Annotated in this window: 53 protein-coding genes and 1 pseudogene (2 of these 54 cut by a window edge); 29 read left to right on the forward strand and 25 right to left on the reverse strand. The window is 61.1% G+C overall.

Going from position 1 to position 57,468, the window contains the following annotated elements:
* The 5 genes from EFB14_RS10770 to glpK form a co-directional block, all read left to right on the forward strand.
* Nucleotides 1-62, forward strand: partial view of a carbohydrate ABC transporter permease gene (locus EFB14_RS10770; RefSeq protein WP_125842865.1) — the end only. The gene continues 805 nt to the left of window position 1, outside the view; 62 of the gene's 867 nt are visible here — the last part of the coding sequence; the start codon falls outside the window, past its left edge; its stop codon occupies nt 60-62.
* A 1-nt stretch (nt 63) separates the two neighbouring features.
* A complete protein-coding gene (locus EFB14_RS10775; protein WP_125842863.1) occupies nt 64-975 on the forward strand; it encodes a carbohydrate ABC transporter permease in 912 nt (303 codons plus the stop codon).
* The gene (locus EFB14_RS10780; protein WP_003595821.1) at nt 975-1,271 is read left to right on the forward strand and encodes a DUF2160 domain-containing protein; all 297 of its coding nucleotides are present in this window, start codon (nt 975-977) and stop codon (nt 1,269-1,271) included. The genes EFB14_RS10775 and EFB14_RS10780 overlap by 1 nt, the downstream gene beginning before the upstream one ends.
* An 82-nt stretch (nt 1,272-1,353) precedes the next feature.
* On the forward strand, nt 1,354-3,078 hold the full coding sequence (locus EFB14_RS10785; RefSeq protein ID WP_125842861.1) for an ABC transporter substrate-binding protein: 1,725 nt from the start codon (nt 1,354-1,356) through the stop codon (nt 3,076-3,078).
* A gap of 148 nt (nt 3,079-3,226) precedes the next feature.
* Entirely contained in the window at nt 3,227-4,729 is a 1,503-nt protein-coding gene (gene glpK / locus EFB14_RS10790; RefSeq protein ID WP_126825163.1) for a glycerol kinase GlpK, read from the forward strand.
* Nucleotides 4,730-4,764: 35 nt separating this feature from the next.
* Here glpK and EFB14_RS10795 read toward each other — a convergent pair whose 3' ends face one another.
* The 9 genes from EFB14_RS10795 to EFB14_RS10835 all read right to left on the reverse strand — a co-directional run bounded on the left by EFB14_RS10795 (nt 4,765) and on the right by EFB14_RS10835 (nt 15,362).
* Complete coding sequence (locus EFB14_RS10795) at nt 4,765-5,766, reverse strand: ABC transporter permease (RefSeq protein ID WP_126825166.1); 1,002 nt, start codon at nt 5,764-5,766, stop codon at nt 4,765-4,767.
* 2 nt (nt 5,767-5,768) lie between these two features.
* Nucleotides 5,769-6,788, reverse strand: a complete 1,020-nt coding sequence (locus EFB14_RS10800) for an ABC transporter permease (RefSeq protein ID WP_125842856.1) — start codon at nt 6,786-6,788, stop codon at nt 5,769-5,771.
* Nucleotides 6,778-8,328: a sugar ABC transporter ATP-binding protein gene (locus tag EFB14_RS10805; RefSeq protein ID WP_126825169.1), complete on the reverse strand. Its 1,551-nt coding sequence runs from the start codon at nt 8,326-8,328 to the stop codon at nt 6,778-6,780. The genes EFB14_RS10800 and EFB14_RS10805 overlap by 11 nt, the downstream gene beginning before the upstream one ends.
* Before the next feature lie 65 nt (nt 8,329-8,393).
* On the reverse strand, nt 8,394-9,404 hold the full coding sequence (locus tag EFB14_RS10810) for a sugar ABC transporter substrate-binding protein (protein WP_126825172.1): 1,011 nt from the start codon (nt 9,402-9,404) through the stop codon (nt 8,394-8,396).
* Between the two features lie 190 nt (nt 9,405-9,594).
* Nucleotides 9,595-10,416 (reverse strand): hypothetical protein, encoded by an 822-nt coding sequence (locus tag EFB14_RS10815; protein ID WP_126825175.1) that lies wholly within the window; start codon nt 10,414-10,416, stop codon nt 9,595-9,597.
* A 346-nt stretch (nt 10,417-10,762) separates the two neighbouring features.
* A complete protein-coding gene (gene pdxA / locus EFB14_RS10820; RefSeq protein WP_126825178.1) occupies nt 10,763-11,746 on the reverse strand; it encodes a 4-hydroxythreonine-4-phosphate dehydrogenase PdxA in 984 nt (327 codons plus the stop codon).
* 28 nt (nt 11,747-11,774) lie between these two features.
* Entirely contained in the window at nt 11,775-12,908 is a 1,134-nt protein-coding gene (locus tag EFB14_RS10825; RefSeq protein WP_125842847.1) for an iron-containing alcohol dehydrogenase, read from the reverse strand.
* Between the two features lie 355 nt (nt 12,909-13,263).
* Nucleotides 13,264-14,445, reverse strand: coding sequence for a sialidase family protein (locus tag EFB14_RS10830; protein ID WP_126825181.1), 1,182 nt, complete (start codon nt 14,443-14,445; stop codon nt 13,264-13,266).
* Nucleotides 14,446-14,456: 11 nt separating this feature from the next.
* Nucleotides 14,457-15,362, reverse strand: a complete 906-nt coding sequence (locus EFB14_RS10835) for a dihydrodipicolinate synthase family protein (RefSeq protein WP_126825184.1) — start codon at nt 15,360-15,362, stop codon at nt 14,457-14,459.
* Between the two features lie 324 nt (nt 15,363-15,686).
* On the opposite strand from EFB14_RS10835, the gene EFB14_RS10840 reads away from it, so the two are divergent.
* From EFB14_RS10840 to EFB14_RS10870, 7 genes are all read left to right on the forward strand, one after another.
* Complete coding sequence (locus EFB14_RS10840) at nt 15,687-17,324, forward strand: ABC transporter substrate-binding protein (protein ID WP_126825187.1); 1,638 nt, start codon at nt 15,687-15,689, stop codon at nt 17,322-17,324.
* A 131-nt stretch (nt 17,325-17,455) separates the two neighbouring features.
* Nucleotides 17,456-18,412, forward strand: a complete 957-nt coding sequence (locus tag EFB14_RS10845) for an ABC transporter permease (RefSeq protein WP_125842839.1) — start codon at nt 17,456-17,458, stop codon at nt 18,410-18,412.
* A 2-nt stretch (nt 18,413-18,414) separates the two neighbouring features.
* A complete protein-coding gene (locus tag EFB14_RS10850) occupies nt 18,415-19,374 on the forward strand; it encodes an ABC transporter permease (protein ID WP_126825190.1) in 960 nt (319 codons plus the stop codon).
* Entirely contained in the window at nt 19,374-20,378 is a 1,005-nt protein-coding gene (locus EFB14_RS10855) for an ABC transporter ATP-binding protein (RefSeq protein WP_376772327.1), read from the forward strand. The genes EFB14_RS10850 and EFB14_RS10855 overlap by 1 nt, the downstream gene beginning before the upstream one ends.
* A complete protein-coding gene (locus EFB14_RS10860) occupies nt 20,378-21,370 on the forward strand; it encodes an ABC transporter ATP-binding protein (RefSeq protein WP_126825193.1) in 993 nt (330 codons plus the stop codon). Before EFB14_RS10855 ends, EFB14_RS10860 begins: the two co-directional genes overlap by 1 nt.
* A complete protein-coding gene (locus EFB14_RS10865; protein ID WP_126825196.1) occupies nt 21,367-22,428 on the forward strand; it encodes a four-carbon acid sugar kinase family protein in 1,062 nt (353 codons plus the stop codon). Before EFB14_RS10860 ends, EFB14_RS10865 begins: the two co-directional genes overlap by 4 nt.
* Before the next feature lie 24 nt (nt 22,429-22,452).
* Nucleotides 22,453-23,217 carry a FadR/GntR family transcriptional regulator gene (locus tag EFB14_RS10870; protein ID WP_125842830.1) on the forward strand — a complete coding sequence of 255 codons (765 nt, stop codon included), beginning with the start codon at nt 22,453-22,455 and terminating at the stop codon, nt 23,215-23,217.
* A 152-nt stretch (nt 23,218-23,369) separates the two neighbouring features.
* On the opposite strand, the pseudogene EFB14_RS10875 reads toward EFB14_RS10870, so the two are convergent.
* Nucleotides 23,370-24,041, reverse strand: a pseudogene (locus EFB14_RS10875) (protein-L-isoaspartate(D-aspartate) O-methyltransferase); the annotation flags it as partial.
* A 344-nt stretch (nt 24,042-24,385) separates the two neighbouring features.
* On the opposite strand from EFB14_RS10875, the gene EFB14_RS10880 reads away from it, so the two are divergent.
* From EFB14_RS10880 to EFB14_RS10910, 7 genes are all read left to right on the forward strand, one after another.
* Entirely contained in the window at nt 24,386-26,743 is a 2,358-nt protein-coding gene (locus EFB14_RS10880) for a methyl-accepting chemotaxis protein (protein WP_126825201.1), read from the forward strand.
* A 160-nt stretch (nt 26,744-26,903) separates the two neighbouring features.
* Nucleotides 26,904-27,293, forward strand: coding sequence for a c-type cytochrome (locus EFB14_RS10885; protein ID WP_125842824.1), 390 nt, complete (start codon nt 26,904-26,906; stop codon nt 27,291-27,293).
* 168 nt (nt 27,294-27,461) lie between these two features.
* Entirely contained in the window at nt 27,462-28,280 is an 819-nt protein-coding gene (locus EFB14_RS10890; RefSeq protein ID WP_125842822.1) for a cytochrome c oxidase subunit II, read from the forward strand.
* 52 nt (nt 28,281-28,332) lie between these two features.
* A complete protein-coding gene (gene ctaD, locus EFB14_RS10895) occupies nt 28,333-30,102 on the forward strand; it encodes a cytochrome c oxidase subunit I (RefSeq protein ID WP_125842820.1) in 1,770 nt (589 codons plus the stop codon).
* Complete coding sequence (locus EFB14_RS10900) at nt 30,099-30,812, forward strand: cytochrome c oxidase subunit 3 (protein ID WP_126825204.1); 714 nt, start codon at nt 30,099-30,101, stop codon at nt 30,810-30,812. The genes ctaD and EFB14_RS10900 overlap by 4 nt, the downstream gene beginning before the upstream one ends.
* Before the next feature lie 9 nt (nt 30,813-30,821).
* Nucleotides 30,822-31,541 carry a heme-copper oxidase subunit III family protein gene (locus tag EFB14_RS10905; protein WP_125842816.1) on the forward strand — a complete coding sequence of 240 codons (720 nt, stop codon included), beginning with the start codon at nt 30,822-30,824 and terminating at the stop codon, nt 31,539-31,541.
* A gap of 7 nt (nt 31,542-31,548) precedes the next feature.
* Nucleotides 31,549-31,914 carry a cytochrome C oxidase subunit IV family protein gene (locus EFB14_RS10910; protein ID WP_125842814.1) on the forward strand — a complete coding sequence of 122 codons (366 nt, stop codon included), beginning with the start codon at nt 31,549-31,551 and terminating at the stop codon, nt 31,912-31,914.
* 29 nt (nt 31,915-31,943) lie between these two features.
* Here EFB14_RS10910 and EFB14_RS10915 read toward each other — a convergent pair whose 3' ends face one another.
* Nucleotides 31,944-32,978 (reverse strand): AraC family transcriptional regulator, encoded by a 1,035-nt coding sequence (locus tag EFB14_RS10915; protein WP_126825207.1) that lies wholly within the window; start codon nt 32,976-32,978, stop codon nt 31,944-31,946.
* Between the two features lie 120 nt (nt 32,979-33,098).
* Between EFB14_RS10915 and EFB14_RS10920 the strand changes: the two genes are divergently transcribed.
* The 4 genes from EFB14_RS10920 to EFB14_RS10930 all read left to right on the forward strand — a co-directional run bounded on the left by EFB14_RS10920 (nt 33,099) and on the right by EFB14_RS10930 (nt 37,483).
* Entirely contained in the window at nt 33,099-34,550 is a 1,452-nt protein-coding gene (locus EFB14_RS10920) for an APC family permease (RefSeq protein ID WP_126825210.1), read from the forward strand.
* Between the two features lie 5 nt (nt 34,551-34,555).
* On the forward strand, nt 34,556-34,720 hold the full coding sequence (locus EFB14_RS32865; protein ID WP_164737506.1) for a hypothetical protein: 165 nt from the start codon (nt 34,556-34,558) through the stop codon (nt 34,718-34,720).
* Between the two features lie 75 nt (nt 34,721-34,795).
* Nucleotides 34,796-36,784: a primary-amine oxidase gene (locus EFB14_RS10925; protein WP_126825214.1), complete on the forward strand. Its 1,989-nt coding sequence runs from the start codon at nt 34,796-34,798 to the stop codon at nt 36,782-36,784.
* Between the two features lie 96 nt (nt 36,785-36,880).
* Nucleotides 36,881-37,483: a dienelactone hydrolase family protein gene (locus EFB14_RS10930; protein ID WP_245438228.1), complete on the forward strand. Its 603-nt coding sequence runs from the start codon at nt 36,881-36,883 to the stop codon at nt 37,481-37,483.
* Here EFB14_RS10930 and EFB14_RS10935 read toward each other — a convergent pair.
* The 14 genes from EFB14_RS10935 to EFB14_RS11000 form a co-directional block, all read right to left on the reverse strand.
* The gene (locus EFB14_RS10935; RefSeq protein WP_126825220.1) at nt 37,480-38,424 is read right to left on the reverse strand and encodes a dihydrodipicolinate synthase family protein; all 945 of its coding nucleotides are present in this window, start codon (nt 38,422-38,424) and stop codon (nt 37,480-37,482) included. The genes EFB14_RS10930 and EFB14_RS10935 overlap by 4 nt on opposite strands.
* Before the next feature lie 16 nt (nt 38,425-38,440).
* Nucleotides 38,441-39,394, reverse strand: coding sequence for an ABC transporter ATP-binding protein (locus EFB14_RS10940; RefSeq protein WP_126825223.1), 954 nt, complete (start codon nt 39,392-39,394; stop codon nt 38,441-38,443).
* A 5-nt stretch (nt 39,395-39,399) separates the two neighbouring features.
* Entirely contained in the window at nt 39,400-40,425 is a 1,026-nt protein-coding gene (locus EFB14_RS10945; protein WP_125842801.1) for an ABC transporter ATP-binding protein, read from the reverse strand.
* Nucleotides 40,425-41,342, reverse strand: a complete 918-nt coding sequence (locus EFB14_RS10950; RefSeq protein ID WP_125842799.1) for a dihydrodipicolinate synthase family protein — start codon at nt 41,340-41,342, stop codon at nt 40,425-40,427. The genes EFB14_RS10945 and EFB14_RS10950 overlap by 1 nt, the downstream gene beginning before the upstream one ends.
* Nucleotides 41,343-41,360: 18 nt before the next feature.
* The gene (locus EFB14_RS10955; protein WP_126825226.1) at nt 41,361-42,236 is read right to left on the reverse strand and encodes an ABC transporter permease; all 876 of its coding nucleotides are present in this window, start codon (nt 42,234-42,236) and stop codon (nt 41,361-41,363) included.
* Nucleotides 42,237-42,239: 3 nt separating this feature from the next.
* Nucleotides 42,240-43,199, reverse strand: coding sequence for an ABC transporter permease (locus tag EFB14_RS10960; RefSeq protein WP_126825229.1), 960 nt, complete (start codon nt 43,197-43,199; stop codon nt 42,240-42,242).
* A gap of 72 nt (nt 43,200-43,271) precedes the next feature.
* Nucleotides 43,272-44,858 carry an ABC transporter substrate-binding protein gene (locus EFB14_RS10965; RefSeq protein WP_126825232.1) on the reverse strand — a complete coding sequence of 529 codons (1,587 nt, stop codon included), beginning with the start codon at nt 44,856-44,858 and terminating at the stop codon, nt 43,272-43,274.
* Complete coding sequence (locus EFB14_RS10970) at nt 44,855-45,586, reverse strand: FadR/GntR family transcriptional regulator (RefSeq protein WP_125842792.1); 732 nt, start codon at nt 45,584-45,586, stop codon at nt 44,855-44,857. Before EFB14_RS10970 ends, EFB14_RS10965 begins: the two co-directional genes overlap by 4 nt.
* Nucleotides 45,587-45,795: 209 nt before the next feature.
* Nucleotides 45,796-46,167, reverse strand: a complete 372-nt coding sequence (locus EFB14_RS10975; protein ID WP_125842790.1) for a type II toxin-antitoxin system RelE/ParE family toxin — start codon at nt 46,165-46,167, stop codon at nt 45,796-45,798.
* A complete protein-coding gene (locus EFB14_RS10980) occupies nt 46,167-46,424 on the reverse strand; it encodes a ribbon-helix-helix domain-containing protein (RefSeq protein WP_008536431.1) in 258 nt (85 codons plus the stop codon). Before EFB14_RS10980 ends, EFB14_RS10975 begins: the two co-directional genes overlap by 1 nt.
* A 113-nt stretch (nt 46,425-46,537) precedes the next feature.
* On the reverse strand, nt 46,538-46,885 hold the full coding sequence (locus EFB14_RS10985) for a WGR domain-containing protein (RefSeq protein ID WP_245438229.1): 348 nt from the start codon (nt 46,883-46,885) through the stop codon (nt 46,538-46,540).
* Between the two features lie 54 nt (nt 46,886-46,939).
* Complete coding sequence (locus EFB14_RS10990) at nt 46,940-47,569, reverse strand: glutathione S-transferase family protein (protein ID WP_126825238.1); 630 nt, start codon at nt 47,567-47,569, stop codon at nt 46,940-46,942.
* Between the two features lie 215 nt (nt 47,570-47,784).
* Complete coding sequence (locus tag EFB14_RS10995) at nt 47,785-48,507, reverse strand: response regulator transcription factor (RefSeq protein WP_125842786.1); 723 nt, start codon at nt 48,505-48,507, stop codon at nt 47,785-47,787.
* Nucleotides 48,508-48,520: 13 nt separating this feature from the next.
* A complete protein-coding gene (locus EFB14_RS11000) occupies nt 48,521-49,759 on the reverse strand; it encodes a GAF domain-containing sensor histidine kinase (protein ID WP_125842784.1) in 1,239 nt (412 codons plus the stop codon).
* A 280-nt stretch (nt 49,760-50,039) separates the two neighbouring features.
* Here EFB14_RS11000 and EFB14_RS11005 point away from each other — a divergent pair, with 280 nt between their 5' ends.
* The 6 genes from EFB14_RS11005 to EFB14_RS11030 form a co-directional block, all read left to right on the forward strand.
* The gene (locus EFB14_RS11005) at nt 50,040-51,056 is read left to right on the forward strand and encodes an ABC transporter substrate-binding protein (protein ID WP_125842782.1); all 1,017 of its coding nucleotides are present in this window, start codon (nt 50,040-50,042) and stop codon (nt 51,054-51,056) included.
* A 71-nt stretch (nt 51,057-51,127) separates the two neighbouring features.
* A complete protein-coding gene (locus EFB14_RS11010; RefSeq protein ID WP_125842780.1) occupies nt 51,128-52,579 on the forward strand; it encodes a sugar ABC transporter ATP-binding protein in 1,452 nt (483 codons plus the stop codon).
* On the forward strand, nt 52,576-53,523 hold the full coding sequence (locus EFB14_RS11015) for an ABC transporter permease (RefSeq protein ID WP_126825241.1): 948 nt from the start codon (nt 52,576-52,578) through the stop codon (nt 53,521-53,523). The genes EFB14_RS11010 and EFB14_RS11015 overlap by 4 nt, the downstream gene beginning before the upstream one ends.
* Entirely contained in the window at nt 53,520-54,470 is a 951-nt protein-coding gene (locus EFB14_RS11020) for an ABC transporter permease (protein ID WP_125842776.1), read from the forward strand. Before EFB14_RS11015 ends, EFB14_RS11020 begins: the two co-directional genes overlap by 4 nt.
* Nucleotides 54,471-54,484: 14 nt before the next feature.
* Nucleotides 54,485-55,399, forward strand: coding sequence for an SMP-30/gluconolactonase/LRE family protein (locus EFB14_RS11025; RefSeq protein ID WP_125842774.1), 915 nt, complete (start codon nt 54,485-54,487; stop codon nt 55,397-55,399).
* Between the two features lie 471 nt (nt 55,400-55,870).
* Nucleotides 55,871-57,468, forward strand: partial view of a putative bifunctional diguanylate cyclase/phosphodiesterase gene (locus EFB14_RS11030; protein ID WP_125842772.1) — the 5' portion only. 55 nt of this gene lie beyond the right edge of the window; the window shows 1,598 of its 1,653 coding nt (coding positions 1-1,598); its start codon is at nt 55,871-55,873; its stop codon lies beyond the right edge, outside the window.

A 57,468-nucleotide genomic window follows, 5' to 3' on the forward strand; every position in this document is an offset into this window, starting at 1 on the left:
TCATCCTGCTGCTTTCGTGGGTGTTCTACACCGTCATGACAAGCCACGACGCGGAGAATTGAAATGAGCGCCTCCAACGAAACGACAGCGAGCCGAAAAATCTCAAGCGTTGCCAGTGTCGCAAGCGGTCTCTCCTCCGATGAAGTCAGCCGTCTGATGCGCCGGCGCGGCGAGGAATCGCGCTGGTGGTGGCTGGTTCCGACGATCTATATCATCGTGCTCCTGCTGCCGATCTATTGGCTCGTCAACATGAGCTTCAAGACCAATGCGGAAATCGTCAATTCTCTGACGCTTTATCCTCATAACCCGACGATCGCCAATTACGTGACGATCTTCACGGAGAAGGCCTGGTATTCCGGCTACATCAATTCAATCACCTATGTCGTGATCAACATGGTGATCTCGGTCGCAGCCGCGCTGCCGGCGGCCTATGCCTTCTCCCGTTATCGGTTCCTTGGTGACAAGCATCTTTTCTTCTGGTTGCTGACGAACCGGATGGCGCCGCCGGCGGTCTTTGCCCTGCCGTTCTTCCAGCTCTACTCAGCCTTTGGACTAATCGATACGCACATCGCCGTGGCATTGGCGCATTGCCTCTTCAATGTGCCGCTTGCGGTCTGGATCCTTGAAGGCTTCATGTCCGGCGTGCCGAAGGAAATCGACGAAACGGCCTATATCGATGGCTATTCGTTCCCGCGGTTTTTCCTGAAGATCTTCACGCCGCTGATTGCGAGCGGCATAGGTGTCGCCTGCTTCTTCTGCTTCATGTTCTCCTGGGTCGAGTTGCTGATCGCACGAACGCTGACGACGACCGACGCGAAGCCGATCGCTGCCACCATGACCCGTACCGTCTCTGCATCCGGCATGGATTGGGGCTTGCTCGCCGCCGCGGGTGTTCTGACCTTGATCCCAGGGGCGCTGGTGATCTGGTTTGTGCGCAATTACATCGCCAAGGGCTTCGCCCTGGGGAGGGTTTGATGAGCTTTTCGCTTCCCGATTTTTCATGGATGGCATGGACCTGGCCGACGGCCGCGTTCTTCATCGTTATCGTATTGCTGCTGATCGGCATGGGGGTCTGGGAGTATGCCGTGCCGGGCGGCAACCCGCGGATCGGAATCCTGCGCTTCGAGACGACGCGCGGTGACCGGCTTTTCCTTTCGCTGCTCGGCAGCGCCTTTATCCATCTTGCCTGGCTTGGTCTCGCGGGATCAAGCCTCTGGTGGGCTCTCGCTCTCTCCGTTGTCTACGCCGTCGGCGTATTCCGTTACGTGTGAGGCAAACTGATGCAGATGGCCGGGGGTATTTCTGGCCGCCTGAGACGTGAAGACTGCAATCGCAAAACCCTGGGAGGATATCATGCGAAGGCATTTATTGACGACGACAGCAGCGGTACTGCTGGCCATGACCGGGTCGGCCTATGCCGGCATGGACGAGGCAAAAACGTTCCTGGACAAAGAGATCGGCGACGTGTCGACGCTCTCTCGCGCAGACCAGGAAAAGGAAATGCAATGGTTCGTCGATGCGGCGAAGCCCTTCCAGGGTATGGACATCAAGGTTGTTTCGGAAACCTTGACCACCCACAAGTATGAGTCCGAGGTTCTGGCTCCTGCCTTTACTGCGATTACCGGCATCAAGGTAACGCACGACGTCATTCAAGAGGGTGACGTTGTCGAAAAGATTCAGACACAGATGCAGACCGGGCAGAACCTTTATGACGGCTGGGTCAACGACTCCGACTTGATCGGTACCCACTGGCGCTATCAGCAGGTGCGCAACCTGACAGACTGGATGGCCGGCGAAGGCAAGGACGTTACCAACCCCGGGCTCGATATCAACGACTTCATCGGCACCAAGTTCACGACCGCGCCTGATAAGAAGCTCTACCAGCTTCCCGACCAGCAGTTCGCCAACCTCTACTGGTTCCGCTACGACTGGTTCAACGACGAGAAGAACAAGGCCGATTTCAAGGCGAAATACGGTTACGATCTCGGCGTTCCGGTCAACTGGTCGGCTTATGAGGACATTGCCGAATTCTTTACCGGCCGTGACGTGAACGGCAAGAAGGTCTTCGGCCACATGGACTACGGCAAGAAGGACCCGTCGCTCGGCTGGCGCTTCACCGACGCCTGGCTGTCGATGGCCGGCAACGGCGACAAGGGCCTGCCGAATGGCCTTCCGGTCGACGAATGGGGCATCAAGGTCGACGAGAAGTCGCGTCCTGTCGGTTCGTGCGTCGCACGCGGCGGCGATACCAACGGACCGGCATCGGTCTATTCGATCCAGAAGTATCTCGATTGGTTGAAGGCGTACGCACCGCCGGAAGCTCAGGGCATGACCTTCTCGGAATCCGGTCCGGTGCCGGCACAGGGTAACGTCGCGCAGCAGATCTTCTGGTACACGGCGTTTACCGCAGACATGGTCAAGCCTGGCCTGCCTGTTATGAATGAGGACGGTACGCCGAAGTGGCGCATGGCACCGAGCCCGCATGGCGTTTACTGGAAAGACGGCATGAAGCTCGGTTATCAGGACGTCGGTTCCTGGACTCTGATGAAATCGACCCCGACGGACCGTGCGAAAGCTGCCTGGCTCTACGCACAGTTCGTGACCTCCAAGACGGTTGACGTGAAGAAGAGCCAGCTCGGTCTCACCTTCATCCGCGAATCCACCATTCGCGACAAGAGCTTTACGGAGCGTGCTCCGAAGCTCGGCGGTCTGATCGAGTTCTATCGTTCGCCGGCCCGCGTTCAGTGGTCGCCAACCGGCACCAACGTTCCCGACTATCCGAAGCTGGCTCAGCTTTGGTGGCAGGCTATCGGTGACGCCGCTGCCGGCGCCAAGACTCCGCAGGAAGCCATGGATTCTCTTTGCGGCGAGCAGGAAAAGGTCATGGGCCGTATCGAGAAATCGGGCGTCCAGGGCGATATCGGCCCGAAACTGGCCGAAGAGCATGATCTCGCTTACTGGAACGCGGATGCGGTGAAGAAGGGCAACCTTGCGCCGCAGCTGATGATCAAGAACGAGAAGGAAAAGCCGGTCACGGTCAACTACGACGAACTCGTCAAGAGCTGGCAGTCGAAGTAAGGCGAACCTGGCCGGAGGCGACGAGGCTTCCGGCCATCACTTCTGCCACCGGCGGCAAGCCGGTGGCACCCACAATCTTTCTCTCATGAAATCTCCGCATCCGCCCTCTTCGCCGGGCGGGGCGGTTTCGTGCGAGCCGGAGACGGATATGAGCGGCTATATTCTTTCAATCGACCAAGGCACGACATCGTCGCGCGCCATCATTTTCGATGGCGACATGAAGATGGCCGGCTCGGCCCAGGCGGAGATCACCCAATATTATCCGCAGCCCGGATGGGTGGAGCATGACGCCGCCGAAATCTGGCAGTCCGTCGTTGACACGGTGCGCAAGGCGATTGCCGATGCTGGTCTTGACGCCACCGATATCGCTGCAATCGGCATCACCAATCAGCGCGAGACTGCGGTCGTCTGGGATCGCAAGTCCGGCACACCGCTTCACCGCGCGATCGTCTGGCAGGACAGGCGCACGGCCGAAATGTGCGAGAGCCTGAAGGCCGACGGATATGAGAAGCTGTTCAGCGCCAAGACCGGCCTGCTGCTCGACCCGTATTTCTCCGGAACCAAGCTGCGATGGCTGCTCGACAATATCGATGGGCTGCGTGGGAAGGCGGAGGCGGGCGAGGTTTGCTTCGGCACGATCGACAGCTGGCTGATTTACAAGCTGACTGATGGTCGCATACACGCCACTGATGCGACCAATGCCTCGAGGACGCTGCTCTACAATATCGATGACGGCGCATGGGACGAGGAGCTTCTCGGTATTCTCGGTATTCCCTCAGCCATGCTCCCCGAGGTGAGGGAATGTGCCGATGATTTCGGCCGCGTCGACGAGGCGCTGTTCGGAGCCGCACTTCCTATCCTCGGTGTCGCCGGCGATCAGCAGGCGGCGGCCGTGGGCAATGCATGCTTCGAGCCCGGCATGATGAAATCCACTTATGGCACTGGTTGCTTCGCGCTGCTCAACACCGGCAGGGATCGTGTTTCCTCCTCGAACCGCATGCTGACGACGATCGCCTGCCGGCTCGACGGCGAGACGACCTATGCGCTCGAAGGCTCGATCTTCATTGCCGGTGCAGCCGTGCAATGGCTGCGCGACGGTCTCGGCATTATCAGCCAGGCTTCGGAGGCGGGGATTCTGGCAACCAAGGCCGATCCCGGACAGCAGGTTTATATTGTTCCTGCTTTCACCGGTCTCGGCGCACCCTATTGGGATCCGGCCGCCCGCGGCGCGATCTTCGGCCTGACGCGCAACAGCGGCCCGGCGGAATTTGCTCGCGCCGTGCTCGAATCCGTCGCCTACCAGACGCTCGATCTGCTGGTGGCGATGAAGAAGGACTGGGGCGCCAACCAGCTGGAAACGGTGCTGCGCGTCGATGGCGGCATGGCGGCGTCGGACTGGACGATGCAGTGCCTGGCCGACATCACGGGAAATCCCGTCGACCGCTCGGCTATCCGTGAGACGACGGCGCTCGGAGCTGCCTGGCTCGCCGGCTCAAAGGCCGGCATCTGGCCCGGCAAGCGGGATTTTGCCAAGGCCTGGGCCTGCGACCGCCGCTTCAGCCCTTCGATGGAGGAGACCGAGCGGCAGGGCAAGATCATCGGCTGGAAGAATGCCGTATCGCGCATGATCTCGGACGCCACGGCGGGTTAGAACGTTTCGGCATGCCGCCGCAATAGCGGCTTTTCTCACACGCCGACGGTGGCCTTTCTGTTGATGAAGCTCAGGGCGAGCACCGCAAAGATCAGTGTTCCCGTGCCGACCTGCTGCCAATAGAAGTTCAGATCGGTCAACAGCAGCCCGTTGGCGACGATGCTGAGTAGCAGCGCGCCGAGAACGGTCCCGCCGACATTCGGCCGTCCGAGCGGGTTGAGCGTCGTGCCGATGAAGGTTGCCCCGATGGCGTTGAGCAGGAAGGCATTGCCCGAGGAGGGGATGTAAGTGGTGACGGTTGCGGTCAGGATCAGGCCGGCGATTGACGCGATCAATCCGATGAGGATAAAGGTTACGGCGATATGGGCTGGCGCGGCGATACCGGAATAGCGCACGACGCCCGGCTGAATGCCGATCGACAGGATAATGCGGCCGAACCGCGTGCGGGCAAAAACCACCGCAGCGGCGGCAATGACGACGATGGCGGCGGCAAGCGGCACCGGAAAGCCGGCGATCGCGCCGTGGCCGAGGAAACGGAAGGCTTCCGGCACGCCGTTCGGCGGCAGATAGATCGGATTGCCGCCATTGGTCAGCAGCTGCTGGACGCTGCGGCCGATGAACAGCGTGCCGAGCGTGGCAAGAAACGGCGACACGCCGATCCCTGAAATCAGCAGCGCGTTGAAGGCACCAACCAGCGCCCCGGCGGCCAGTCCCGCAAGTGCGGCGATGGCTACCGGCTGCCCGGCGAGGACGAGCGAAACAAAGGCGAAGCTGGCAAAATCAACCGCCGTTCCGACAGAAAGGTCGATGCCGCCCGAGGCGACGGCGAAGGTCATGGCGATGGACACGATGGCAAGCAGCGTGAAATTGTTGACCAGAATGCTCTGCAGGTTCGCAAGCTTCAGGAATGTCGGTGTTGCCACGGAGAAGACAGCAAACACCACGACCAGGGCGAGGACGAGGCTATAGCGCACCAGGCCTTCGGCGATCAGACGCGGCAAGCCGGGGGTGGCAGGGGAGTGGGTCTCGAGCGACATGGTCAGCCCTCCTGCCGGCGCAGTAGCGTGGTCGCGGAGACCACGATGAGAATGAGCAGGCCCTGGACGCCGCTGACCAGCGTGCTCGAAATGTTCAGCAGCTGGAAGCCGTTGGTGAGGAAGCCGACCAGCAGAGCTGAAAGCAGCGTCCCGGTCACGGTCGGAACGAGCCGCCGCGAAAAGACCGCGCCGAGCAGGGCGGTCACCACGACAGGCAGCAGCATCTCGCCCGAGCCGGTCGTGCTGCCGCTCAGATAGGAAACGGACAGGATGCCGGCAATGCCGCCGGCAAGGCCGCTGGCGACGAAGGCGCCGGCGAGCAGGCGGCGGAGCGGCAAACCGGCGGCGCGCGCCGCATCCGGAAACTCGCCGACGGCGTATAGCCGCAAGCCGAGGGGAGTATATTGCACGATCGCCGTTGCGATGGCCGTAAAGCCGAGGAGCACATAGGCGAGAACCGGTATGCCGAAAGGATCCGAGGCCGAAAGCGCGGAGAGGAAAGGTGTCGAAGCCGGCAGCACGGTATTCCCGGTCAGCACCAGTTCCAGGCCGGCGACGACGTTCATCACGGCAAGGGTGGCGAGCAGCGGCACGATGCCGGCATAGACCACGGCGACGGCATTGACCGTGCCGATCAGGGCGCCGGTCAGGAGTGCTGCCGTAATCGCCGTCGCATCGCCGTAGCCGAGCTGCGTCAGGCTCGCATAGACGGCGGCGCTGAGGCCCATATTGGCCGCCAGCGACAGGTCGATGCCGCCGGTGACAACATTGGAGCCGCCGGCGATCAGCACGATCGTCAGCCCGATGGCAAGCACGCCCGAGATGGCCGATTGGCCGAGCACATTGCCGATATTGCCGATGCTGAGGAAATAGGGTGCGGTCAGCGAGAAGATGATCAGGATGGCCGCGAAAGCGATCAGCGATCCGAAGCGTAGTGCTGCGGCGGCAATATTGAATGTCAGCCGGGGAGGCGGTTCCGTAGCGGAAAAACCGGAAGGCGAAAATTCTACGTCAGCGGACATGGCGCTGTCCCTCGGATGATCCAGTCGATTGAGCCAGCACGGCATCCGCCGTGGTCTCCGACGATATGAATTCCCTCACCACGCGGCCGCGGAAGAGCACAAGGATGCGATCGGTGATGCCGATGAGTTCGGGCAGATCCGAAGACAGCACGATGACGCCGGCGCCGCGTTCCGCCAGTTCGCCGATCAGCGTATAGATCTCGACCTTGGAGCCGATATCGACCCCGACGGTCGGTTCGTCGAGAAGATAGATCTCCGAATGGCGGCTCAGCCATTTGGCGATCGCCACCTTCTGCTGATTGCCGCCTGAAAGCGTGCGCAGCAAGGCATCCCGCCCGTTGGTTTTCACCTGCAGCCGCGTAATCAGAGCGTCGGCTTCCTTCTTTTCGCATCCGCGATCGAGAAAGCCGAAGCGCGTGAAACGGCCCAAGCTCGAAAGGCTGATATTTTCGGCGACGCTGAGGTCGAGCGCGACGCCATGGCGGCGCCGGTCTTCCGGCACCAACGCGATCTCGCGGCCGGCCGCCTGCGTCGGATTGGTGAAACGAGCAGCCTTTCCGCCAACTTCGATGCGGCCGGACGCAGCAGTCTCCAGGCCGAAGAGGGTGCGGACCAACTCCTTTGCGCCGGAGCCGAGGAGGCCGGTGAGGCCGAGCACCTCGCCGCGGCGAAGCGTGAAGCTGATATCGCTGTATTTCCCCGGCGCCGACAGCCCCTCGACCTTGAGGATTTCCTCGCCGGGCGTTACCTCAGGCTTCGGAAACATCTCCTTGATGTCACGCTCGACCATGAGCGTTGCAATCGCTGCGGCCGAAGTCTCTCCGATTGGCGGGGAAGCCACGTCAAGCCCGTTGCGCAGCACTGTGACGTGGTCGCAGAGCTTCTCGATCTCGTTCAGATAATGCGAGATATAGATGATGGTGACGCCCTCGTCGCGCAGGCGGCGGATCAGTCGGAAGAGGATATCCGCCTCGCGGGCGACCAAAGCGGCGGTCGGCTCGTCGAAGACCAGCACCTTCGGCTGATTGAGGAGCGCGCGGGTGATCTGCACGATCTGCTTTTCCGCGGTCGACAATTCGCCGATCAGGGCGCCGTTCGGCAGCCGGACGCCGAAATAGTCGTTGAGAATCTCGGATGCGCGACGCTGCATTAGCCGACGGTCGAGGAAGGGCGTGCCTGATATGCGCGGCTCGCGGCCGAGAAACAGGGCTTCGCCGACGGTGAACGTCGGCACAAGCAGCCGATCCTGGTGGATGAAGTGGATGCCGAGCTCTTCGGCAAGATGCGGTGTCAGCCGATCGAATGTTTGCCCTTCGATCTCGATCCGGCCGCCATCCGGCTGGTGAAGGCCGGCAAGCAGCTTGATCAGCGTCGACTTGCCGGCGCCGTTCTGGCCGACGAGACCGTGGATGGTTCCGCGCTGGACGATCAGCGACGCGCCGGCAAGCGCCTGCGCGCCGCCGAAGTGCTTGACGATGCCTTCGAAGCGGATGATGTCGTTGCCTGCCGTCACCGGCTGCTTCAACGCAATGGCCGTCATGTCGATCTCTCCGGGCTTGCAAATTCCGAGCGATCCGGCATGGCGCGGATCGCTCGTCAATCTTGTTAGCCGATGCCCAGCTTCTTGGTGACTTCGCCGACATTGGCCTTGTTGGCGAGCAGCGCCGGAACATAGGTTTCGCGCGGCAGCGTCTGGCCGGCGAGCAGCTTGGCGACGTTGCGGATGGCGGTGCGGCCGATTTCCGCCGGCTGCTGGGCGACATCGGCCCCGGCCGGCGAATTCGGATCGGCGATGAGCTGAAGCACCTCAGGGCTGCCGTCGACGCCGTAGGTGCGGATCTCGGTTCGTCCGGCAGCCGCTAAGGCCTGGGTAGCCCCAAGCTGCGGAATGTCCCAGGCCGACCAGATCGCCTTGATCGAACCCTTTTCCGGAAATTTGTTGAGGATTGCCGTGATCTGCGTGAAGGCGTCCTGCACGGTGTTGGGGATGACGTCGCGCAGTTCCGGCTGGAGGATTTTCACCTTCGGGAAATATTTGACGACGTTGACCAGCTGATCGTAGCGGATCGCGCATGGGGTCACGCCGTAAAAGCCGTTGAAGACGACGATATTGCCATCACCGCCGATATCGGAAACGAGCTGCAAGGCCAGGTCCTTGCCGATCCCCCAATTGTCTGAGGTGGTGTTGTTGATCGAGTTGGTCGAACCGACATCGACGGTCAGGACCGGGATGCCGGCGTCGCGCGCCTTTTTCAGCCAGGGGTCGATGACGCTGAGCGTCCCGAGGATCTGAACGATCGCATCCGGCTTCTGGGCGATCAGCGTCTGCAATTGCGAGACCAGCTTGCCGTCATTGCGTCCCGCATCGACAGCGATCGGCTCGCCCCCGAGGCGCTTTACCTCTTCGATCTGGGCATTATAGGCCTGCAGGTCGAAGAAATGATCGGTGCCGGTCGCGCTGATGGCGATGCGCTTGCCCTTCAATGACAGCTCTTCGGTTGCGAAAACCGGCTTCTGCCCGATCAGCGATGCGCCTGCGACGGCGACCCCGGCGGCGGCAGACAATTTCAGCAGGTCTCGTCTTCCGAGACCGTTGTCGGACTTTTCGATGCTCATTGCCACTCTCTCCAATTAATTATGTCTATAGATTAAATGTATTAATACGGATGAGGAGGAACGAATTTCCAAAAGAACGATCTACAGGGAAAAGAGTGGAGGGAGCGAAAGTTGATCCGTGGCCGCGGTTTCCCCATGACCGGGAATGATTCCGGATGTTTTAGCACTTTGTCAGCGCGATCAGATGGGTCTACAGGATGCTCGCCAAAACCTCAGAGATAACGGAGAATTTCGTGGCCTGCCACCGTCTGTAGTCGAAGACGAATTGCGCGGAAATCCAACAATCCCCGCTCATCTGGGTAGCCTCCCATCCTAGTAAGCCTCGATTTTGCGCGGTGGCAAGCAATCTGCCGGCATGGCTGCGGGAAATTACATATTCGATAGCGGTAAGTCGTGCAGAGACATCGCCCACCCAGGAGCGCTCACCTGAGACCGGTGCCAGCGGCACACGCGACATAAGGTCATGCAATATATTGCTTCCGGATTCGGTCCTCACGAACAGCGCAATGCTTTCGGGCGGATTATACCAATCAGGATGGTTAAACAGCCGACGTGCTATACGCGGCTGAGCGCGATATAGAATTGTCTCGTCAACCTCCGACCGCCGATACCGATCTCCCGCGTCGATGCGATCCAAGGAACGAAGGTGCCCTTCGAACCATTGCCGAATGAGGGTTTCAGCATAGGCGGTTGCTTTTAGCGGGTTGGCGCGCCGATCTGTGGTTTCCGCTGGCTCGAATAATTTGTAGTACGCCATCTCCTTCAGATGCGAGACTGCAGTGTTGTGGCTGGCGATGCGGTTCTCAACCAAAAACTTTGCAAGGTTGGAAGCGGTTAACGGGAGGCAGGACGGGTTAAGCTTCCGCTCAAAATGCAATGCCAAGGCCGCTTGGCTGAGCAGCCACTTCTGCAGATCAGCAACATAACGCACTACTCTGGGCGCTCTGCGATGGATTGCCAGTAATTCGGATGCGGATTCGCGAAGAGCTGCGCCAAAGGAGGCGTCAGCCATGAGATCTTCGACACTATAGCTGCGGCATCTATTCTGAAATGCGGCTGGACGTAAAGATATCGACATTTAAAACCCAAGTGTAAGCAATGCTGACTCTGATAATAAAAAAACAGCGAATGGACAAAAAGTCACTGCAGGAGTCAGTGACTGGCTGACATTATCCATAATTTGCGCACAATTCGAGGAGGCTTTTCAGTAGGCGCCGGCCTCTATTAAAAGCCGGGCCAGACGGTTCCTGACCTTGCCAAGACCCAGAACACTGGCTGTCCGGCTCTATGGAGGTGTCGCCCGGAATTTCCATCGATCGCATGGCGGTTTCAGAGAGGAACGGCGCCAAGTTGCAACCTCACGCCTTTTGGCGCGGCGAGCGGGCCATCAGCCTGGCGTAGGCGATGGCGGAGAGCATGTTGACGTGGTTGGCTTTGCCGGTGCCGGCGATGTCGAAAGCGGTGCCGTGATCGACCGATACGCGGTCGATCGGCAGGCCGAGCGAGACGTTGACTGCGGTCTCGAAGGCGACGAGCTTGATCGGGATATGGCCCTGATCGTGATACTGGGCGATGACGAGATCGAAGGCGCCGTTATAGGCGCGGGCGAAGACGGTATCGGCCGAGATCGGGCCGACCACGTCGATGCCCTTTGCCTGCGCCTGCTCGACGGCGGGCGCCAGGAATTCCATGTCCTCGGTGCCGAATAGGCCGTTTTCGCCGCAATGCGGGTTGAGGCCGGCGACAGCGATGCGTGGGTTGCGGCCCAGCCGCAGGAAATGCCTGTGGCCGGCTTCGATCGTGGCGAGCACCCGCTCGGTCTTGGCGCGTTCGATCGCGCCCTTCAGCGAGATATGGGTCGAGACGTGAATGGTGTTCAGCCGCTCGGAGGCGAGCAGCATGAAGGAACTCTTCGAGCCGGTGAGATGCGCGAGTAGCCCGGTGTGGCCGTCATGGTGATGGCCGGCAAGGTTCATCGCCTCCTTGTTGATCGGCGCGGTGACGATGACATTGGCTTCACCAGACATGGCAAGATCGACGGCGCGGGTGATATAGCGCACCGAAGCATCGCCAGCGACCGGGCTCACCTTGCCGATCTCGGGCAGGGGCGCGCCGAGCGCCACTTCGTCGACGGCGATCCTGTCGTCATCGGCATCGGGAGACCCGAATTTCAAACCCGTGCCGCTGACGCGATCGGCGCGTTCTAGGGCCTCCACATTGCCGACGATGATGAAATCGCGGCGCTCTTCCCTGGGAAGTGTGGCCAAGGCCTTGACGATCACCTCGGGGCCGACGCCGGCCGGATCGCCGAGCGTCACCGCGACTTTCGCATTCCTGTCCATCAGTCGGTTCCTTCCGAAAAATAGTCGCCTAGAAGGCGGCTTCGTAAATCGTGCGAATGTCGGCGCGCGAGAGGTCGCGCGGATTGTTATCGAGCAGCCGGCGAATGGCAAAGGCGTCGTCCGCCATGGCGTCGAGATCGCTTTCCGGCACGCCGAGGCCGGAAAGCTTCATCTCGATCCCAAGGTCGGCGCAGAAAGCATAAGCCGCATCGAAGACGGATGCTGTGTTTTCCGAAGCTTGATAGCCGAGTGCTTCCATCACCGCTTTCGTCTTTTCCGGGGCGGCCGGCGTGTTGAAGGCAAGAACATGCGGGAAGATCAGCGCATTGGCGGCACCATGCGCCACATGCCAGCGTGTGCCGAGGGGATAGGCGAGCGCATGGCCGCCGGCAGTATTGACGGGGCCCAAGCAGAAACCGCCGTAAAGCGAGGCGAGCGACAGGCCGGCGCGCGCCTCGGCGTCGTTGCCGTCCTTGACGGCGCGGGCGAGATATTTGCCGACGAGCCGCGCTCCTTCGATCGCATAGATGTCGACCATCGGATGGGCCTTGCGGTTGGTATAGGCCTCGACACAATGGGCCATCGCGTCGACGCCGGTCGCGGCCGTCGTGCGGGCTGGCACGCTGAAGGTCAAGGCCGGATCGATGACGGCGATGTCGGCCAGCATGTGCAGGCTTTCCACGGCAAGTTTTGCCATCGTCGTGGGATCGGTGACGAGCGCGCGAATGCCGGCCTCGCTGCCGGTGCCGGATGTCGTCGGCACCTGGGCGAGCGCCACCTTGCGCGGCCCTTTCACCTTGTTCGGGCCGACGACCTCGTGCAGGGTCTGCTCGGAACCGGCAAGCACGGCGGCAAGTTTTGCCAGATCCATGGCGCTGCCGCCGCCAAAGCCGACGACCAGTTCGGCATTGGCGGTGTTGGCCGCCGCCAGGACTTTTTCAAGGTTGGCCGTATCCGGTTCAGGCGTCACTTCGGAGAAGACGGTAACCTCGCCCTTCAACTCCAGCATGTGGATGCGTGAGGCGTTGAAGGCATCGGAGATGACAAGCGTGCGCCGATGGCCTTGTTCGGCCGCCCATTTGCCGAGCTTTCCCGCTGTTCCGACGCCGAATTCGATCTGATGCGGCCGAACGATCGTGATTGGCGAACCCAAGCTGGCCATGAACCAGTCCTCCCTGCGGATCTGCGGCAATAGTGCTGCTCTCTTTAATGTAAAGTTGTAATGTCAATGTCAAGCCGGCATTCCGATGTGTGGGGATTTTTGTCGCCGAGCATGCGGCCAGTTATGTCTCAAGCCGATACTGCCGCTAAAATATATATAGATATATCAGCATGTTGCCTTGATGGTTTCGATGGGGGAGAAGATTTCATGCGTAAGGGATTGCCCGCCATTTCACCGCTGGCGACCGATCCCGACCTGTTATCAATTTCGACCATCTATCGATCAATATCGGCGTATCCTGGGTCCTTCTGCTCTCGAACGGACCCAGGTTTTACAATTGCTCGCTGCCGCTCCCTCACGGCAGGGATTGCGGGGCGAGGCTGATATATTTGATGGCACGCCGGTAGTAAGTGTAGGCGATATGGAGCGTGCCGTCGCTGCCTACGATCGACGGATAGGAGAATTCGCGGTTCAGCGAATCCTTGGAATTGTTGCTGAGGCAGAAGCCGTCGCCGGTATCGAGGTCGACGCGATGCGGAAAGCTCCTGCCGCCATCCCTTGATATCGCAAGGCTCAGGGGCGCACGCGGAACACCCCAGACGGCCTTGCGGCTGTTGTCGGCGACAACGGCCGTCTCGCCGGCCTCGCTGCCCTCGATTTCGTCATAGAGCGATTGGCGCCGCGCATCCGACATGCCGGCATTGGAATGGTTGTAAACCATTGCAATACCGCCATCATTCAGGATGGTGGCCTGGATCGAGGAGTTGTTGTTAGGGAGGTCAGTGGGCGCGGGCGCGCTCCAGGTCTCGCCGCCATCGGACGATCGGCTGGACAGGATATTTTCGGCGAAACGGTTACGATAGAAGGCGATCATGTCATCGCCGCCGAGCGGCAGGATGTTCATGTGTACCGCGCCGAGACTGTCCGGAATATCACGCATCTGCCAGCTCGCGCCGCCGTCACGTGATATCAGCACCGCCGATGTATCGGCATCGCCGCTCCAGCGCTGGCCGTTCAGGCCGACGCAGCGGAAGACCGGAAGCAGCCAATCTCCTTTACCATTCACGACGATCTGTTGGCGAACGAAGGTGCCGGGTCTGTCGCAGAGGATTCGGACCGGGCCGAAGGTCTCTCCGCCATCATCGGATATCCGGCATTTGACAACGGAACCGTCCTGATTGCCCGAGGTCTGCGAGGTATAGAGCAGCCATATCTTTCCGTCAGGAGCCTTGAAAATCAACGGGTTCTGCTCGGATTTCTCCGGATCGTCGCTCATCTTCTCCGGCTCCGACCAGCGCTGCGAGCCCGGCGCCAGCCGCGACATGTAAATCGAAATGTCGCCCATGCCCTCCATCGTGCCGCCGAACCACACGCAGGTCAGCGTGCTATCCGGCAGAAAGGCGAGGTTTGCCGCGTGGTTCTGGATGCAGGGGGAGGGTAGGTAGGCCTCGGCGCGGCCCTCGACAGTGGAGTGAGGGGCGATGGCTCCGGTCATCAGGGCCGGAACGGCTTCTGGAGGCAGGCCGGTAAAGGTCACGACGGATCTCCTCAATGCAGCTTGGCGTAGCTTTCGGCGAGTGCGGCATAGTCAGCATCGCTCAGCGGCATCAGCGGTGCGCGTGTGCGCTTCCAGGCGGGATTGCCGGTCTTCAGCCCTACCATCGCCTTGATGGTCGGGATCTGGACGTAGGAATTGGACAGAGTGCGATAGGCGTTGATGCGCGCCTGCGCAGCCTCGACGTCGGCAATTCGCGCCTCGTCATGGACATGGTCGTAGACGGTGCGCAGTGAATTCGCCACGAGATTGGAGGTTGCGGTGATGCAGCCGGCACCGCCCGCCTTCAACAGCGGCAGCAGCAGCGGATCGGCGCCCGCCAGCACAGCGAAGTTGGGGTAGGCGGCGATGATCGCCTGCATGTTATTGAAATCGCCGGCAGATTCCTTGATGCCGACAACTGTTTCAGGGAAGGCCGCAATCAGCCGCCCGATCAGCGGAATGGACAGTGGCACGCCGGAAACCTGCGGGATGTGATAGAGGATGACCTGCAGGCGGGTGTCCGCGACCTTTTCCAACACTTGCGAATAGGCGGCGAAAAGGCCGTCGTCCGAGACGCCCTTGTAGTAGAAGGGCGGCAGCATGACGACCTTGGTCACGCCGAGTGACAGGGCGTGCCGGGTCAGTTCCACCGTCTCTGGAATGGCGACGACGCCCGTGCCAGGCATTAGCTTGTCGGCAGGAATACCGGCCTTCAGTGCCGCTTCCAGAATGGCGCGGCGTTCGGCTCCGGAGAAGGAATTGGCCTCGCCCGTTGTGCCGAGCAGTGCCACGCCATGGCACCCCTCGGCCAGCAGCTGCCTGCAATGATCGGTGAAAAGTGCGAGGTCCGGTGTGTTGTCTGCCTTCAGGGGCGTTGCCGATGCGCTGAAAACGCCTGTAATTCTGGAATTGCTCATTCCGCCCTCCTCGGCGCGTCCCGTCGTCGGTCGGTGTTCGAACCGCTCGGCTGCGCATGCAATTGTCATTCGTCTGTCGCGATAGAGCGCCAAGAGCTTTGCCATTGCGGCGATTTTGTCAAGAAGACAAAATGATTTAATGCGATAGCGAAAATTTATCTTGTTGTAATTGCTATATTATTTTTCGAGAAAAACTTTCGTCGGTTCGAAATTGCGAATTTTTATTGACATATTTACAATAAAAAGAGAACGATATGGGGACGGATTGTGCTGCGCCGGGCAGGTGCAGGGAGAGCGCTGCCGAATTCACTCTGGGAGGAATGTATGTCTTTTAATCAATCGGATAAGACCAATATATCGCGTCGCAATGCGCTGAAGCTCGGCCTTGCAGCCGGCGTCGGCCTCACCGTGGTCGGGATGAATGCCCGCATCGTCCTGGCCGATGAGGGCCAGGTCCTGATGGTCGCTCATCCCGCCTTCGATCAGGATTGGTCGCCGCTGCGCGGTGGCGGCAGGACCTTCCGCTGGAATTCGATCTGGTGGGCCGCGCCCATGTATTTCGACAGCGAAGGCAATATCAAGCCTTACGTCTTCACCAGCTGGGAATCGGCCGACAACACCGTCTGGACCTTCAAGATCGACCCCAAGGCCGTCTTCTCCGACGGCAGCAAGATCACCTCGGCGGATGTCAAGGGCTCGTGGGAAGTCGCCTCGATGCCGAACACCAAGAGCCAGCGCGCCGACCAGGTGCTGAGCAAAGTCAAGGGTTACGCTGAAATCGCCGCCGGCTCTGGCAGCGAGCTGACCGGTGTCGCGACCCCCGACGAGGGAACTGTTGTCGTGACGCTGGCTGCCGCCGATCCGATCTTCTTCATGCGGCTTGCAAACCACATCGCGCCGATCACCAAGGCATCGCAGTCGCGCGGCAGCGACGGCGAGGAGATCATCGACTGGTACAAGCCCGACAATAGGCCGGCCTTCTCCGGTCCCTTCAAGCTGACGAGCATCGATATCGACGCCGGCAAGCTCTCTTTCGAGCCGAACGAGAACTTCTTCGGGCCGAAGCCGAAGCTTGCGCGCATCGACATCACCTCGATCGAGGACAATGTCAGCGCAACGTCGCTGATCAAGTCGGGCGAGTTCAATGCCCATACCGAACTCATCACCTCGACCATCATCCAGGATCTCGGCCCGGAATTCTCGGCCGGCCCGCTGATACCCACGAGCCAGCACTTCTGGTTCAACATTTCCCGTGCGCCGATGGACGATCCGAAGGTGCGCCAGGCCCTGATCATGGCGGTCGATCGCGACGGCCTGTTCAAAGCCTCCTATCCCGACGGGCCGCACAAGAAAGCCGACCAGATCCTCAACTCGGTTCCCGGCGCCGACAATTCCGGCTTCGAGCCCTATCCCTATGATCCCGAAGGCGCAAAGAAGCTGCTCGCGGAATCGAGCTACGGCGGGCCTGAACGCCTGCCGAAGATCCTGTTTGTCGGCATCTCCGGGCCGGCTATTCAAGCCGCCGCCCAGTTCATCGCCGAGCAGTGGCGTCAGAATCTCGGCATCACTGCCGTCGACATGAAGCCGCAGCAGGATTCCTATGCCGGTCCGGATCAGAACTCGGTCCAGATCTTCCGCGACGACGTCGGCACCCGTGTTCCCGATGCCGTCTCGTATCTCGCCGGCTCCATTGCCTCGACCTCGTCGAACGCCCAGAACAAGCTTGGCGGATACAAGAACGACAAGGTCGACAGCGCGCTTGCCGAAGCGACGACCAAGGCTGCCGATGATCCGCAGCGTATCGCTCTCGCCCAGCAGGCCCAGAAGGCGTTCCGCGACGATTGGGCCTTCATTCCATGGTATTCTCAGGCGATGTCGCGCTGGGCCACCAAGGAGGTCAAGGGCCTGGACAAGAACCTCGACTGGCAGATCGTTGAACCCTGGAACATCTCCATCGGCTGAATCGGAACGATCATTCCTGGCAATAAGCGCGCGAAGGCCGCAAGGTCTTCGCGCAAGTTTCAAGAAGAAGAGATGCGATCCGCCTGACTTCCAGGGATGGGAACGCATCGTACAACAGGTGGGAGGTGGCCTTGCTGCGCTACGTGCTAACCCGGTTTGCCATCTGGGTTCCGTCCGTTCTGGTGGTGATGCTGGCTGTCTATGCGCTGGCCTTCTATGGCGCCGGCGATCCGATCAAGCTCATCTTTCTGCGCGCGCCAGGTGATGTCGCCTATAATCCGCAGCGCATCGAAGCCATCCGCGAAAGCGCCGGTCTCAACAGGCCTTTCATCGAGCAGTTCGGCCTTTACATCTGGAACCTTCTGCACGGCCAGTTCGGCAATTCGCTGACCTCGGGCCGCTCCGTCTGGGCGATGGTCTCGGCCGCGACCCCCGTCTCCTTCCAGCTTGCCCTCTGTTCCATCATCCTGACAACAGTCGTCGCGATCCCGCTCGGCATGATCGCGGCGCTGAACCAGAATTCGCGCATCGACTATGCCATTCTGGGCTCGGCTCTCTTCCTCTGGGCGATCCCGGCCTATGTCGCCGGTCCGCTGCTGATGGTCGGCCTCATCGTGCTGCTGCCGGGCGCGAGCGTGCCCTATGGCTGGGGCGGCATCCTCGATGTCCGCATCTTGCTGCCGCTGCTCGTCCTTTCCTTCCAGCCGATCGCGCTGATCGTGCGGCAGACACGCGCCGCCGTCATCGAGGTGCTGTCGGAGGATTTCGTCCGCACCGCCCGCGCCAAGGGCGTGCCGGAGATCGTCGTGGCATTGCGCCATATCCTGCGCCCGGTGCTGACGCCTGTCGTCACGCAGCTCGGCCTGATCATGATCACCATCGTCAACGGTGCGATCTTCGTAGAACTTGTTTTCGGCCTGCCGGGTCTTGGCCGGCTGACCGTGCAGGCGCTGATCAATTCCGATTATCCTGTCATTCTGGCGATCACGCTGATCGGATCGTTCCTGGTGATGGTGTCGAACCTGTTGGTCGATGTGCTCTATCCGCTGCTCGATCCGCGCGCCAATGATACAAGAAGGAGCCGCTGACCATGTCCGCAATCCCTCTTTCCCCCGCAGAAACCATCGAGGAGCCGGCGGTCAGCCTGTGGCGCGACGCCTGGCACCGGCTGCGGCGCAACAAACTCGCCGTCTTCGGCCTGGCCGTCGTTCTGATCCTCGCCTTTGCGGCGATCTTCGGACCGTATCTGACGCCTTACGATTATCTGAGCCAGGACCTCAATGCCCGCAACGCGCTGCCGTCGATGAGCCACCTCTTCGGGACCGACGATCTCGGCCGCGACGTCTTCAGCCGCGTGATCTTCGGCACCCGGACCGCCCTCCTGGTCGCAGTCATCGTAACCTTTTTCGCGGTGCTGATCGGCCTCACGCTCGGTGCGGTGGCCGGTTTCTTCGGCAACCCTTTCGATCGCGCCATCATGTGGCTGACCGATGTGACGATGTCGGTTCCCAATTTGCTGCTCGTCGTCGTCATCAACGCGTCGCTGAAATCGCCGATCACCCGGTGGATGGAGGCGCGCTATCTCGAGACCCTCAATCCCTTCTACCGCCAGACGATATGGGTGGATTTCATCCTCGTCTTCGGATCGATGGCGCTGATCTCCTGGCCGCCCTATGCCCGTCTGGTGCGCGCCCAGGTGCTGTCGATCCGCAGCCGCCCCTATATCACAGCGGCCCAGGCGCTCGGCCTGTCGAACTGGATTATCATCAAGCGTTATGTCGTGCCGAATGCGCTCGGACCCCTGATCGTCTCGGTCAGCGCCGGTCTCGGCACGGCGATGGTGCTGGAAAGCGCCTTCAGCTTCCTCGGCGTCGGAGTCAATCCGCCGACGCCGAGCTGGGGCAATATGATCTCGGACGGCCTGCGCGTCTGGCAGCATTATCCGCATCTTCTCGCCGCTCCGGCGGCCGTGCTTGGCCTTGCCTCGGTGGCCTTCAGCTTCCTCGGCGATGGTCTCAACGACGCGCTCAATCCGCGGGGCAGCAAATGATGGACATGCAAAACAGCAAACGCCTGCTTGATGTCAAAGGTCTGACCGTCGAAATCGATGGCCGCAATGGCCCGGCCGTCGTCGTCGATGGCATTGATCTCCATGTCGACAGGGGCGAGACCCTCGGCGTCGTCGGCGAATCCGGCTGCGGCAAGAGCCTCACCATGCTGAGCCTGATGCGGCTGCTGCCGAACAAGATCAAGGTCACCGGGGGATCGGCCAGCTTCGATGGCCGCGACCTGCAGACGATGTCGAATGCCGAGCTGCGCAAGGTGCGCGGCGGTGATATCGGCTTCGTCTTCCAGGATCCGATGACCTCGCTCAATCCCGTCATGCGGGTCGGCGACCAGATTTGCGAGCCGCTGATCTATCACCGCGGAATGAAAAAGGCCGAGGCCCGCGCCCGCGCCGTCGAGCTTCTGCGTCTCGTTGGCATTCCCGCCCCGGAAGAGCGTTTGCAAGCCTATCCGCACGAGCTTTCCGGCGGCATGCGCCAGCGCGTGATGATCGCGATCGGCCTTGCCTGCAATCCGAAGCTCCTGATTGCCGATGAGCCGACGACGGCGCTTGACGTCACCATCCAGGCCCAGATCGTCGATCTGGTGAAGGATCTGAGGGCCAAGCTCGGCATGTCGGTCGTCTGGATCACCCATGACCTGGCGCTGATCGCCGGCCTCGTCGATCGTGTCGCCGTGCTCTATGCCGGCACGGTGGTCGAGGACGCGCCTGTTGATGAGCTTTATGCCCGCCCGAGCCATCCCTATACGCGCGGGCTGCTGTCATCGATCCCGAAGCTTTCAGATTCGCCGACAAGCCGGCTCTCGTCGATCGGCGGCACGCCGCCGGAGCCCGGCCGCCGGCCGAAGGGTTGCCCGTTTGCGCCGCGCTGCCCGCTCGCAGAAACGATCTGTCACGAGAAGGTGCCCCAGCTCGAACCGTTGAGCGGCAGCGCCAATCATCGCGCCGCCTGTTTCGTCGTCCAGAGAATGCAGGAGGCCGCTTGATGGCTGCTCAACCGCTGCTCAAGGTCGAAAATCTGGTCAAGCATTTCCACGTCAGGCTCGGCGCCTTCGGTGAGCGATCGGCGACTGTCTATGCACTCGACAATGTCGATCTCGACATCATGGAAGGCGAGACGCTGAGCCTCGTTGGCGAATCCGGCTGCGGCAAATCGACGACCGGTTTCACCATTCTCAACCTCTACAAGGCAACCAGCGGCAGGGTCGTTTACAAAGGCCAGGATCTCGCCACGCTCGACGAGCAGCAGATGCGGCCTTTCCGCCGCGACCTGCAGATCGTCTTCCAGGACCCGTATTCAACGCTCAATCCGCGCATGACGGTGGGCGAGGCGATCGGCGAGCCCATTCTCTTCCACAAGCTCTGCACCAAGGCCGAGCTGAAGGAGAGGGTGGCGACGCTGCTCGCCGACGTCGGCCTGCCCAAGCGGTTCGCCCAGCGTTATCCGCATGAGCTTTCCGGCGGCCAGCGCCAGCGAGTCGCCATCGCCCGCGCGCTCGCCTGCCAGCCGAAATTCATCGTCTGCGACGAGGCGATCTCGGCGCTCGACGTTTCGATCCAGGCGCAGATCATCAATCTTCTGCTCGATCTGCAGGAGAAATACGGGCTGACCTATCTCTTCATCGCCCATGATCTCGCTGTCGTGCGCCACATCAGCACCCGCGTCGGCGTCATGTATCTCGGGCGGCTCGCCGAACTGGCGACCCGAGAGGAACTCTTCGACAATCCGCTGCATCCCTATACCAAGGCGTTGCTGTCTGCCGTTCCGGAGACCGATCCGGAGCATGAGCGCACTCGCCAGCGCCAGATCCTGCAGGGCGATGTGCCGAGCCCGCTGAACCCGCCCTCGGGCTGCCGTTTTCACACACGCTGCCCGATCGCCATGGATGTCTGCGGCAAGGTCATCCCCGCCTGGAAAGAGGCCCGGCCCGGGCATCTCGTCGCCTGCCATGCCGTCAACACGGGTGAGACCGCATGACGCTGAAAGCCGCCATCATTGCCGACGATCTGACAGGTGCGCTCGATACCGGCACGCCCTTTGCCGGAGCCGGCCTTTCGGTTGTGGTCGCCGTCGATATCGAGGCGGTGCAGGATGCAATTGCCACCGGCAGCGATGTCGTCGTCGTCAACACAGCCTCGCGCGCGCTCGGCGAGCGCGAGGCTGTGGAAAGAGTTCGGATGGCGACGGAGGTCCTTCGTGGCGCCAAGCCCGCCGTCGTCATGAAGAAGATCGACTCCCGGCTGAAGGGCAATGTCGCAGCGGAAAGCCTGGCGCTGGCGGAGGCGCTTGGTCTGGAGACGATCCTCGTGGCGCCCGCCATTCCTGATCAGGAACGCGTGACCTACCGAGGCTGCGTCGTCGGCCGTGGGGTCGCCAAACCGCTGCGGATCGCCGACCTGTTCAAGGGCAGCAGGGACAATGTTGTCGTTGCCGATGCCGAGGACGATATAGACCTCGACCAGATCGTCGACGGTCATGACTGGCTGAGGACGCTTGCCGTCGGTGCACGTGGTCTCGGCGCAGCACTTGCCCGCCGGCTTGGCGAAGCGGGGCGGCCAGTCACGGAATTTGTGGCAAGCCCGCGCACGCTGTTTGCCTTCGGCTCGCGCGATCCGATAACCGCCGCCCAGATGAGCCGCCTCGAGGCCTCCGGTACCTTGCGTGTGGTGGTGGACGCGCCGTCGGGCGAGATCGAATGCGGGGAGAGCCTGGCGCTGCCGGTGCTGCTGCGTTGCACCGGCGACATGGCGGCCGATGCAGGCCTTGTCGCCCAGCGCTTTGCGGCGGGCGTCAAAGCGGTCATCGACGACACGAGGCCCGACATGCTGATGGTCGGCGGCGGCGATACGGCGCTTGCGGTGTTCCAGGCGCTTAACATCCGGGTGGTGGCGCCGAAGGGCGAGATCGAGGCCGGTATTCCTTGGTTCGATGTTACGGCCAAAGACGGGCGGCATTTTCGGTGCGCCCTCAAGTCGGGGGGCTTCGGCAAGCCCGATAGTTTGCTAAAACTGGTTCTTCGGAATCAGGCGGCATAGTAAGATACCGTCGGGGAGAATGACGTGGTTGAAGTGAATGGCGACTCTTTGAACGCGGAAGCCGGCCCGCCGGGCAAGCCCGAACGCGGCAAGGCCGTCAAGCTGGTCGATCGCGTCTTCGACCAGTTGCTCGAGCGTATCCGTGGCGGAAACTATCCGCCGGATTCACGTCTTCCCGGCGAGCATGAGCTTGCCTCGATGCTCGGTGTGTCCAGGCCGATCGTCCGCGATGCGCTGGCGCGCCTGCGCGACCAGGGCATGGTCTATGCTCGGCAAGGCGCCGGCACCTTCGTCAGCGCGCACGGATCGCCGACCACGCAGCTTGCTTATTCGCCGGTCAAGACGATCGCCGATATCCAGCGCTGTTACGAATTCCGCCTGACGATCGAGCCGGCGGCCGCCTATTTCGCCGCCAAGCGCCGCAATGAGCAGGCGATTCAGAAGATTGCCAGCGCGCTGGCGGATCTGCGCGAGGCAACGAGCCATCAGCTTCACCGCACCGACGCCGACTTCATTTTCCACCGCGCGGTGACGGAGGCTGCCAACAACCATTATTACACCGCCTCGATCGATGCGCTGAAAGCTCATATCGCCGTCGGAATGCATCTTCACGGCCTCTCCCTGCTTGGCCCCCGCCAAGGGCTGGAACAGGTCTACGAAGAGCACAATGCCATCTACAAGGCGATCGCCGACGGCCGGCCCGATGACGCGCAAAGGCTGATGAAGGCGCATCTCGAAGGCTCCCGGGACCGCCTGTTCGAGGGCAAGGTGCTTGATCTCTCCTTCTGAGATGCAATTTCTGAGATGAATTCGGACAGCAATTCAAAACGCTACAGCGTCCCTTTCGTCGGCTTTGAGATCGAGAAGAAACCGCGGTTTTCCGCAATCGGGGCATAGGCGCTCGTAGCTCTGCGAGAGCGACTGGTTCATTTGTTTTTCCTCGGGGCCGTGGCCGTATACATCGGATGTGCAGCGGTCCAGGCGTCTTCGCCGATCAAGGGAACGAAGACTACGCCGCCGAGATCTTCTTCCTCGAAGGTAGCGGCTGCGGTGCGCGTGATGCGCTTCAGACGCTGCGCGTCGCTGCAGCCGACGGGGATGATAAGCCGCCCTCCCGGACCCAGCTGTTCTTTCAGGGCGCCCGGCACTTCAGGAGCGCCTGCGGAAACGATGATAGCATCGAAGGGAGCGGCTTCCGCCCAGCCCTTGCTGCCATCGCCCACGCGAACGTCGATATTGCCGTATCCGAGCTTCTCGAACCGCTCCCTTGCCTGGAGCGCCAGCCGTTCATGACGCTCGATGGAATAGACGTACCTTGCGATGTGGCTGATGAGCGCTGAAGCGTAGCCAGAGCCCGTTCCGACCTCGAGCACCTTGTCATCGGCATCCAGATCGGCCTTTTCGATCATCAGGGCCACGATGAACGGCTGGGAAATGGTCTGGCCATCGCCGATCGAAAGCGGCGCATCTTCATAGGCGTACTCCTCGAATCCCGGATCGACAAATTTTTCGCGCGGCACCTTGCCCATCGCCCTGATAACGCCGGGATCGCGAATGCCACGGTGCGTCACAAGGTGCTCCACCATGCGATCTCGGATGCGCGTCATATCCATGGATCACCTTCACCCGTCGATTGATAGGTAGGCATGCTCCTTGGGCGCACGTCGTCATCGGCCGCCGAAGGGGGTGCCGCTTCTTGGGCTAACTGCCTCATCCGGATTTCGTTCCTTTCGTCCTGCCGGATCAGAAACTGCGTACCCGATGAGTACAATCCTCCTGCAAGGTGAAAGGGTCGTGGCGACCCACGAAAATTAAGGGGAGAACGAAGAATTTCTTAATTGTGCTCGGCTAAAATATTTCAAATGCGACTTTTCGCACCTGCGAAATATTTGGCGGCCGACAGGGCGGAAGAGTTGATCCGGCAGAATTAAGATCGTCACAGTACTTGGGGCAGGGGATGCTGTTTAAATCAACGACTGGTCGTAATTTGTTTTCGATTGCCGCTTGCGGCGTCATCGCCGTTGTTGCGGCTTCAGGTGTCCTATTCTACAGCTCGTACCACGCAATTCGTACGGAAAGCATCGAGCAGATGCGGCAGATCGCCCGGTCGGAGGCCGTGGTGGTTGAACGAGATATCGGGGGCACTGTCCACATTGTTGACAGTCTCGACACGGTTCTGTCGACGATGAGGCAGACCGGAGATGCCGACCGTGCGAGAGCCGACAAGATCCTGACGAATATGCTTGCAGCCAACGCGAACGTACTTGGGACCTGGACGGGCTGGGAGCCGGACGCCTTCGATGGAAAAGACAAGGAGTTCGTCAACAAGGACGGACATGACCAGACCGGTCGATACATCCCCTACTGGGTTCGCAGCGGCGGACAAATTACGCATGCCGCTTTGACAGACTACACGGTCGCCGGCGCTGGCGATTATTATCAGATCCCGTTCAAGACCGGCAAGACGACTGTCATCGAGCCTTATCTCTACGCGATCGACGGCAAGGACGTGCTGATGACCTCGGTCGCCAAGCCGATCGTCATCGATGGCAAAGCGGTTGGAGTGGCAGGGCTCGACCTTTCTCTGCAGGACACCAACAAGGCTTTTTCGCAGATTCGTCCGATGGAAACCGGCTTCATCAGCCTTGTGACCGCTGCCGGAAAGATCGTCAGCCATCCAAATGCCGGCCTGATCGGGAAAAGTCTCTCTGAGAGCGGAGCGGAAACGGCGGGCTGGGATCGTCTGATCGCCAATCCCGGTGAAGAGCATGAAGTCACAGGCCAGGATGGCACTGCGTCGTTGGCGGTAGCCGTTCCGGTGAAGCTTACGGAAAGCTCGAATTGGTTTGCGATCGTGTCCGTACCCAAGGCAACGCTCTTTGCCCAGCTGAACACGATCATGCGGGCTGCGGCGATCAGCACCGGCGTGGCCGCGGTCCTATTGGGCTTGGCGGGCTGGCTGATTGCGCGCCGCTTCGTCAACCGGATTTCGAACGTCATCGATGAGACCGCGGGGATTGCAGCAGGTCAACTCGACGTTCAGATCAGCGGCGTTGACGCACGTGATGAAATCGGGGATCTGGCGCGTTCCCTGAAGCTCCTCCTGGAAGGCAACCGCCATAAGGCGCAACTCGAATCCGAGGCGGAGGCTGGTCGCATACAGCAGGATCAGGAACGTGCCGAGCGGACACGGCTCAACCAGGCCCAGGAAGCGGACGTGAAGTTTGCCGTCGGCGAACTGGCGCTTGGCCTTGCGAGACTTGCGGAAGGCGACATGACCGTCACGCTGGAAAGGCCTTTCACGCCGGCACTCGATGAAGCCCGAACCAATTTCAACGACTCGGTCGTCAAGTTGCGTTCGGCAATGATGTCGTTCTCGCAGAATGCGCAGGTGATACAGGCTGGCGCCGACGAAATTCGTTCGGCCGCCGACGACCTTGCGCGACGGACGGAACAGCAGGCTGCCTCCGTCGAGGAGACCGCCGCTGCACTCGAACAGATCACCACATCGGTCAAGGATTCCACCGTTCGCGCCGAGGAGGCAGGATCCATGGTCACGCGGACCAAGGAGAACGCCGAGCGCTCGGGTCAAATTGTTCGCCGCGCGGTGGAAGCAATGCATGACATCGAGCAATCGTCCAATTCGATCTCCAACATCATCGGCGTCATCGACGACATTGCGTTTCAGACGAATCTGCTTGCCCTCAATGCCGGCGTCGAAGCCGCGCGCGCCGGTGAGGCCGGCAAGGGCTTTGCCGTGGTCGCCCAGGAAGTCCGTGAACTTGCCCAGCGCTCAGCCAACGCGGCCAAGGAGATCAAGGCCCTCATCATTTCATCTGGAGCACAGGTCAAGCACGGCGTCGATCTTGTCAGCCAGACAGGCGCCGTCCTGAATGGAATTGTCGAGGAAGTGCAGCAGATCAACCAGAATGTCCACGCGATCGTTCAATCGGCCAGGGAGCAATCGACGGGGCTTCAGGAGATCAACACCGCCGTCAATCAGATGGACCAGTCGACTCAGCAAAATGCGGCAATGGTCGAGGAGTCGAACGCTGCGTCGCACACGCTCGCAACCGAAGTCACCGTCTTGTCCGACCGCCTCGCGCAGTTCCGGCTCGGTGTTTCTTCAGGCGCCATCGGCCGCAACGCCGCCCAGCACCATGGCGAACAACGGCCTCGCGCAGGTCAGATTTCGCTCGTCCAAGGAGGAGCGGCCGCATCTCCTGCCCATGCCTTGAAACAGAAGCTGACGGTGGCGTTCGGCAACGGTTCGTCTGCCGCTGCGGCTGCGGATCGGCAATGGGAGGATTTTTGACGGCTGAAACCAGCGGATCCACCATCCTGCGGCAGAATTGCCGAACCGATTGACTTGCGTCCGCGAAGGACTAAGTTTTAAACATCGCTAACATGCGCCGCACGACAATGGCGGCAGAAGTGGCGAGTGGTTGGGCAAGCTTGAGGAGGATGGGTTTGCCGTGGATTACCGTGTTGTTCTGCTGATCGCCGCATCCGTCATTGTCCTTTCCCCTGCTGGCGCTGGAGCGCAGGAGGGCGATGCGACGGCGGGCGCCGAAGTTTTCAAGAAATGCGCGACCTGTCATATCGCCGATTCCGATACGAACAAGGTCGGCCCATCGCTGAACGGTCTGTTCGGCCGCAAGGCCGGGACGCATCCCAATTTCGCCTATTCGGCCTCGATGAAGGATGCCGGTAACGGCGGTCTCGTCTGGGACGAAGCGACGCTGCGGGATTATCTCCATAATCCGAGGGTGAAAGTGAAGGGCACGAAAATGGCCTTCGTCGGCCTGAAGGACGATCAGGAGATCACCAATCTCATCGCCTATCTAAAGCAATATTCGAAATGATGGGCGATAATCCAAACGCTGGGCAATACTCCGAATGGCAGGTCGCGGATCACGTGGCCTCTGCCTAAATCGCCGTAATTGCCGATATTTTCTATCTGTGCGATAATAAACACGGACTTTTTTGCGGAATGTGGTTTCACGGGTCAACCTGCTCGAGGAGGAGCGGACATGGCTGTCGTGCTGATCCTCGTCCTGATTGTCGTCGGCTCCGTGCTGTTCCATGTGCTGAGCCCTTGGTGGTGGACGCCCATCGCGTCCAACTGGACCTATATCGACAGCACCCTCGTCATCACCTTCTGGATCACCGGCATCGTCTTCGTGGCGGTGGTTTCGTTCATGGCCTATTGCGTTTATCGCTTCCGCCACAAGCCGGGCAACAAGGCGCATTACGAGCCTGAGAACCGCAGGCTCGAGGTGATGCTCGCCTCGGGAACGGCGGTCGGCGTCGCCGCGATGCTGGCGCCCGGCCTCATCGTCTGGAACCAGTTCATCACGGTGCCTGCCGATGCCGCTTCGGTCGAGGTCGTCAGCCAGCAATGGCTGTGGAGCTTCCGCCTGCCGGGGGCGGACGGAAAGCTCGGCCGCGCCGACACGCGCGACGTCACGCCCGAAAACCCGCTCGGCCTCGACAAGAACGACGCGACCGGCCTCGACGACATCATCGTCGAAGGCGGCGAGCTGCATCTGCCGATCGGCAAGCCAGTGCATATCCTGCTGCGCTCGATCGATGTTCTCCACGATTTCTACGTGCCGGAATTTCGCGCCAAGATGGACATGATCCCCGGCATGGTTACCTATTTCTGGCTGACGCCGACGCGCACCGGCACCTTCGAAATCCTCTGCGCCGAACTCTGCGGCGTCGGCCATCCGCAGATGCGCGGCACTGTCGTCGTCGATAATGACGCGGACTACCAGACCTGGCTCGGGCAACAGCAGACATTCACCCAATTGACGGCGTCGTCGGGAGAGCCGCCGCCGGCAAACTGACGTGGTGAGGACGGCCGGAGGCCGCATCGGGGAAAGGAAGGGAAGAGAGATTATGGTCGAGATTCCATCCGGCAGCATCCCATCCGCCGAAGTCGAGGATGTCGAGCTTTATCATCCGCACAGCTGGTGGACCAAATATGTGTTCAGCCAGGATGCCAAGATCATCGCCGTGCAATATTCGATTACTGCGATCTCGATCGGCCTGGTGGCGCTGGTGCTTTCCTGGCTGATGCGGATTCAGCTCGCCTTTCCCGGCGCTCTCTCCTTCATCGATGCCGATCACTATTACCAGTTCATCACCATGCACGGCATGATCATGGTGATCTATCTCCTGACCGCGCTCTTCCTCGGCGGCTTCGGCAACTACCTCATTCCGCTGATGGTCGGCGCGCGCGACATGGTGTTTCCCTACGCGAACATGCTGAGCTACTGGATCTATCTGCTTGCGGTGCTGATCCTTGTTGCGGGCTTCTTCGCCCCCGGCGGCCCGACGGGCGCCGGCTGGACACTTTATCCGCCGCAATCGGTTCTGTCGGGCACGCCAGGCGGCAAGGACTGGGGCATCCTCCTGATGCTCACCTCGCTGATCGTCTTCATCATCGGGTTCACCATGGGCGGGCTGAACTATGTCGTGACGGTGCTGCAGGGCCGCGCGCGCGGCATGACGCTGATGCGGATGCCGCTCACCGTCTGGGGAATCTTCACCGCGACCGTGATGGCGCTGCTTGCCTTTCCCGCGCTCTTCGTCGCCTGCGTCATGATGCTGTTCGACCGGGTGCTCGGCACCAGCTTCTTCATGCCCGCCATCGTCGAGATGGGCACGCAGCTCCAGCATGGCGGCGGCAGCCCGATCCTCTTCCAGCACCTCTTCTGGTTCTTCGGCCATCCCGAAGTCTATATCGTGGCGCTGCCGGCCTTCGGCATCGTTTCGGATCTGATCAGCACGCATGCGCGCAAGAACATTTTCGGTTACCGGATGATGGTCTGGGCGATCGTCATCATCGGGGCCTTAAGTTTCGTCGTCTGGGCGCACCACATGTATGTCAGCGGCATGCACCCGGCCTTCGGCTTCTTCTTCGCTACCACGACGCTGATCATCGCCATCCCGACGGCGATCAAGGTCTACAACTGGGTGCTGACGCTGTGGCGCGGCGACATTCACTTGACGCTGCCCATGCTCTTTGCGCTCGCCTTCATCGTCACCTTCGTCAATGGCGGGCTGACCGGCCTCTTCCTCGGCAATGTCGTCGTCGACGTGCCGCTGTCGGATACGATGTTCGTCGTGGCGCACTTCCACATGGTCATGGGGGTGGCGCCGATCCTCGTCATCTTCGGGGCGATCTATCACTGGTATCCGAAGGTGACGGGACGCATGCTGGACGAGACGCTCGGCCAGATCCACTTCTGGATCACCTTCCTCGGCACCTATGCGATCTTTTTTCCGATGCATTATCTCGGCCTGCTCGGCGTGCCGCGCCGCTATTTCGAGATGGGAGAGACGGCCTTCGTTCCACCTTCGGCCCATACGCTGAATATCTTCATAACCGTAATGGCGCTCGTCGTTGGGGCCGGGCAGATGGTCTTCCTGTTCAACCTGGTCTGGAGTCTTTTCCGGGGCCGGGAGGCGGGCGGCAACCCATGGCGGGCAACGACGCTGGAATGGCAGACGCCGCAGACGCCACCGGCACACGGCAACTGGGGCAGGGACCTGCCTGTCGTCTACCGCTGGGCCTATGATTACAGCGTGCCGGGAGCGGCTGAGGATTTCATACCGCAGAATGTGCCGGCAAGCGATGGCGTCACCCGCGAGGTTCCGGCATGAGCGTCGTGCTGATCTTTCTGGCTGCCATCGCCGCCATCATGATCTGGTGGCTCTCCGGGCAGCGGCTGACCTCGAAGCCGTGGCTCGAAACCGGCTCGGTGCTGCTGCCGGATCATCACGGCGTCGACCGGCCGCCCGTGCCGGCGGTGAAGATCGGTCTCTTCGTGTTTCTCGGCGTCGTCGGCGCGCTCTTCAGCCTTGCCGTCAGCGCCTATTTCATGCGCGCGGCCTCGGCCGACTGGTGGGGGATGCCGGTTCCGCGCCTCCTTTGGGTAAACACCACAGCACTAGCCCTCAGCAGTGCCGCGCTCCAATGGGCCAAACGCGAAGCGCCGCAAGGCCGTATGGAGAGCCTGCGGCCGGCGCTCGCTACGGCACTTGCCCTGGCAGTGTTCTTTCTCGCCGGGCAGATTCAGGCATGGCGGGAACTGACCGCGGCCGGCTATGTGCTCGCCGATAATCCCGCCAACAGCTTTTTCTATATGCTGACCGGCCTGCACGGGCTGCATATCCTTGGCGGACTTGCGGTGCTCGCGCACACGACGGTCAGGGCATTCGCCGCCGACGTTCAGCCGGAAAGGCTGCGGCTCAGCGTCGATCTGTCCACCATCTATTCGCATTTCATGCTCGCCGTGTGGCTGCTGCTCTTCGCGCTGTTTGCCGGCTGGGCCAATGATTTCGTCGATCTCTGCCGCACGTTGATTAGCTAGGGGGTGCAGATGGCACAGACTATCGAGACACACGGCGGGGCAGACCTCAGGCCATCAGGCCTTCGCGGTGTCGCCGCTGATTTCAGTTCGGATCAGCGCGCCTTCAAGACCGCCTCCTGGGGCAAGGCGATGATGTGGATTTTTCTGCTCAGCGACACCTTCGTCTTCGGCTGTTTCCTCATCGCCTATATGACCGCGCGCATGTCGACGCCTGTCCCATGGCCCAATCCGAGCGAGGTCTTCGCGCTCCATATCGGCGGCCGGGACGTGCCACTCATTCTGATCGCGATCATGACCTTCGTGCTGATCTCGAGCAGCGGCACCATGGCGATGGCGGTCAATTTCGGCTATCGCCGCGACCGCCGCACGACGGCGATCCTGATGCTGCTGACAGCGCTTCTCGGCGCAACCTTCGTCAGCATGCAGGCCTTCGAATGGACGAAGCTGATCACCGAAGGCGTGCGCCCCTGGGAGAACCCGTGGGGCGCGGCGCAGTTCGGATCGACCTTCTTCATGATCACCGGCTTTCACGGCACGCATGTGACGATCGGCGTCATCTTCCTCATCATCGTCGCTCGCAAGGTCTGGCGCGGCGATTTCGACGTGGAACGGCGCGGCTTCTTCACCAGCCGGAAGGGCCGCTACGAGGCCGTCGAGATCATGGGCCTCTACTGGCACTTCGTCGACCTGGTCTGGGTCTTCATCTTCGCGTTTTTCTATCTGTGGTGAGGTCGTCATGAGCGAGACAACGGCGCATGCACAAGTCCAAACGGCGCATGCACAGGCACATACCGGACAGCAGCACCCGATCGGGCTCTACTTCTTCGTCTGGGGCCTGCTCTTCGTCCTCAGCGCGGCCTCCTACATGGTCGACTATCTCGGCTTCCAAAGCTATCTGAGATGGACGCTGATCCTGCTGTTTATGATGCTGAAGGCTGGCCTCATCGTCGCCGTCTTCATGCACATGGCCTGGGAACGGCTGGCGCTCGTCTACGCCATCCTGCTGCCGCCGCTGCTGGTGCTGGTTTTTGTGGCGCTGATGGTATCGGAAGCGGACTACACGATCTTCACCCGGCTCGCCTTCTTCGGCGCGACGCAGTAGAGCGGCGATCGGGCGATCTCTGTTGCGATTCAACCTATCGAAGATGGGGGTTCTTTCTTGTCCCAGGACCGTAGAGCACGCCAGAGCACAGTGTTGTCCGCATAGCCCAGCACACGCGCCACCTCGGACATCGGTGCGGCTTGTCGGTCAGCGAGATAGTGGGCGGCGAGTGTCTGGCGGTGTTGGCGAACGAGATCGCGAAGCGACACGCCTTCCTCCGACAGCCGGCGCTGCAGGCTTCGCGTCGACATCTTCAGTTCGGCAGCCAGGTTTGCGACCATAATCGGCTTGCGGCCCAGATAGATGCTGATCAGAGCCTGGACCTTTTCCCTGACACTATCGTCCGCCGCTGGCTCGTTGACCAGATCGCCGATATGCCGCTCCAGGATTTCGATCAGGCTTTTGTCTTCCGCGCGGTGGACACGATCTGCATCCGCCTTGGCGATGACGATCCGGTTGCCGGATTGGCCGAAAAGGATGGGCGTCCCATAGATGCGTTCCAGCACACTGGCGTCGCGCGGGGCGTGATGCTCGAGCTGGATTTCGATCGGCCGCCAGCCACGGCGGAAGCACGAACGGACGAGCTGACAGGAGGCGGCGATCGTGAATTCGCTGTCCTGCCGGCGCGGCCACATGCTGGGATCGACGATCCGGTAGCTCCAGACAAAATCGCCATTCTCCTCGAACACACCGGAACTGGTCGCGCCCTGCACCGCGTTCACATATTTCGACAGCCGTTCGAAAGCGCTGCGAACAGTCGGCGAGAGCGCGAAAAGCATGCCGATCGGGCCGATGTCGGCGGGCTTGAATCCGGTGCCCATGCGAGCTCCCAGTACTGGTTCGCCGGTCATTGTCGCCGCTTCCTCGAACAGCGCGACATAACGGGCCATGGGCAGGACAGCATAGGGATCTTCCAGTTGCGAGCGCAGAATGCCGTGCGAAGCCAGAAGAAGGTCAGTTTTCCCGGATCTTTTATCGATTTGTTGGACCAGCGGGATCAAAACAGAAGCTCGAATTGAAGCAACTGCGGGCATGCGGCTGACCAAATGCGATGCAACTGCCATTTTCAGCGTCTCCGGTGACCTCAGTGGCGCGAATTATCGATTCATTGGCACAAACTGCAATTTCGGGGCCAGATCGCCGCGCCTACCTTCCTGCTAACAAACAAGCAAAGAGGGTTCTCCATGACACTGGAAGCAGGCATGCCCACACTATCATCGCCGGAGCATCGTCTGGCCAAGGACTCGGTGGGGCTCGCGCATATCGTGTTTTTCGTCGTCGCAGCGGCCGCGCCGCTCACCGCTGTCGTCGGCGCTTCGCCGGCCGCCTTTGCTTTTGGCAATGGCGCAGGCGTTCCCGGCGCGTTCGTGCTCGCCGGCCTGCTCTACCTGCTCTTCTCGGTCGGCTTTACCACCATGAGTCGCCATGTGGGCGGGGCAGGTGCCTTCTACACCTATATCACCCACGGCATCGGCAAGCCGGCTGGTGTGGGTGGCGCCTTCATGGCGCTGGTCACCTATAGCGCGGTTCAGGTCGCCATCTATGGGCTGTTCGGTTTCTTCATGGCCAATGCTATCGCGCCGCTTGGGCTGGTCCTGCCCTGGTGGGCTTGGGCCTTCGCAGCACTTGTCGTCGTGCTCGTCTGCGGTCAGCGCAACATCGCCTTCTCAGGCGCGATTCTGGGCGTCTGCATGATTGCCGAAATCGCCATATTGCTGGTTCTCGATCTCGCCATCGTCTTTTCAGGCGGCGGACCGGAAGGCATCACCTTCTCCTCCTTCGCCCCATCGTCGGTCTTTACGCCAGGTCTTGGTGTGGCGCTGGTCTTCGTCATCGGTTCCTTCATCGGCTTCGAGGCCACGGCCATTTTCGGCGAGGAAGCCGAAGATCCGGAAAAGACCATTCCCCGCGCCACCTATGTCGCCGTGCTGCTCATCACGCTCTTCTATGCCTTCTCCACCTGGGCCATCGTGCAATTCTACGGTCCGGGCAATGTGCAGGCCTCTGCTGCTGCCGGCCTCGACAGTTTCTACTTCGCTGCCGCCAATTCCGTGCTCGGTGCATGGTCGAGCCAGGTGATGAACGTGCTGCTTATCACCAGCCTGTTTGCTTGCATCTTGTCCTTCCACAACACGCTCAATCGCTATTTCTTCGCCCTCGGCCGGGAAGGCCTAGCTGCAAAGGTGCTTGGCAAGGTTCACGCCAAACATGGCTCACCCTATGCTGCAGGTCTGCTGCAAAGTCTGATCGCAGCCATCGTGCTTGCCCTATTCGTAACCTTCGGCGCGGATCCCTACACCGTCGTGTTCTCATGGATGTCAGCGCTTGCAGGTATCGGCATTCTGCTGGTGCAGGTGCTGGTTTCCGTCGCGGTCATCATGTTCTTCCGCAAGACGCCGAGCAGCTACGGTGCCTGGACCACGATGATCGCGCCGGCGCTGGCGCTGCTTGGCCTCATGGGTTCGCTGGTGCTGGTCACTTCCAATCTTTCTCTCCTTTCCGGAAGCGAAAGCCTGATCGTCAAGGCGTTTCCCTATGCGATGGTGCTGGTGGGCATTCTTGGCGCGCTTTTTGCGGTCCGGATCAAAAGATCCAGGCCCGTTCTCTACGCCTCCCTTGGAAAGGTTTTCGAATGAGTGCCATGGCTGAACTTGCACCCGTCGATCGCCTTCTGGTTCTCGCGGTCGCAATCCTCACCGGCGCAACGTTGCTGGTTGCCGTTGAGGCACACGCCTTCTGCTCGGTGTTTTGCATTCACGCAGGCTCGATGACGATCGAGACGCAGATCTGCTCCGGTCGATCCTGATCGCCGCGGCTTGCGACGCGCGATGGTGCGTCGTCTCTCCCAAAATTAAAGGCACAAAATCAAAGAGGTATGTCCATGGACGCCGTTGTCGCAGTCACCCATCCGCTCGATCCTCTGAGCCTTGCCGAGATCGCCTGTGCTGTTGCCATACTCAAGGAGACACAGAAACTCGAAGCCACCTTTCGCTTTCCGATAATCCGGCTGGAGGAGCCGACCAAGGCGGATCTTGCCGCCCATCGGCTGGGCGAGAGGTCGCCGCGGCTCGCCTTCATCCTGGCGATGGATATCAGCAACGGTGAAACCTTCGAGGGTATCGTAGACCTGACCGCCGCCAAGGTGTCCTCCTGCATAAGACTGCCTCTCGATGAACTGCCCTATGGCCAGCCGCCGGTCATGCTGTGCGAATTCGAAACCGTTGAAGGCACCGTCAAATCCGATCCGCGCTGGATCGCTGCCGTCAAGAAGCGCGGCATCACCGACGAGGACATTCCGCTCATCCAGATCGATCCCTTTTCCTCAGGCTATTTTGGCCGCGAGTTCGAGAAGGGAAAGCGCATCGTCCGCGCCGTGTCCTATTGGCGCGAGGATATCCGTGACAACGGCTATGCGCATCCGATCGAGGGCGTGGTGGCGGTGGTCGACCTGATCACCAACCGAGTGGTCGATCTCGTCGACGATGAAAAGATCATTCCAGTGCCGAGGAAGAAGCGCAATTATGGCCGCGAAACCATCCCGGAACCGCGGCCCGATCTCAAGCCGCTGCATATCGTTCAGCCGCAAGGGCCGAGCTTTGCTGTCGACGGCTGGAAAGTCGAATGGCAGAACTGGAGTTTCCGTATCGGTTTCACCCCGCGCGAGGGCCTCGTTCTGCATGAACTCGGCATTAGGGATCAGGGCAGGCTGCGGCCCGTCGTCTTCCGCGCCAGTGTCACCGAAATGGTCGTGCCCTATGCCGATCCGACCGCAAACCACTATTGGAAGAGCGCCTTCGATGCCGGCGAATATGGCCTTGGACGCCTGGCCAATTGCCTCGAACTCGGCTGCGACTGCCTCGGCCATATTCACTATTTCGACGTGCCGGCGGCGGACGATTTCGGCCAGCCTTTCATCATGAAGAACGCCATCTGCATGCATGAGGAGGATTACGGCATCCTCTGGAAGCACTACGAATTCCGCAACGGGATTTTCGAAGTTCGCCGTTCACGCCGCCTCGTCATCTCCTTCTTCGCAACCGTCGGCAACTACGATTACGGCTTCTACTGGTATCTCTACCAGGACGGCACGATCCAGCTCGAAGCCAAGCTCACCGGCATTATCCAGACGGCGGCGGTTGCGACCGGCGAAACCTATCCTTGGGGCGGCATGGTCGATGACAATCTCGGCGGTCCGACCCACCAGCATTTCTTCAATGCGCGCCTGCACATGGATGTCGATGGCGATGGCAATACCGTGACCGAGCATGAGTTTGTGCCGCGTCCGTGGGGTGAAGATAATCCCTATGGCAACGTCTTCGATACCAGGACTCGTGTGCTGAAGCGCGAACTCGATTCGCCGGCGCTTGCCAATGGCGAGACCGGCCGTTACTGGAAAATCTCCAATCCGAACATCCGGAACAGCGTCGGCAAAGCGCCGGGCTACAAGATTGTCGTCATGCCGTCGCCTGTCATGCTTGCCCAGCCGGATTCGACCGTTGCCCAGCGCGGCGGCTTCGCCAAGAAGCACATCTGGGTCACGGCCTTCGATGCCAGGGAAAAATATGCAAGCGGCGATTATCCAAACGTGCATGCCGGCGGCGACGGCCTGCCGGATTATATCAAGCAGAACCGCGAGATCGAGAATGCCGATGTCGTGCTCTGGCATTCCTTCGGCCATACCCATGTTTGCAAGCCCGAGGATTTTCCGATCATGCCCGTGGAATATGCGGGCTTCGCACTGAAACCGAACGGCTTCTTCGCATCCAACATCGCCATGGACCTGCCGCCGAATGGAAACGAGCAGAGTGTCGACAATCGTCTGCAGCGTTCACCCGGTAACAGTCCAAACGGTTCCTGCTGCCACACGTAGAGCGTGGCACTGGTCCGCAACTGACGTCTTCCCGGCGAGGCGATGACCCGGTAGAGTTGCCGAATGTGCGCCGATCATCCCACCCGGAGGCTCCGTATGGCTGAGGTCTTGTTGTTCCACCACGCACAGGGGCTGACCCCGGGTGTGCGTGCATTCGCCGACGATTTGAGGGCGGCCGGCCACACGGTGCATACGCCTGACCTGTTCGACGGGCGCACATTCGCAAGCATCGAGGAGGGTCTCGCCTATATCGGCGAGATCGGATTCGATGCCATGAGGGAGCGCGGCGTTCGCGTCGCCGGCGAACTGCCCGCCGAGCTCGTCTATGCCGGGTTTTCATTCGGGGTGCTGCCGGCCCAGAAGCTGGCACAGACGCGACCCGGTGCGCGTGGGGCGCTGCTCTTCTACTCCTGCATGCCGATCAACGGCGAGTGGGCCTTCGGACCCTGGCCTGATGGCGTTGCGGTCCAGATCCACGGTATGGACAACGACCCGATTTTCGCAGGCGAGGGCGATATCGACGCTGCCCGCGAGATCGTGGAGAAGGTCGAGGATGCGGAACTTTTCCTCTACCCCGGCGATCAGCACTACTTTGCCGACAGCTCGCTGCCGTCGTACGATGCGGACGCGACCGCGCTGCTGACTACTCGCGTGCTTGATTTCCTGGATCGCACGGCGACCAGCCGATCCACGCGTTAGCTCCGCGAGGTAAAGAGTTCCGGAATCATGGCGTGAGCGGTTTCCCGCAGCGTCTCTGCGTTTTGCCCGTCGATAGAGCGGTAAGGCCAGCGCAATCTGGTGCCAACCGGCCCCCAGTTGCCGATTGCGGCAAGCAATTTGTCGAGCGCGGCATTGGAAAAACCGTGATCCCGCCGGAACGGGACGACATGATCGTCCATGAAGGCGCAGATGCGTTTCTCGATCGAAAGCGCGGCCTCGATATCGGTCCGCATCATGTCCGTCCAGGCTTGTGCGCCTTGCGGGCTGAGGCAGGCGACATTGGAGAAGGCGCCGGCCGCGACGCCCGCATTCATTCCGGTTGCGAGATGATGGCCGGGTACGAAAAGGCTGAACTCGCTGAGGTGGGCGCGGGCCTCGGCATACCATTCCGCATCGCCATCGGCGAGTTTGATGCCGACCACCGACGGGCAAGACCGACACACTTCTGAGAGATCACGTGGCGATAGAACACGCTTCGCATGTGGCGGATTGTAGAGAATGAGCGGGATTCCGTCGGCTGCCTCCGAAACGCGTTTCAGGAAGTCGATTGCCTCCTGATTGGTCAGCGGCCACCAGTCGGGAAGGATGACCTGGATCGCCAACGGTTTCAGCGGTACGGCGCGACGCAGGCGAGCGAGCATGATGACCGGATCCGGCTGGCAGGCGCCGATGACGAAGGCCATGCCGGCTGCCTGGCAGCGGCCAGCCAGCATTTCCTGAATGCGGTCATATTCCGCCTCCGTCTGGTTATGAAATTCGCCGGCCGTGCCGTTCGAATAGATGCCGTCGACCCGGGCATCGATCAGGATGTCGATTTCCCGGGCGAGCGCCGTAAAGTCGATGCTGTCGTCATCGGCGATCGGAAGCAGCAGGGTCGCCCAGTTTCCGGCGATGGGATGGCGGCGGGTTTGCAGCGTCATGGATCGGTTTCCGGCGTCAGTTGAGGTCGTCGCGGATGCAGGCCTTGAAATGGCCCGGCGCGGTTTCCCTAAGGTCCGGGACGACCTCGCCGCATGCCGGCAGCGCGTTCGGGCAACGGGTGCGGAAGACGCAGCCGCTCGGGGGATTGGCAGGACTCGGAATGTCGCCCTTCAGGATCTGTCGGTGCCGTGGCGCATCGGGATCGGGCGACGGAATCGCCGAAAGCAGTGCGCGGGTGTAGGGATGCTGCGGCCCGGCATAAAGCTCGGCGCTCAGTGCTATTTCCATGATGCGGCCAAGGTAGAGCACGATCACCCGGTCGCAGATGTATTCGACCACCGCGAGATCATGGCTGATGAACAGCATCGTCAGGCGTAGCCGCTGTTGCAGATCACGCAGAAGATTGATGACCTGCGCCTGGATCGAGACGTCAAGCGCTGAGACCGGCTCGTCGGCGACGATGAATTCCGGTCCGAGCGTCAAGGCGCGGGCAATGCCGATGCGCTGCCGCTGGCCGCCCGAAAACTCATGCGCGTAGCGGTTGACCGCATCGGGCGGAAGATCGACCTGTTCCAGCGCAGTGCGGGCGCGCGCCGATCGCTCCTTCGGCGTGCCGATGCCCTGTATTTTCAGGCCTTCGGTCAGAATCTCCCCGATCGTCATGCGCGGCGAAAGGCTCGCGAACGGATCCTGGAAGATGTACTGCATCCGGGGCCGGGCGCGGCGCATCTCGGATGACGAAAGAGTGGTGATCTCGGTGCCGTCGAAACGGACGCTGCCGGCCGAGGGCTCGACCAGGCGCAGGACGGACCGGCCGATGGTGGTCTTGCCGCTGCCCGATTCTCCCACCAGTCCCACGACTTCCCCCTTGCCGATATCGAAGGAGATTCCCTGCAGGATCGTCAGTTGCGTGCCGCGGGACGTGTAATGTTTTGCCAGGTCGCGGACGGAGAGGAGTGGTTCGCTCATCGGGCCTAAATCTCCTGCCAGCGGATACAGCGGCTCTTGTGGCGCGGATTGACGTCGAAAAGTGGCGGCACCGCCTTGCGACAGTCCTCTGTCGCGAACCGGCAGCGCGGCTCGAAGGCGCAGCCGGACGGCATGTTGCCGAGGCTCGGGACCACGCCCGGAATTGCAGCCAGCTTTTCGCCCGCTTGCTTCATGCGGCTGGCGTTGCCAAGCTTCGGCATCGAGGCGAGCAGGCCCATCGTATAGGGATGCTTCGGATTGCGGAAAACCTCAGTGACCGGGCCGGTCTCGACGATCCGGCCGGCGTACATGACGGCAACCCGATGGGCGATTTCCGCGACGACTCCGAGATTATGGGTGACGAATAGCATGGCCATGCCGCGTTCGCGCTGCAGCTTTTGCAGGAGGTCGAGGATCTGCGCCTGAATGGTTACATCGAGCGCGGTGGTCGGCTCGTCGGCGATCAGAAGGGTGGGATCGCAGGCAAGCGCCATGGCGATCGTGGCACGCTGGCGCATGCCGCCCGAAAGCTCATGCGGATATTGGTCGGCACGGCGCCTGGCGTCCGGAATGCCGACGCCTTCCAGAAGCGTCACCGCAGCATCCATCGCGGCCTTGCGGCCCGCGCCGCGATGGATGCGGATCGGCTCGGCGATCTGATCGCCGATGGTATAGACGGGATTGAGGCTTGACATCGGTTCCTGAAAGACCATGCCAATGTCATTGCCGCGGATGGTGCGCATCTCCTGATCTTTGAGCGAGACGAGATTGCTGACTGCGCCGTTTTTGCGCTTCAGCCGGATGCTGCCGGCGGCGATCGCACCGATGTTGCGGGTGAGCAGCCGCATGACCGATAGGCTGGTAACTGATTTGCCCGAACCGGACTCGCCGACGAGCGCAAGCGTCTCGCCGGCTGCGACCGAGAAATCGATGCCATTGACCGCCGTCACCTCGCCGGAGCGGATGCGGAAGACTGTCCACAGCCCCTTGACGTCGAGAATGGTGTCGCCGATCTGGTGCATGGCGTCCATCAGGAAAGAAGGCCTGTCGCGCGCAGGATCTCGTCGATCCCCGCGGTTTCCGCTTCGTTGAGGGCGGCGCGGGGGCGGGGCATCAAGGCCGTGTCGATGATGCCGAGGCTCTTCATCGCGGCCTTGAAGGCGCCGATGCCGGAAGCTCCGCCGCTGACGCGGCCGGCGCCGACCCAGACGATTTCGAAGAGCCGGCACAAGCGTTCCTGCTCCTTGCGGGCAGCGGCCCAGTCGCCACGCTGGGCTGCATCCCAGAGCCTGACATAGCCATGCGGATCGACATTGGCGATGCCGGGCACCACGCCATGTGCGCCCATCTGCAGCGCAGTGTCGACGACGATCTCGGAGCCGGTCATCAGGAAGACGTCCTTGTTGTCTGCGAGATCGAGCAGCACATAACGGAAGTTGCCATCGTCGCCGCTCGAATCCTTGATGCCGATGATGGTTCCCTCGCTGGCGAGCGTCACGCTGGTCTGGCGCAGCAATTTCACGTGCACGCAGACGGGAATATCGTAGGCGATCAGCGGCACGTCCACGGCATCGCGGATATAGCGGAAGTGATCGATGATCTCGGCCTGGCTGGTGACCGTGTAGAACGGTGCCGTGACGACCACGGCGTCGGCGCCGGCCGACTTGGCGATCCCGGCATGATTGATGACGCGGTCGGTCGTCGGATCGATGACGCCGACGATCAGGGGAACACGACCGTTGATGACCTTGGCCGAATGCTCGATGATTTCCTGCCGCGTTTTTTCATCATGGAAGACGACCTCGCTGGTCGAGCCGAGCACGAAGAGGCCATGGCATCCGGCTTCGATCAGGTTTTCGAGCACCCGTGTGTAGGATGGGTAGTCGACGGTGTAATCCTTGTTCAGCGGGGTAATGACGGGGGGGACGACACCCTTGAATTTGCTCATTTTTGCTTTCTTTCGACGTCAGTTTAATTCGGCGCGAGGGTCGAAGGCATCGCGAAGACCATCGCCAATGAAGTTGATGGCAAGGACGGCGAGCACCAATGCGCCGCCGGGAAACAGCCATTGCCATGGGTACTGCTCAAGCACGGCGGTGGAACGGGCGGCATTCAGCATGTTGCCCCAGCTTGCTGCCGGCGGCGCGATGCCAAGCCCGAGGAAGGAAAGACCTGCCTCGAGCAGAATGGCATTGGCGATCTGCAGCGTCGCGAAGATGACCAGAATATCGATCGAGTTCGGCAGGCCGTGACGGAGGAGGAGGTGCGGGAGACCGGCGCCCATGCCTCGTGCCGCCATGACGAAATCACGCTCGCGAAGTTCGAGCAGCCGCGAGCGCACCATACGCGCCAACAGCGGCCAGGAGAGGAGCGAGATTACGAGGACCGTCGGCCAGATGCCGGTGCCGGCGATCGAGGCGAGCACCAGCAGAAAGATGACGGGTGGCAACGTCATGACTAGATCGACGAAACGCATCGTGACGGCATCCGCCCAGCGGCCGGCAAGTGCGGAGACCGCGCCGACCAGGAAGCCTATGATTGCGGAAATGACCGTCGAGGTGATCGCCACCAACAGCGAAATCCGCCCACCATCCATGACCCGGGCAAAGATGTCGCGGCCGACGCCATCGGTGCCGAACCAGTGCTTGGCCCCTGGTCCCGCATTCATCGCTAGGAGGTCGATGTCGTTGGGCTGGAAGCTCCACCAGAGCGGATAGGAAAGGATCGCCAGGATCATCAGCGCGATCACGCACAGGCCAAGGCATGCCGCGTTGTTGAGCGTGAAGCGGTGGAGGGATCGCGCGATCGGGCCTGGGCTGCGGGCAGAAGGTCGTGCCAGCATCGCTCAACCCACCCTGATCCGCGGATCGACCACCACATAGGCGAGGTCGGTCAGAAGGTTGACGACGATGACGCAGGCGCCGATCACCAGCGTCGAGCCCATGATGACGGGATAGTCGCGGCCCTCCACCGCGTCGACCATGAGCAGGCCCATGCCTGGCCAGTTGAAGACGCTTTCGATGAAGATTGCCCCGCCGATGGCAAGGCCGATGGTCGAGCCGATCAGCGTGATGACGGGGAGCAGCGCATTGCGCAGGGCGTGCTTGGTGATGACCCAGAATTCGAAGACGCCTTTGGCGCGCGCGGTGCGCACATAGTCCTGGTTCAGGACCTCAAGCATGGAGGCCCGCATGTAGCGCATGATCAGCGCCGTCTGAGCGACGGCCAGCAGTGCCCCGGGCAGGATGAGGTGATGGATGAGGTCGGCGGCCGAAAATTCCCGTCCTGGTGTCAGCATGCCGCCGGAGGGCATCCAGTTGAAATAGACGGAAAAGAGATAGAGGCCGACCAGAGCGCTCAGGAACGGCGGGCTGGAAATGCCCATAACCGCGAATACCGACAATGACAGGTCGGCGATCGAATTGCGGCGAACCGCGCCGACGATGCCGGTTGCGATCCCCGCGACGATCGAGATTGCGATCGCGGTTCCCATCAGAAGGACCGTTGGGCCGACGCGTGACAGGACGAGGCCGAGGACCGGCTGGTCGGGCCGCTTGATGGAGTAACCGAGATTTCCTGTCAGCGCCTGCTCCAGCCAAGCGACGAATTGGACCGGCAGCGGCCGATCCAGGCCGAGCGTGGCGCGCAGTTCCGCAAGGTCCGATGGCGACATCGGGACATTGGGATCGATATACGCGTCGATCGGATCGCCGGGGGTAAGGCGCAGCATGACGAAGATCAGCACGCTCAAAGCAAAGAGCATGCCCACTCCGATCAGCAGACGCCGGAGACTGTATCTCAGCATAAATGTCCGTTCCTGTGAGGGTGGCGGGGTCGGTGACGAGGCCACCCTTTGCTTCTCAGGACGGGCAACGCCCTATTCGGCGATCGCCCATTTTTCCGGATGCGCCTGGTAAGGTCCGCCGCCGGGGGCAGGGGTCCAGGTGAAGTCTTTCAGCTTGGTGGATGCGATGCCGTAACGGTTCGCCACCCAGAGCGTGCCCCAGGGAAGCTGGCTGTTCATCACCTTGCAGACGTCCTGATATCGGGTGTCCCGCTTGGCACCGTCCGTTTCTCCGAGGGCTGCATCGAGCGCCTTTGTCAGCTCCGGCATGCGCACCCGAGCGACGTTCGGGCCGGCCGGTGGAATCTGCTTCTCGTTGAGGCCGACATTGATGCTGCCCGGATCTGGGCCGTTCTGCAGGCCTGCATAGACCATCTGGAACTGCGCGACATCAGGCGACGCGTTGAGCACGATGCTGTTATAGGTCGGAGCGTCGACGGCGCGCGGCGTCACGTTGATGCCGACCTGAGCGAGCATCGCCTGGATCGCGGCCATGACATTGCCGGCAAGCGGCGTCGTGTAATAGGTCAGAAGGGTAATCGGCTTGTTGCCGTTGATCTGGTCCCAGCCGGCTTCCTTCAGGAGCTCCTTGGCTTTTTCCGGATCATAGGCATAAGTCTCGATGCCCTTCGGCACCACCTGATCGGCGACATAAGCGCAATTCGCCGGCTTGGCGGCGCCGCCGTATAGGCTCTGGATGATCGCATCACGATTGATCGCGTACATCACCGCCTGACGGACTCGAAGATCCTTCCAAATCGGCGAGTCGTGATTGAAGCCGAGATAGTTGACGACGAAAGAGTTGCCTTCGATGGCGCGAAAATCCTTGCTGTCCTTAAAGGCGGTCAGGTCGTTCGAATCCACGTAGGTGAATTGGATCTCGCCGGCGCGCAGCGCGGCGATCGCCGCAGCCGGATTGGCGAAATAGCGATTGATAACCTTCTCGAGCGCGGGTTTGCCGCCGCGGTAATCGGGATTGGCCGCGAGTTCGACGTATTGGTCGGTCACGTATTTGGTGAATTTGAACGGACCTGTGCCGATCGGCGAGGTGGACCACCAGCTGTTCTTGGCGAGCTGCTCGGCGGGGATCTGCGACAAAGCGTGTTCGGGCAGCATCATGACCTTGGTCATGGCGTCCATCAGGTTTGCGGAGGGCGCCGACAGCTTGATGACAAGCGTCTTGTCGTCCTTGGCCTCAACCGAGGATATCGCATTCAGACGGGCCGCAAAAACAGAGCCGGTCTTTGCATTTTGGGCGAGCCCTATCGTGAACTTGGCATCCTTCGCCGTGAAAGGCTTGCCGTCATGCCATTCCGCATCCGCGAGCTTGAACGTGTAGGTGAGTTGATCGGGGCTGACTTCGTAGGATGAAGCAAGCAGGCCGACCACCTTCTGCAGCTTTTCGTCGTAGGTGACCAAGGGCTCGAAATAGACGCTGAGCCAGGTGAAGCCCGCCGTCGCGGCCAGTGGGTTGAAATTGCCCTGGAAGCCGCCAGGGCCTACATCGAAGCCGCCCGAGAGTGTTGCCGCCTCAGCCGGGGTGGCGAAGGCTGGAATGGCGGTCGTAGCCATCATCGCGGCAAGCGCGATGGCGGATGACAATCCTGACAGTCGATTCATTGTGCTCCTCCCACATTTGAATTTGTCTTATTGGCAGCGATCACCCGAGAAATACCCTCGTAGTGGCGATCCAGGCGTCTTTGCGCCTCTGCAACATCCCTTGCCTCGATCGCATCGACGATCGCCGCGTGATCCCTCCAGGTCGCGACGGGATCGACGTTATCGAGATTGACGAAATCGGAGGCCTTGTAGAAGGCGAGCCAGAAGACATCGATGAGACGCGCAAGCGTTTCGTTGTTTTGGCACCGGAAGAGGAGGGTGTGGAACCGCTGGTCGTCGGTCGCAAAGGATTCGCCGCGCCGCGCATGTTCGCCCATGCTGTTGACCGTCGCTCGCAACTCGGCAATGTCCTCGTCGCTGATCTTTTCGACCGTCTTGCCGATCAGACCGACTTCCAGCGTCCGGCGGATCTCGATCACTTCCTCGATCTGACGGAGCGCGCCGCCGAGGCCGTAGGCGAGATTGTCGAGCAGCGGCTCGAAAGAGAACGCCTTGACGAAGATGCCGACGCCGCGGCGTGATTCCAGCACGCCGACCGACTCCAGAGCCTTGATGCCTTCGCGCAGCGAATTGCGGCTGACACCCAGCTGGTTTGCCAGCTCGGATTCTGCCGGCAGGAGCGTCCCAGGCTTCAGCCCATTGTCGTCGATATAGGCGCGAAGACTTTCCTGCACCGAAACGTGGAGAAGGGGAGCGCGGGTGAGGGGCTTGATCGACTTCAGCGGCATGCCGGTTTCGTTCCATCCGTATTTACGTCGATCGAGACATATCCACTTGTAGGATATCTGTCAATTGGATATGCGGAAGCCGGCCGCCCAGTGAACACAACACAGGTCTGAGAAATGATGGAGAGTTTTCCCGTGCCAGCCCGTTCGGAAAGGCTGGATTGTGAATTCCGGATCATCGTTTCAGGTCACTTCGGCGTGACCGATGGTCCTTAGGACTTCGGCCGAGGATGTCCCATCAGCGCGTCGTACTCTCTGTCGGTCAAACGTTCGATTGCCCGCAGCTGTGCGGGAATGTCCATCCGCTCATGCAAGACCGCGGCAATGACGAACGTCGTATCGTCAGCGACAATATAGACGGCGTAGTGGTGCTCGATTTTGTGGAGCCGGAAGAGCGAATTTCCGACGCGCTCGTCTTTCTTTGTCCTCACACGGGCATGCGCTTCGGGAATGGCTTCAAATCCCGCCCGCAGCAGGCGGCCGTATGCCTTTGCCTGTTCGATGGACCATTTCCGCGCCGTTTCGCGGACTGCCAGGCGATAGTTATCAAGGGCAGTCAGCAGAATGAGAACGCGAGGAGCCACTAGCGCAGCTCTTCATCCAGTTCCGCATCGACGGCGTCCAGCGCAGAAAGGGGCAGCATCTCTCCGCGTCGGAATTCCTCTTCGGCCCGCAGCAGCGAGCGGATGGCATAACGACGGTCTTCTTCGCGTGCCATATCCTCGCGAATGAGCGCGCGCACATATTCGCTCGGCGTCGTGTATTGGCTCTTCCCGTTGGCGCGCATATCGACGAAGGCGCGCATTTCATCGGGCAGGCTAACATGCAGGCTGCTGGTCATCACCGCGGCCTCCTTATCCAGATTGCTAGATGAATTGTTCTGCATCCCCGATGCGATGTCAATATTTGACATTACGGTTGATCCTGCCAAGCGCGATCAGCAAAGGATCATACCTAGTCACTGTGTTCGAGGCGATCGAGATGCCTTGCAGCGTCAACGGCCCCTTGCGTGGCGCATGTCGCACTCTCGTATCGATAGCCGCGACGCAGCTTGCGGACAGCCATGCGCTCATAGGCAACAGCAGCCTCCCCGGGCGTATCGAACAGTTCCACTGTCAGCCGGCCCTCGGTCCCGATCCGGCCCCAGTTGCGCACGAGAGAACTGCCTCCGAACAATGTCGGCTGGATTGATAGGCGATAGAAGCGCGCCATGTTTCGAGACGGATCGATCCGGTAAAGCAGCATGATATCGGCTTTTGCATCCATAGCCGGATCATGCGCGCTCACCATTTGGCGGTCCAACGAGTTTCCTGAATCGGTCGCGGCGGATCGATTCATGTCCGTGTTGCATCGCGCTCAGATGGCTGAATGAGGATCGTCGCTATACGGGTAGACCGGATGGCCGGGACCGATGACTTCCCGCACGCGATCGAACCAGGTGGTAACCGCCGGATAATCTGTCAGGACGAAGCCGCAATCCCCTGCCCGGTGGGCGTAGGCGTAAACCGCCAGGTCCGCGATCGAAAACTCCTCATCCACGAGATACGGCGTGTTCTTCAGCCCGCGTTCCAGTGCGGCAAGGGCACGCAGGCCAGCCGCGCGTTTGGCTTCGACCATGGCCGCGTTGAGCCCGAGGCGCCCTGTCAACGTCCAGAAGCGCAGCGTGCCGATGACCGGCTCGATGTGATACTGTTCGAAGAACAGCCATTGCATGACCTTGGCACGTTGATAGCGATCTGCCGGCAGAAACCGGGTTCCCTCGGCCAGATAGGCGAGGATGGAATTGGATTCGGCGATCGTCCGCCCATCCTCCAGTTCCAGAACGGGAATGCCTCCCGCCGGATTGAGGGCGAAAAAGGCATCGGTGCGGGCTTCGCCTTCGAAAATCGATAGCAAGCGGACTTGATACGGAATGTCCAGCAGCCCGAACAGGACCCTGACCTTCCAGCCATTCTGCGATGGGCGATAATCGTAAAGCGTAAGCATAAATTCCTCCTTTGACGGCGGATTGATTCTGCACGCTAGGTTAGCCATCGGCCACCCGATTTCTGCCAGGAGGCTATGGTGTGGCGGCCGTAGTACCGGCCGCATCTTAAATTCTTTCCTGGGATCGTGTCTTCTCTTCGGAACGAACCGCCTATTGCCTCTGTGGCGCCGGCACCTGCTCTTGGCGTTCGATCGATATCCTGTTTGTTCCCAAACTACTTTCCATCCAGCCACTCCTGCAGCTCTGCTTCAGCCCGCTCCAGGGCGCTGTAGTTCAGGAGTTTGCGCAGGAAAGCGACGGTAACAGCGCGGGCGCGGAGATTGAAGCGACCGTCCTCGTGGTCGTCGCCTGCGCTCTGGTAGACGTCGAGTTTGTCGTAGAGCTGCTGCAGGCGGTTCTGCACGCTGCGCAGCGAAAGGCCCCTCCGTTTGGCTATGGCCCTGTCCGTGAGGCCGAGGGCGATATCGACGAGGATTTCGTATTCGGAATCGGTGAAGCCGTTCGTCTGGCCCAAGCTCTTCTGCTGCAGGCCCCGCACCTCGCGGTCGATGACGCACTGGCTCTCGATGAAGATCGAGCGCAATGCGAGCCTCAGCCGCTCGTCCGAGGCGGATTTCAGCACATAGCCATAGGCGGCGCCATCCGGCACGATACGCGAGACGCCGCGCACATAGGCCTCGTCCGAATAATTCGACCAGAACAGGATGCGCGTCTCCGGTCGTTCTTTCCAGATCGTGCGCGCAGCCTCGATGCCGTTGCGGCTCGCCATTTGCAGGTCCATGACTATATGGGCCGACTTATGGTCGCGGGCGAGTTTTTCGCCGACGGTTCCGTTCTCCGCCTCGATCACCGTGTTGCATTCCGGCAGGGCCGCGTTGACCGCTTCGTGCAGATAGGACCGGTGCAGCGGGTCGTCCTCGACGATCAGAACCTTCATCGCGTCTTTCTCCTCAGTTTGGTCCGCTCGCCGGGTCGTGCGGGCCGAGCGGCAGCACGACGCGCACCGCAGTCCCGCGATTGTTGTGACCAGGCCCAGTCATAAAGCGTGCCGAGATCAGCCGCGCACGGGTCTTCATATTGTCGATGCCGCCGCCGATCCGTCCCCGCGCCTTGGCGAGCCCGGTGCCGTCGTCGGAGATTTCGATCGATAGCCTCTCGTCGTCAGCCTCGAGCCGCACCATGATGGTGAGCGGGGCGGCATGGCGCACCGCATTGTTGATCGCCTCCTGGGCGATGCGAAACAGCGCGACGCTGACGGTCGGTTCCAGTTGCTCCAGTGCGCCATGCGTCTCGTCAACGAGACCCCATTCGATGGCCGATCCCGCATCGCGGGTCGATCGGTCCAGATGATGCTCGATCGCCTGGGCGAGGCCGAAGAGCTGGAGTACGGAGGGCTTTGCCTGCTCGATGATCTGCCGCAGATCCTGCATGCAATGCTGCAGGGAACGCGAGACCGGCTCCAGCGCTTCGGGCGCCACCTCGCCGTTGCGTGACAGCCGATCGATCCGGCGGGCAAGCCGCGTCAGGTCGGCCAGCGTCTGGTCGTGAAGGTCCATGCCGATCCGCTGGCGCTCCTGCTCCAGAGCTTCGGTCAGCTTCAGCGCGCCTTGCCGCAATCCCTCCTCGCGGGCCCGAGCCTCAGCCTCGACGATCGCCGAGCGTTGTGCATGCTCGGCCGCCCTGAGCGCAAAGAAATAGGGCGTCAACAGGTCGGCTATGATGCGGGCGCGTTCGATATCCTCCATCGTATAGACGCCCGCCCTTTGCGAGGAACAGGAGAGTGCGGCGATGATCGTGCCCTGCACCTTCATCGGTACATGCAAGCGGCTCCTCAGCGACTGTTCGACGATCGGCCGCTTGAACGCGCCCTCGAAGTGGAAGCGCGGATCCGTCATAGCGTCGTCCGTCAGCATAAACTCCACCTCGCCCCAGAGCAGCGAACGGATGGGGCTGTTGACAACAGGCGCCCCTGCAATCTCGCCCCAGGCGGTCTCGATGCCTGTCTCGTAAGCCGTGTGGTAGTTGCCGCCTTCGAGCAGCACGCAGACATCGAGATGGTCGTGGGGGATGATATGGGCGACCTCGGCGGCGACGGAACGGATGGCCGAGCGGAAGTCGAGCTGGCCCGCGAGCAGCCGGGAAATGCCGAGATAGTGGTCGAACATGGCTGCGGGTGCGAGATGCAGCATCGTCAGTTCCTCCCATAGACGGCAGCGGGCTCCTCAACCCGCTGCGATCGCTTCGCAGTAAGCGCCCGAGAAAGCGCCGCCGTCTTGCGTAAACCCGCAGCTTGTTGCGCAAAACCCGCAAACGAATTGCCGCCTTGCCCCTGTACAGGCCAGTCGATCTCCCGCATCCTGCCCTTACTGAGAGGAGGAAGCTCAGTGCAAGAACAATTTTCACTCGAACCCCATTGGGGCAGGCAGGAGTGAAACGATCCGCCGACCGGCGATCATGAGGGAGGAAGACATGACAATCCGTAAGATGCTTCTGGCATCGGCCGCTATTGCTTGCGCCGCGATGCCCGTTTCTGCCTTTGCCGATACGTCGGCCAAGAAAATCGCCCTTTCCAACAATTATGCCGGCAACTCGTGGCGCCAAGCCATGCTGACGAGCTGGGGCAAGGTGACGGGCGAAGCCGTGAAATCAGGCGTCGTTGCAGCAGCCGACCCTTTCACCACCGCCGAGAACCAGGCGACGGAACAGGCCGCGCAGATCCAGAACATGATCCTGCAGGGCTATGATGCGATCGTGCTGAACGCCGCTTCGCCGACGGCGCTGAACGGCGCGGTCAAGGAAGCCTGCGACGCCGGCATTACCGTCGTGTCCTTCGACGGCATCGTGACGGAACCCTGCGCCTGGCGCATCGCCGTCAACTTCAAGGAAATGGGCCGAAGCGAGGTGGAGTACCTGTCGAAGAAACTCCCGCAGGGCGGCAACCTCCTCGAGATCCGCGGTCTGGCCGGTGTCTTCGTTGATGACGAGATCTCGGCCGGCATCCATGACGGCGTCAAGCAGTTCCCGCAGTTCAAGATTGTCGGCTCTGTTCACGGCGACTGGGCGCAGGACGTGGCGCAGAAGGCGGTTGCCGGCATCCTGCCGAGCCTGCCCGACATCGTCGGCGTGGTTACGCAGGGCGGCGACGGTTATGGCGCCGCACAGGCGATTGCCGCAACTGACCGGAAAATGCCGACCATCATCATGGGCAACCGCGAAGACGAATTGAAATGGTGGAAGGAGCAGAAGGACGGCAAGGGCTACGAGACCATGTCCGTGTCGATCGCGCCCGGCGTCTCCACGCTCGCCTTCTGGGTCGCCCAGCAGATCCTCGACGGCAAGCAGGTCAAGAAGGACCTCGTCGTGCCCTTCCTGCGCATCGACCAGGATAATCTCGAAACGAACCTCGCCAATACCCAGGCCGGCGGCGTTGCCAACGTGGAATACACGCAGGCTGATGCAATCAAGGTCATCGAGTCGGCAAAATAAATCTCCCGGCGACTGCCGCGCGGCCGCAAATGGCCGCGCGGCAGTCTATACGAGCAGGCATGGCGGGCAGCATGGATGACGTTTTGAAGGCGGTGATCGCCGTCGATGGCGCCAAGGTGAGCTTCGGCGCGGTCAGGGCACTCGATGGCGTGACGCTTAGCGTCATGCCGGGGGAATGCGTCGGGCTCGTCGGACACAATGGCGCCGGCAAGTCCACCATCGTCAGCGTGATCAATGGCGGCCTCACGCCGCACGAAGGAAGTGTGGCGAGCGACGGCGAGCGGCTGGAGCGCTATGGCATCAACGCCGCGCGAACCCGCGGCGTGCGCTGTGTCTTCCAGGAACTTTCTCTCTGCCCCAACCTTTCGATCGTCGAGAACACGCGCATCATGCACCGCGATCTCGGTGGTTTCGGCTGGCGCAGGCGCGCGGCAAAAATCATCGAGAAGAGCCTCGACACCGTCTTTCCCGGCCATGGCATCGACAGCAGCCGGGCTGTGGGGGATCTTTCGATCGCCGAGCGGCAGATGGTCGAGATATCAATGGCCTTCTCCGACGCCGGCATTGCCCCACGGCTGGTGATCCTCGACGAACCGACATCGTCCCTCGATGCGAGCCTTGCCCGTCAGATGCTCGACCATGTCCGCCGCTTCACTGCCGCCGGCGGCTCCGTCATTTTCATCTCGCATATCCTGCACGAGATCCTCGAGACCTCCGATCGCATCGTCGTCATGAAGGACGGCCGCGTCGTCGCCGAACGTCCGGCGAACGGTTTTGATCATCATGGCCTTGTGGAAGCCATGGGCACCGTTGCGAAGGAGGAGATCGCGCAGCGCTCGGTGCGCGAACAATCCCTCGCTCCGCTCATCCTGTCGCATCAGACGAAGGGCCTGCCCTTCGCGGCGCGCAAAGGTGAGATCATCGGGCTGGCGGGACTGGCCGGCCACGGGCAGACCGAGTTGCTGCTTGCTCTGCATGCGGCCCAGTCGAGCAATTGGCTGCCCGAGCGCGATCCGCTCGTCACCTTCGTTGCCGGCGACCGCCGCCTCAACGGCGTTTTCGAGCTGTGGAGCATCTTGCGCAATTTCTCCATCGCCTCGCTCGGTGACCTTTCGCGACGCGGCCTCATCCTCGCAAACGAGGAAGAGACGAAAGGCGCCGACTGGAAGCGGCGGATCGAGATCCGCACGCCCGATATGGCCAACCGCATCCTGTCGCTTTCCGGCGGCAACCAGCAGAAGGTGCTCTTTGCGCGCGCCCTTGCGACCCGCGCGCCCGTCGTGCTGATGGACGATCCGATGCGCGGCGTCGATGTCGGGACCAAGCAGGAGGTTTACGCCATCATCCGCGACGAAGCCTCGCGCGGCCGCACCTTCATCTGGTATTCGACTGAAATGGACGAGGTCCGCCTTTGCGACCGCGTCTACGTCTTCCGCGAAGGCCGCATCAAGGCCGAACTCGCCGGCGACGCCGTCAACGAGACGAATATCATTGCCGCCTCCTTCGAAGGGGTCGCTGCATGACGTTCAGGCTCTCGTCCGATGCCATGCGTCTCGCCATTCCCGCCTTGTCGCTGACGCTGCTGCTCGCTGCCGTCTTCTGGATGCAGCCGCGCGCCGTGAGTTATGTCGGGCTCAACCTGCTGTTCAACCTGGCTGTGCCCATCGCGCTCGCGACGATCGCCCAGATGCTGGTGATGGCGGTCAACGATCTCGATCTCTCGATGGGCACCTTCGTGAGCTTCGTCGCCTGCGTCACCGCGACCTTTCTGCGCGATGCCCCGGTGATCGGCGTCCTGATCCTTGCCGGCGCGATCGCGACCTATGCGGCGCTCGGCGTCATAATCCATCTGCGCAACCTGCCGTCCATCGTCGTGACCCTCGGCATGAGTTTCGTCTGGGGCGGCCTTGCCGTGCTGTTGCTGCCGGCTCCAGGCGGGCAGGCGCCGAATTGGGTGCGCTCGCTGATGACCGTCAAGCCGCCGATCGCGCCGATGGCGATCGTCGCCAGCATTGCCATTGCTGCCGTCGCCCATCTTCTCGTCATGCGGTCGTCGCTCGGCGTGCTGATCCGCGGCATCGGCGGCAACCAGCGCTCGGTCGAGCGCGCCGGCTGGTCGATTGTCGGGGCGCGCGCTACCGCCTATGGGCTTGCGGGCTTGTTCGCAGTGCTTGCCGGCATCGCCCTCGTCGGCCTGACCACCTCGGCCGATGCCAATATCGCGCTGCGCTACACGCTGCTGTCGATCGCCGGCGTGATCCTCGGCGGCGGCGAATTCATCGGCGGCCGCGTCTCCCCGATCGGCGCCGTCATCGGCGCGTTGACGCTGACGCTGGCCGGCTCATTCCTGTCCTTCCTGCGCATCTCGCCGGACTGGCAGATCGGCGCTCAGGGCGCCATCCTGATCATCGTGTTGGCGCTCCGCCTGATGCTGAACCGCCTGGAGAAGCAGGAGAAACGCCGATGACCCCATTGCTCCGCCTGTTCGGCAAGCCCTGGATCTGGTCGTGGCTTGCCGCTTTCACCGTCTGGTTCCTGACGGTCATGGTGACGCTCGGCGCCAGCACGCTCGGCCTGTCGCAGGCAGCACTCACCTTCGCCGCCTTCTCGGTCGTCGTCGGCATCGGCCAGATGTTCGTCATCACGCTCGGTCCCGGCAATATCGATCTCTCGGTTCCCGCCACGATGACGCTTGCCGGCACGGTGGCGCTGAAGCTGATGAATGTCGAAAATGGCTTGATCCTGCCCGGCCTCTTCGTCGCCATCGTCATCGGCCTCGTCGTCGGCCTCTGCAATTATGCACTCATCAAGGCGCTGCGCATTCCGCCGATCATTGCGACACTTTCGACGAGCTTCATCGTGCAGTCTGCAGCGATCTGGACGAACCGGGGATTGCGCATCAAGCCGCCGAGCGTGCTGGCGGAATTCACGACGTCGAACACGCTTGGCGTACCCAACGTGGCAATCGTCGCACTTCTCATCTCGCTCCTCGCCTGGTTCCTGCTCGAGAAGACGATCTACGGGCGCTGGATCTCGGCGATCGGCCAGAGCATGCCGGCCGCGCGCATGGCGGGCATACCGGTCGACGGCACGCGTTTCGTCACCTATCTTTTCTGCGCCGTGCTCGCATCGATTGCGGGTTATCTGCTCGCCTGCTTTTCCGGCGGCGCGGCGCTCAACATGGGCTCGGAATATCTGTTGATGTCGATCGCCGTCGTGGTGATCGGAGGCACGGCCGTCGCCGGCGGCGATTCCAACGTGCCGGGCATCTGGGGCGCGTCGCTCTTCATGTTCCTGGTCGTCTCCATGCTCAACACCTACGGGGTCGGCGCGGGCATTCGCCTGATCATGACCGGCCTCATCATCATCAGCGTCATCATGCTCGCCGGCGGCCGCCGGGCCGGCATGCGATAATTGGGAAGACCGCCATGGCCGAGGCCAGCATCTACGAAATTCACGACCCGCTCTTCCGGCAGTTGATCGTGACGAGCGCCGGCCTCGACGAACTTTATTCCGGCTGTCGCTGGGCGGAGGGGCCTGTCTGGTTTAATGATGCGAACCAGCTGCTGTGGAGCGATATTCCCAACCAGCGCATGCTGCGGTGGACACCGGAGAGCGGCGTCTCCGTCTATCGGCAACCGTCCAATTTCAGCAATGGTCATACACGCGACCGGCAGGGCCGGCTGATCTCCTGCGAGCATGGCGGGCGGCGCGTCACGCGCACCGAGATCGAGGGTTCGATTACCGTGCTCGCCGACCGTTTCGAAGGCACAAGGCTCAATTCGCCGAACGACGTGGTGGTGAAATCAGACGGCACGATCTGGTTCACCGATCCCACCTACGGCATCATGTCGGACTATGAAGGCTATCACGCCGAGCCGGAGCAGCCGACCCGCAATGTCTACCGCTTGGATCCGGCGACCGGCCAACTTGCGGCCGTCGTCACGGATTTCATCCAGCCGAACGGCCTTGCGTTCTCGCCAGACGAAACGATCCTTTACGTCGCGGATTCGGGGGCAAGCCACGACGAAAGCCTGCCACGCCACATCCGCGCGTTCGACGTGGTCGATGGCGAGAGGGTCGCGAACGGCCGCGTCTTTTGCCTTATCGACAAAGGCATCCCGGACGGGATCCGCACCGACGTGAACGGAAACCTCTGGTCGAGTGCCGCAGACGGCGTGCACTGCTTCGACCCGGCGGGCAAACTGATCGGAAAGATCCGCGTACCGCAGACCGTCGCCAACCTCACTTTCGGTGGGCCAAGACGCAACCGGCTGTTTATTGCGGCAACACGGTCGATTTATTCGGTGTATGTCGCAGTGAGTGGGGCTCAGGTGCCATAAGGCACGGTTCCGTATCACGTGGTGTTGGCCGGAGTCGCCAGCTACTGTCACTGCGAACGCTATCACTTGGAATGCGATTACCTCCAATGCCCTCAACGCGAACGCTCTTCCACCCGTTGGAGAGATCGGCGCGGGCAGCGTCGATGACGTCCTTGGCGTGGAACTGCCGAACGGCAAGACCATCACGAAATGAGCCGGGGAGGGGCGAGCGCTGTTCGCCCATTCTCCCCGTTTAACGGAACGGCAAGGCAAGCTGGAGGCGGAGGCCCTATTTCCCATTGGATTAGATTGCGAAATACTATTTTTTTCCTCGGCCAGGTCACAAGGGATTCGGGACCGTGGACAGGCGCTACGGCGTCCTGACTTTTGGGGATTGTTAATCAGGGGGGCCTAATATAGGATCCAAACGCGCTCAAGTTGCACTATACTCCACCTGCCCGCTAGGAGATTCGACTGGAGAAAGCCCGGGACATGCCAAGAGATCGTGCGGCTCGCTCGCCCCTCGAACAAACCGAGGCAAAAGCTTTGCACCCGGCCGATGGGCTTTTGTTCTTTGATCGCGAATTCAATCCCGTCGAGACTTTGCTGGGCAATCCACTGCCTGCTGCCGTTAGGCCAGCAGCATCGCTTTGGGAGCATTTCCCCGAGTTGGACAGGTCCGAAATCACGCTCGCGGCTCATTCGATCGGCGACGCCGCTCGGCCCTTGCGCATCTCGCTGGATCCAAACAAGCCGGGATCGCATGGCATCACGATTTATCGGATCGGAGAATTGTTTGCCGTGGTTCGGTCTGAGGAACGCAACGGCGCCGACCTCGCAACCCTTTTGCATCTGGCCACTCACGATCCGCTGACCGGGCTTCCCAACCGACGTCAGTTCGGCGACGATCTCGCCGCATCGCTGCATGAGGCCACGGCCTCGAATGAAGCTCTATCCCTGATGCAGCTCGACCTCGACGATTTCAAGCCTGTAAACGACACGCTCGGGCATCCGGCCGGCGACAAGCTTCTTCAGCTCGCCGCGAGCCGCATTCAAGGGTGCCTCACCGACGACGACAGGGCCTATCGACTGGCGGGTGACGAATTCATGGTCATTTCCATGGGCTCGGGGCATCCCGCCAAAGGGCATCGACTGGCAGAAGCCTTGGTGGACGCGTTCAAGAAGCCCTTCACGATAGACGGTATCGCGCTGTTTGTCGGTGTAAGTATCGGCACATCCGCTGCTCCGTTGGACGGAATAAGTCCGGAGCAGCTCATGAAGTCGTCCGACGTCGCACTTTACGCTGCGAAGAAAGAAGGACGCGGCCGCGCAAAACCGTTCGATCCTTCAATGCTTGAATCCCTGGAACAGCGCGAACTGTTGCGCCGCAGCCTTCGCATGGCGCTGGTCCAGCATCAATTTTTCATCGAGTACCAGCCCATCGCAGAAGCCGGCCGCATCTTCGGCTTCGAAGCATTGCTCAGATGGCGCCATCCCTTGCTTGGAACTATTCCACCTGCGGCATTTATTCCGGTGGCCGAAGCCGACGGATTGATGCCGGAAATTGGTGCATGGGTTTTGGAGCAGGCATGTCGCGAGGCGATGAAATGGCCGCAGAACTACACTGTCGCCGTCAATTTATCTGCGGCCGAATTTTTGACAAGCGGCTTCACCGACCGCGTGTCCCAGACATTGGACCTGGTCGGCTTGCCGCCCGAGCGTCTGGAACTTGAGATAACGGAAAGCGTGCTCCTTGAGCGAACCGTCAACAACATCGATACGCTGAATACCCTTAACGTGCTGGGGATACGAATTTCGCTTGACGATTTCGGGACCGATTATTCGTCCCTTAGCTATCTCAAGACCTTCCCCTTCGATACGATAAAAATTGACAGATACTTTATCACCGACCTCGAAAGCGATCTCAAAAGCCAGGCAATCGTCCGCTGCATTGTCAATCTCGCGCATGACCTCGAGATGCGAGTGACGGCCGAAGGGGTTGAGACGCCCGATCAGGCGACATGGTTACGCAGCGTCGGCTGCGACAGGCTTCAAGGCTATCTCGTCAGCAGGCCGCTTTCGGTCGAGGC

The organism is Rhizobium fabae (assembly GCF_003985135.1).
Taxonomy (GTDB): domain Bacteria; phylum Pseudomonadota; class Alphaproteobacteria; order Rhizobiales; family Rhizobiaceae; genus Rhizobium; species Rhizobium pisi.

Bases quoted from the DNA above. Each gene is read 5' to 3' on its own strand.
- EFB14_RS10775 (WP_125842863.1), top strand. From the start codon at position 64: ATGAGCGCCTCCAACGAAACGACAGCGAGCCGAAAAATCTCAAGCGTT.
- EFB14_RS10780 (WP_003595821.1), top strand. From the start codon at position 975: ATGAGCTTTTCGCTTCCCGATTTTTCATGGATGGCATGGACCTGGCCG.
- EFB14_RS10785 (WP_125842861.1), top strand. From the start codon at position 1,354: ATGCGAAGGCATTTATTGACGACGACAGCAGCGGTACTGCTGGCCATG.
- glpK (WP_126825163.1), top strand. From the start codon at position 3,227: ATGAGCGGCTATATTCTTTCAATCGACCAAGGCACGACATCGTCGCGC.
- EFB14_RS10795 (WP_126825166.1), bottom strand. From the start codon at position 5,766: ATGTCGCTCGAGACCCACTCCCCTGCCACCCCCGGCTTGCCGCGTCTG.
- EFB14_RS10800 (WP_125842856.1), bottom strand. From the start codon at position 6,788: ATGTCCGCTGACGTAGAATTTTCGCCTTCCGGTTTTTCCGCTACGGAA.
- EFB14_RS10805 (WP_126825169.1), bottom strand. From the start codon at position 8,328: ATGACGGCCATTGCGTTGAAGCAGCCGGTGACGGCAGGCAACGACATC.
- EFB14_RS10810 (WP_126825172.1), bottom strand. From the start codon at position 9,404: ATGAGCATCGAAAAGTCCGACAACGGTCTCGGAAGACGAGACCTGCTG.
- EFB14_RS10815 (WP_126825175.1), bottom strand. From the start codon at position 10,416: ATGGCTGACGCCTCCTTTGGCGCAGCTCTTCGCGAATCCGCATCCGAA.
- pdxA (WP_126825178.1), bottom strand. From the start codon at position 11,746: ATGGACAGGAATGCGAAAGTCGCGGTGACGCTCGGCGATCCGGCCGGC.
- EFB14_RS10825 (WP_125842847.1), bottom strand. From the start codon at position 12,908: ATGGCCAGCTTGGGTTCGCCAATCACGATCGTTCGGCCGCATCAGATC.
- EFB14_RS10835 (WP_126825184.1), bottom strand. From the start codon at position 15,362: ATGAGCAATTCCAGAATTACAGGCGTTTTCAGCGCATCGGCAACGCCC.
- EFB14_RS10840 (WP_126825187.1), top strand. From the start codon at position 15,687: ATGTCTTTTAATCAATCGGATAAGACCAATATATCGCGTCGCAATGCG.
- EFB14_RS10850 (WP_126825190.1), top strand. From the start codon at position 18,415: ATGTCCGCAATCCCTCTTTCCCCCGCAGAAACCATCGAGGAGCCGGCG.
- EFB14_RS10855 (WP_376772327.1), top strand. From the start codon at position 19,374: ATGGACATGCAAAACAGCAAACGCCTGCTTGATGTCAAAGGTCTGACC.
- EFB14_RS10860 (WP_126825193.1), top strand. From the start codon at position 20,378: ATGGCTGCTCAACCGCTGCTCAAGGTCGAAAATCTGGTCAAGCATTTC.
- EFB14_RS10865 (WP_126825196.1), top strand. From the start codon at position 21,367: ATGACGCTGAAAGCCGCCATCATTGCCGACGATCTGACAGGTGCGCTC.
- EFB14_RS10880 (WP_126825201.1), top strand. From the start codon at position 24,386: ATGCTGTTTAAATCAACGACTGGTCGTAATTTGTTTTCGATTGCCGCT.
- EFB14_RS10890 (WP_125842822.1), top strand. From the start codon at position 27,462: ATGGCTGTCGTGCTGATCCTCGTCCTGATTGTCGTCGGCTCCGTGCTG.
- ctaD (WP_125842820.1), top strand. From the start codon at position 28,333: ATGGTCGAGATTCCATCCGGCAGCATCCCATCCGCCGAAGTCGAGGAT.
- EFB14_RS10900 (WP_126825204.1), top strand. From the start codon at position 30,099: ATGAGCGTCGTGCTGATCTTTCTGGCTGCCATCGCCGCCATCATGATC.
- EFB14_RS10905 (WP_125842816.1), top strand. From the start codon at position 30,822: ATGGCACAGACTATCGAGACACACGGCGGGGCAGACCTCAGGCCATCA.
- EFB14_RS10910 (WP_125842814.1), top strand. From the start codon at position 31,549: ATGAGCGAGACAACGGCGCATGCACAAGTCCAAACGGCGCATGCACAG.
- EFB14_RS10915 (WP_126825207.1), bottom strand. From the start codon at position 32,978: ATGGCAGTTGCATCGCATTTGGTCAGCCGCATGCCCGCAGTTGCTTCA.
- EFB14_RS10920 (WP_126825210.1), top strand. From the start codon at position 33,099: ATGACACTGGAAGCAGGCATGCCCACACTATCATCGCCGGAGCATCGT.
- EFB14_RS32865 (WP_164737506.1), top strand. From the start codon at position 34,556: ATGGCTGAACTTGCACCCGTCGATCGCCTTCTGGTTCTCGCGGTCGCA.
- EFB14_RS10925 (WP_126825214.1), top strand. From the start codon at position 34,796: ATGGACGCCGTTGTCGCAGTCACCCATCCGCTCGATCCTCTGAGCCTT.
- EFB14_RS10930 (WP_245438228.1), top strand. From the start codon at position 36,881: ATGGCTGAGGTCTTGTTGTTCCACCACGCACAGGGGCTGACCCCGGGT.
- EFB14_RS10935 (WP_126825220.1), bottom strand. From the start codon at position 38,424: ATGACGCTGCAAACCCGCCGCCATCCCATCGCCGGAAACTGGGCGACC.
- EFB14_RS10940 (WP_126825223.1), bottom strand. From the start codon at position 39,394: ATGAGCGAACCACTCCTCTCCGTCCGCGACCTGGCAAAACATTACACG.
- EFB14_RS10945 (WP_125842801.1), bottom strand. From the start codon at position 40,425: ATGGACGCCATGCACCAGATCGGCGACACCATTCTCGACGTCAAGGGG.
- EFB14_RS10950 (WP_125842799.1), bottom strand. From the start codon at position 41,342: ATGAGCAAATTCAAGGGTGTCGTCCCCCCCGTCATTACCCCGCTGAAC.
- EFB14_RS10955 (WP_126825226.1), bottom strand. From the start codon at position 42,236: ATGCTGGCACGACCTTCTGCCCGCAGCCCAGGCCCGATCGCGCGATCC.
- EFB14_RS10960 (WP_126825229.1), bottom strand. From the start codon at position 43,199: ATGCTGAGATACAGTCTCCGGCGTCTGCTGATCGGAGTGGGCATGCTC.
- EFB14_RS10965 (WP_126825232.1), bottom strand. From the start codon at position 44,858: ATGAATCGACTGTCAGGATTGTCATCCGCCATCGCGCTTGCCGCGATG.
- EFB14_RS10970 (WP_125842792.1), bottom strand. From the start codon at position 45,586: ATGCCGCTGAAGTCGATCAAGCCCCTCACCCGCGCTCCCCTTCTCCAC.
- EFB14_RS10980 (WP_008536431.1), bottom strand. From the start codon at position 46,424: ATGACCAGCAGCCTGCATGTTAGCCTGCCCGATGAAATGCGCGCCTTC.
- EFB14_RS10990 (WP_126825238.1), bottom strand. From the start codon at position 47,569: ATGCTTACGCTTTACGATTATCGCCCATCGCAGAATGGCTGGAAGGTC.
- EFB14_RS10995 (WP_125842786.1), bottom strand. From the start codon at position 48,507: ATGAAGGTTCTGATCGTCGAGGACGACCCGCTGCACCGGTCCTATCTG.
- EFB14_RS11000 (WP_125842784.1), bottom strand. From the start codon at position 49,759: ATGCTGCATCTCGCACCCGCAGCCATGTTCGACCACTATCTCGGCATT.
- EFB14_RS11005 (WP_125842782.1), top strand. From the start codon at position 50,040: ATGACAATCCGTAAGATGCTTCTGGCATCGGCCGCTATTGCTTGCGCC.
- EFB14_RS11010 (WP_125842780.1), top strand. From the start codon at position 51,128: ATGGATGACGTTTTGAAGGCGGTGATCGCCGTCGATGGCGCCAAGGTG.
- EFB14_RS11015 (WP_126825241.1), top strand. From the start codon at position 52,576: ATGACGTTCAGGCTCTCGTCCGATGCCATGCGTCTCGCCATTCCCGCC.
- EFB14_RS11020 (WP_125842776.1), top strand. From the start codon at position 53,520: ATGACCCCATTGCTCCGCCTGTTCGGCAAGCCCTGGATCTGGTCGTGG.
- EFB14_RS11025 (WP_125842774.1), top strand. From the start codon at position 54,485: ATGGCCGAGGCCAGCATCTACGAAATTCACGACCCGCTCTTCCGGCAG.